The sequence below is a fragment of the Pseudoalteromonas haloplanktis ATCC 14393 genome (genome assembly GCF_000238355.1).
GTDB classification, from domain to species: domain Bacteria; phylum Pseudomonadota; class Gammaproteobacteria; order Enterobacterales; family Alteromonadaceae; genus Pseudoalteromonas; species Pseudoalteromonas haloplanktis.
Genome location: NZ_AHCA01000012.1, coordinates 57,672 through 115,342, shown reverse-complemented (window position 1 = coordinate 115,342; position 57,671 = coordinate 57,672). Strand labels below are relative to the sequence as shown.

At 41.7% G+C, this 57,671-nt stretch carries 54 protein-coding genes (2 of these 54 cut by a window edge); 35 read left to right on the top strand and 19 right to left on the bottom strand.

Features of this window, described 5'->3' with window-relative positions; translation table 11 throughout:
* A protein-coding gene (locus tag PHAL_RS0118945; protein WP_016710011.1) for a methyl-accepting chemotaxis protein crosses the window boundary here: on the top strand, positions 1 to 160 show its 3' portion. The gene continues 1,862 nt to the left of window position 1, outside the view; the window shows 160 of its 2,022 coding nt (coding positions 1,863-2,022); the start codon falls outside the window, past its left edge; its stop codon occupies positions 158 to 160.
* Here PHAL_RS0118945 and PHAL_RS0118940 read toward each other — a convergent pair.
* Complete coding sequence (locus PHAL_RS0118940; protein ID WP_016710010.1) at positions 157 to 2,796, bottom strand: EAL domain-containing protein; 2,640 nt, start codon at positions 2,794 to 2,796, stop codon at positions 157 to 159. The two genes, PHAL_RS0118945 and PHAL_RS0118940, sit on opposite strands and share 4 nt — an antisense overlap.
* Positions 2,797 to 2,962: 166 nt before the next feature.
* On the opposite strand from PHAL_RS0118940, the gene ubiD reads away from it, so the two are divergent.
* From ubiD to PHAL_RS0118915, 5 genes are all read left to right on the top strand, one after another.
* The gene (gene ubiD, locus PHAL_RS0118935; RefSeq protein WP_016710009.1) at positions 2,963 to 4,429 is read left to right on the top strand and encodes a 4-hydroxy-3-polyprenylbenzoate decarboxylase; all 1,467 of its coding nucleotides are present in this window, start codon (positions 2,963 to 2,965) and stop codon (positions 4,427 to 4,429) included.
* A gap of 86 nt (positions 4,430 to 4,515) precedes the next feature.
* Positions 4,516 to 5,229 (top strand): NAD(P)H-flavin reductase, encoded by a 714-nt coding sequence (gene fre, locus PHAL_RS0118930; RefSeq protein WP_016710008.1) that lies wholly within the window; start codon positions 4,516 to 4,518, stop codon positions 5,227 to 5,229.
* A 442-nt stretch (positions 5,230 to 5,671) separates the two neighbouring features.
* The gene (locus PHAL_RS0118925; protein ID WP_016710007.1) at positions 5,672 to 5,992 is read left to right on the top strand and encodes a hypothetical protein; all 321 of its coding nucleotides are present in this window, start codon (positions 5,672 to 5,674) and stop codon (positions 5,990 to 5,992) included.
* Positions 5,993 to 6,012: 20 nt separating this feature from the next.
* Positions 6,013 to 6,705: a helix-turn-helix transcriptional regulator gene (locus tag PHAL_RS0118920; protein WP_016710006.1), complete on the top strand. Its 693-nt coding sequence runs from the start codon at positions 6,013 to 6,015 to the stop codon at positions 6,703 to 6,705.
* A 128-nt stretch (positions 6,706 to 6,833) separates the two neighbouring features.
* The gene (locus PHAL_RS0118915; RefSeq protein WP_016710005.1) at positions 6,834 to 7,238 is read left to right on the top strand and encodes a CBS domain-containing protein; all 405 of its coding nucleotides are present in this window, start codon (positions 6,834 to 6,836) and stop codon (positions 7,236 to 7,238) included.
* A gap of 34 nt (positions 7,239 to 7,272) precedes the next feature.
* Here PHAL_RS0118915 and add read toward each other — a convergent pair whose 3' ends face one another.
* The 8 genes from add to cyaY all read right to left on the bottom strand — a co-directional run bounded on the left by add (position 7,273) and on the right by cyaY (position 16,978).
* Positions 7,273 to 8,274: an adenosine deaminase gene (gene add, locus PHAL_RS0118910; RefSeq protein ID WP_029216243.1), complete on the bottom strand. Its 1,002-nt coding sequence runs from the start codon at positions 8,272 to 8,274 to the stop codon at positions 7,273 to 7,275.
* 133 nt (positions 8,275 to 8,407) lie between these two features.
* Positions 8,408 to 11,104, bottom strand: coding sequence for a CHASE domain-containing protein (locus tag PHAL_RS0118905; protein ID WP_016710003.1), 2,697 nt, complete (start codon positions 11,102 to 11,104; stop codon positions 8,408 to 8,410).
* Between the two features lie 38 nt (positions 11,105 to 11,142).
* Complete coding sequence (locus PHAL_RS0118900) at positions 11,143 to 12,252, bottom strand: heme biosynthesis HemY N-terminal domain-containing protein (protein WP_016710002.1); 1,110 nt, start codon at positions 12,250 to 12,252, stop codon at positions 11,143 to 11,145.
* The gene (locus PHAL_RS0118895; protein WP_016710001.1) at positions 12,249 to 14,105 is read right to left on the bottom strand and encodes a uroporphyrinogen-III C-methyltransferase; all 1,857 of its coding nucleotides are present in this window, start codon (positions 14,103 to 14,105) and stop codon (positions 12,249 to 12,251) included. The genes PHAL_RS0118900 and PHAL_RS0118895 overlap by 4 nt, the downstream gene beginning before the upstream one ends.
* Positions 14,106 to 15,056 (bottom strand): hydroxymethylbilane synthase, encoded by a 951-nt coding sequence (gene hemC / locus PHAL_RS0118890; protein WP_016710000.1) that lies wholly within the window; start codon positions 15,054 to 15,056, stop codon positions 14,106 to 14,108.
* Positions 15,057 to 15,107: 51 nt separating this feature from the next.
* The gene (locus PHAL_RS0118885) at positions 15,108 to 15,977 is read right to left on the bottom strand and encodes a DUF2914 domain-containing protein (protein WP_016709999.1); all 870 of its coding nucleotides are present in this window, start codon (positions 15,975 to 15,977) and stop codon (positions 15,108 to 15,110) included.
* Between the two features lie 24 nt (positions 15,978 to 16,001).
* Positions 16,002 to 16,658, bottom strand: a complete 657-nt coding sequence (locus PHAL_RS0118880) for an alpha/beta hydrolase (RefSeq protein WP_029216242.1) — start codon at positions 16,656 to 16,658, stop codon at positions 16,002 to 16,004.
* Positions 16,655 to 16,978, bottom strand: a complete 324-nt coding sequence (cyaY, locus tag PHAL_RS0118875; RefSeq protein ID WP_016709997.1) for an iron donor protein CyaY — start codon at positions 16,976 to 16,978, stop codon at positions 16,655 to 16,657. The genes PHAL_RS0118880 and cyaY overlap by 4 nt, the downstream gene beginning before the upstream one ends.
* 148 nt (positions 16,979 to 17,126) lie before the next feature.
* On the opposite strand from cyaY, the gene lptM reads away from it, so the two are divergent.
* From lptM to PHAL_RS0118835, 8 genes are all read left to right on the top strand, one after another.
* Positions 17,127 to 17,321 (top strand): LPS translocon maturation chaperone LptM, encoded by a 195-nt coding sequence (lptM, locus tag PHAL_RS0118870; RefSeq protein ID WP_016709996.1) that lies wholly within the window; start codon positions 17,127 to 17,129, stop codon positions 17,319 to 17,321.
* Positions 17,321 to 18,574, top strand: coding sequence for a diaminopimelate decarboxylase (gene lysA, locus PHAL_RS0118865; RefSeq protein ID WP_016709995.1), 1,254 nt, complete (start codon positions 17,321 to 17,323; stop codon positions 18,572 to 18,574). Before lptM ends, lysA begins: the two co-directional genes overlap by 1 nt.
* A 62-nt stretch (positions 18,575 to 18,636) precedes the next feature.
* On the top strand, positions 18,637 to 19,467 hold the full coding sequence (dapF, locus tag PHAL_RS0118860; protein ID WP_016709994.1) for a diaminopimelate epimerase: 831 nt from the start codon (positions 18,637 to 18,639) through the stop codon (positions 19,465 to 19,467).
* Complete coding sequence (locus PHAL_RS0118855) at positions 19,464 to 20,087, top strand: DUF484 family protein (protein WP_016709993.1); 624 nt, start codon at positions 19,464 to 19,466, stop codon at positions 20,085 to 20,087. The genes dapF and PHAL_RS0118855 overlap by 4 nt, the downstream gene beginning before the upstream one ends.
* Entirely contained in the window at positions 20,084 to 21,049 is a 966-nt protein-coding gene (locus PHAL_RS0118850; protein WP_016709992.1) for a tyrosine recombinase XerC, read from the top strand. Before PHAL_RS0118855 ends, PHAL_RS0118850 begins: the two co-directional genes overlap by 4 nt.
* A gap of 12 nt (positions 21,050 to 21,061) precedes the next feature.
* Positions 21,062 to 21,769: an HAD-IA family hydrolase gene (locus tag PHAL_RS0118845; RefSeq protein ID WP_016709991.1), complete on the top strand. Its 708-nt coding sequence runs from the start codon at positions 21,062 to 21,064 to the stop codon at positions 21,767 to 21,769.
* A gap of 12 nt (positions 21,770 to 21,781) precedes the next feature.
* The gene (locus PHAL_RS0118840; protein WP_016709990.1) at positions 21,782 to 22,900 is read left to right on the top strand and encodes a TIGR02281 family clan AA aspartic protease; all 1,119 of its coding nucleotides are present in this window, start codon (positions 21,782 to 21,784) and stop codon (positions 22,898 to 22,900) included.
* Between the two features lie 18 nt (positions 22,901 to 22,918).
* Positions 22,919 to 23,278: a HopJ type III effector protein gene (locus PHAL_RS0118835; protein ID WP_016709989.1), complete on the top strand. Its 360-nt coding sequence runs from the start codon at positions 22,919 to 22,921 to the stop codon at positions 23,276 to 23,278.
* On the opposite strand, the gene PHAL_RS0118830 is transcribed toward PHAL_RS0118835, so the two are convergent.
* Positions 23,275 to 23,682 (bottom strand): GNAT family N-acetyltransferase, encoded by a 408-nt coding sequence (locus PHAL_RS0118830; protein ID WP_016709988.1) that lies wholly within the window; start codon positions 23,680 to 23,682, stop codon positions 23,275 to 23,277. The two genes, PHAL_RS0118835 and PHAL_RS0118830, sit on opposite strands and share 4 nt — an antisense overlap.
* Before the next feature lie 84 nt (positions 23,683 to 23,766).
* On the opposite strand from PHAL_RS0118830, the gene PHAL_RS0118825 reads away from it, so the two are divergent.
* The 4 genes from PHAL_RS0118825 (at position 23,767) to PHAL_RS0118805 (ending at position 27,376) form a co-directional block, all read left to right on the top strand.
* Entirely contained in the window at positions 23,767 to 24,459 is a 693-nt protein-coding gene (locus PHAL_RS0118825) for a pseudouridine synthase (protein WP_016709987.1), read from the top strand.
* A gap of 80 nt (positions 24,460 to 24,539) precedes the next feature.
* Positions 24,540 to 24,914, top strand: coding sequence for a BlaI/MecI/CopY family transcriptional regulator (locus PHAL_RS0118820; protein WP_016709986.1), 375 nt, complete (start codon positions 24,540 to 24,542; stop codon positions 24,912 to 24,914).
* Between the two features lie 9 nt (positions 24,915 to 24,923).
* On the top strand, positions 24,924 to 26,135 hold the full coding sequence (locus tag PHAL_RS0118815) for a M56 family metallopeptidase (protein ID WP_016709985.1): 1,212 nt from the start codon (positions 24,924 to 24,926) through the stop codon (positions 26,133 to 26,135).
* 359 nt (positions 26,136 to 26,494) lie between these two features.
* Positions 26,495 to 27,376 carry a DMT family transporter gene (locus PHAL_RS0118805; protein ID WP_029216241.1) on the top strand — a complete coding sequence of 294 codons (882 nt, stop codon included), beginning with the start codon at positions 26,495 to 26,497 and terminating at the stop codon, positions 27,374 to 27,376.
* A 44-nt stretch (positions 27,377 to 27,420) separates the two neighbouring features.
* Here PHAL_RS0118805 and PHAL_RS0118800 read toward each other — a convergent pair whose 3' ends face one another.
* Both PHAL_RS0118800 and PHAL_RS0118795 read right to left on the bottom strand, forming a co-directional pair.
* The gene (locus tag PHAL_RS0118800; RefSeq protein ID WP_016709982.1) at positions 27,421 to 27,738 is read right to left on the bottom strand and encodes a DMT family transporter; all 318 of its coding nucleotides are present in this window, start codon (positions 27,736 to 27,738) and stop codon (positions 27,421 to 27,423) included.
* The gene (locus PHAL_RS0118795; RefSeq protein ID WP_016709981.1) at positions 27,738 to 29,270 is read right to left on the bottom strand and encodes a bifunctional GNAT family N-acetyltransferase/carbon-nitrogen hydrolase family protein; all 1,533 of its coding nucleotides are present in this window, start codon (positions 29,268 to 29,270) and stop codon (positions 27,738 to 27,740) included. Before PHAL_RS0118795 ends, PHAL_RS0118800 begins: the two co-directional genes overlap by 1 nt.
* Before the next feature lie 294 nt (positions 29,271 to 29,564).
* Here PHAL_RS0118795 and PHAL_RS0118790 point away from each other — a divergent pair, with 294 nt between their 5' ends.
* A complete protein-coding gene (locus PHAL_RS0118790) occupies positions 29,565 to 30,656 on the top strand; it encodes a GGDEF domain-containing protein (protein WP_016709980.1) in 1,092 nt (363 codons plus the stop codon).
* On the opposite strand, the gene PHAL_RS0118785 is transcribed toward PHAL_RS0118790, so the two are convergent.
* Positions 30,642 to 32,936: a penicillin acylase family protein gene (locus tag PHAL_RS0118785; RefSeq protein WP_016709979.1), complete on the bottom strand. Its 2,295-nt coding sequence runs from the start codon at positions 32,934 to 32,936 to the stop codon at positions 30,642 to 30,644. The genes PHAL_RS0118790 and PHAL_RS0118785 overlap by 15 nt on opposite strands.
* A 259-nt stretch (positions 32,937 to 33,195) precedes the next feature.
* Between PHAL_RS0118785 and PHAL_RS0118780 the strand changes: the two genes are divergently transcribed.
* From PHAL_RS0118780 to folX, 6 genes are all read left to right on the top strand, one after another.
* On the top strand, positions 33,196 to 36,558 hold the full coding sequence (locus PHAL_RS0118780; protein WP_016709978.1) for an ATP-binding protein: 3,363 nt from the start codon (positions 33,196 to 33,198) through the stop codon (positions 36,556 to 36,558).
* Between the two features lie 37 nt (positions 36,559 to 36,595).
* The gene (locus tag PHAL_RS0118775; protein WP_016709977.1) at positions 36,596 to 37,219 is read left to right on the top strand and encodes a YceH family protein; all 624 of its coding nucleotides are present in this window, start codon (positions 36,596 to 36,598) and stop codon (positions 37,217 to 37,219) included.
* 55 nt (positions 37,220 to 37,274) lie between these two features.
* The gene (gene nadE / locus PHAL_RS0118770; RefSeq protein WP_016709976.1) at positions 37,275 to 38,105 is read left to right on the top strand and encodes an ammonia-dependent NAD(+) synthetase; all 831 of its coding nucleotides are present in this window, start codon (positions 37,275 to 37,277) and stop codon (positions 38,103 to 38,105) included.
* Positions 38,106 to 38,312: 207 nt separating this feature from the next.
* Entirely contained in the window at positions 38,313 to 39,032 is a 720-nt protein-coding gene (folM, locus tag PHAL_RS0118765) for a dihydromonapterin reductase (protein WP_016709975.1), read from the top strand.
* A gap of 22 nt (positions 39,033 to 39,054) precedes the next feature.
* On the top strand, positions 39,055 to 39,609 hold the full coding sequence (gene folE / locus PHAL_RS0118760) for a GTP cyclohydrolase I FolE (protein WP_016709974.1): 555 nt from the start codon (positions 39,055 to 39,057) through the stop codon (positions 39,607 to 39,609).
* A gap of 4 nt (positions 39,610 to 39,613) precedes the next feature.
* A complete protein-coding gene (folX, locus tag PHAL_RS0118755; RefSeq protein WP_016709973.1) occupies positions 39,614 to 39,973 on the top strand; it encodes a dihydroneopterin triphosphate 2'-epimerase in 360 nt (119 codons plus the stop codon).
* Here folX and PHAL_RS0118750 read toward each other — a convergent pair.
* Together PHAL_RS0118750 and PHAL_RS0118745 are read right to left on the bottom strand one after the other, a co-directional pair.
* Complete coding sequence (locus PHAL_RS0118750; RefSeq protein WP_016709972.1) at positions 39,970 to 40,404, bottom strand: YqaA family protein; 435 nt, start codon at positions 40,402 to 40,404, stop codon at positions 39,970 to 39,972. The two genes, folX and PHAL_RS0118750, sit on opposite strands and share 4 nt — an antisense overlap.
* Positions 40,405 to 40,469: 65 nt before the next feature.
* Positions 40,470 to 40,841 (bottom strand): DUF4870 domain-containing protein, encoded by a 372-nt coding sequence (locus PHAL_RS0118745; RefSeq protein ID WP_016709971.1) that lies wholly within the window; start codon positions 40,839 to 40,841, stop codon positions 40,470 to 40,472.
* A gap of 218 nt (positions 40,842 to 41,059) precedes the next feature.
* Here PHAL_RS0118745 and PHAL_RS0118740 point away from each other — a divergent pair, with 218 nt between their 5' ends.
* The 4 genes from PHAL_RS0118740 to PHAL_RS0118725 are packed head-to-tail and all read left to right on the top strand — an operon-like array spanning position 41,060 to position 44,752.
* A complete protein-coding gene (locus tag PHAL_RS0118740; RefSeq protein ID WP_016709970.1) occupies positions 41,060 to 41,761 on the top strand; it encodes a spondin domain-containing protein in 702 nt (233 codons plus the stop codon).
* 10 nt (positions 41,762 to 41,771) lie between these two features.
* Complete coding sequence (locus PHAL_RS0118735; protein WP_016709969.1) at positions 41,772 to 42,482, top strand: spondin domain-containing protein; 711 nt, start codon at positions 41,772 to 41,774, stop codon at positions 42,480 to 42,482.
* Between the two features lie 50 nt (positions 42,483 to 42,532).
* Positions 42,533 to 43,261, top strand: a complete 729-nt coding sequence (locus tag PHAL_RS0118730) for a response regulator transcription factor (protein WP_016709968.1) — start codon at positions 42,533 to 42,535, stop codon at positions 43,259 to 43,261.
* A 9-nt stretch (positions 43,262 to 43,270) separates the two neighbouring features.
* Positions 43,271 to 44,752: a sensor histidine kinase gene (locus PHAL_RS0118725; protein ID WP_016709967.1), complete on the top strand. Its 1,482-nt coding sequence runs from the start codon at positions 43,271 to 43,273 to the stop codon at positions 44,750 to 44,752.
* Between the two features lie 39 nt (positions 44,753 to 44,791).
* On the opposite strand, the gene PHAL_RS0118720 is transcribed toward PHAL_RS0118725, so the two are convergent.
* Together PHAL_RS0118720 and PHAL_RS23200 are read right to left on the bottom strand one after the other, a co-directional pair.
* A complete protein-coding gene (locus PHAL_RS0118720; RefSeq protein ID WP_016709966.1) occupies positions 44,792 to 46,975 on the bottom strand; it encodes a S9 family peptidase in 2,184 nt (727 codons plus the stop codon).
* Positions 46,976 to 47,118: 143 nt separating this feature from the next.
* On the bottom strand, positions 47,119 to 51,513 hold the full coding sequence (locus PHAL_RS23200) for a S8 family serine peptidase (protein WP_016709965.1): 4,395 nt from the start codon (positions 51,511 to 51,513) through the stop codon (positions 47,119 to 47,121).
* A gap of 247 nt (positions 51,514 to 51,760) precedes the next feature.
* Between PHAL_RS23200 and PHAL_RS0118710 the strand changes: the two genes are divergently transcribed.
* Both PHAL_RS0118710 and PHAL_RS0118705 read left to right on the top strand, forming a co-directional pair.
* The gene (locus PHAL_RS0118710) at positions 51,761 to 52,231 is read left to right on the top strand and encodes a DUF2721 domain-containing protein (RefSeq protein ID WP_016709964.1); all 471 of its coding nucleotides are present in this window, start codon (positions 51,761 to 51,763) and stop codon (positions 52,229 to 52,231) included.
* A gap of 121 nt (positions 52,232 to 52,352) precedes the next feature.
* Positions 52,353 to 52,805: a c-type cytochrome gene (locus tag PHAL_RS0118705; RefSeq protein ID WP_016709963.1), complete on the top strand. Its 453-nt coding sequence runs from the start codon at positions 52,353 to 52,355 to the stop codon at positions 52,803 to 52,805.
* A gap of 69 nt (positions 52,806 to 52,874) precedes the next feature.
* On the opposite strand, the gene PHAL_RS0118700 is transcribed toward PHAL_RS0118705, so the two are convergent.
* Positions 52,875 to 53,531 (bottom strand): cytochrome b/b6 domain-containing protein, encoded by a 657-nt coding sequence (locus tag PHAL_RS0118700; RefSeq protein ID WP_029216239.1) that lies wholly within the window; start codon positions 53,529 to 53,531, stop codon positions 52,875 to 52,877.
* 197 nt (positions 53,532 to 53,728) lie between these two features.
* On the opposite strand from PHAL_RS0118700, the gene PHAL_RS0118695 reads away from it, so the two are divergent.
* The 3 genes from PHAL_RS0118695 to PHAL_RS0118685 all read left to right on the top strand — a co-directional run bounded on the left by PHAL_RS0118695 (position 53,729) and on the right by PHAL_RS0118685 (position 55,653).
* Positions 53,729 to 54,580, top strand: a complete 852-nt coding sequence (locus PHAL_RS0118695) for an AraC family transcriptional regulator (protein ID WP_016709961.1) — start codon at positions 53,729 to 53,731, stop codon at positions 54,578 to 54,580.
* Between the two features lie 114 nt (positions 54,581 to 54,694).
* Positions 54,695 to 55,357: an AzlC family ABC transporter permease gene (locus tag PHAL_RS0118690; protein WP_050901604.1), complete on the top strand. Its 663-nt coding sequence runs from the start codon at positions 54,695 to 54,697 to the stop codon at positions 55,355 to 55,357.
* A complete protein-coding gene (locus PHAL_RS0118685) occupies positions 55,354 to 55,653 on the top strand; it encodes an AzlD domain-containing protein (RefSeq protein WP_016709959.1) in 300 nt (99 codons plus the stop codon). The genes PHAL_RS0118690 and PHAL_RS0118685 overlap by 4 nt, the downstream gene beginning before the upstream one ends.
* Before the next feature lie 35 nt (positions 55,654 to 55,688).
* On the opposite strand, the gene PHAL_RS0118680 is transcribed toward PHAL_RS0118685, so the two are convergent.
* Positions 55,689 to 56,843 (bottom strand): iron-containing alcohol dehydrogenase, encoded by a 1,155-nt coding sequence (locus PHAL_RS0118680; protein WP_016709958.1) that lies wholly within the window; start codon positions 56,841 to 56,843, stop codon positions 55,689 to 55,691.
* 167 nt (positions 56,844 to 57,010) lie between these two features.
* Here PHAL_RS0118680 and PHAL_RS0118675 point away from each other — a divergent pair, with 167 nt between their 5' ends.
* Positions 57,011 to 57,671: the 5' portion of a LysR family transcriptional regulator gene (locus PHAL_RS0118675; RefSeq protein WP_016709957.1), read on the top strand. 209 nt of this gene lie beyond the right edge of the window; 661 of the gene's 870 nt are visible here — the first part of the coding sequence; it begins with the start codon at positions 57,011 to 57,013; the stop codon falls past the right edge of the window.

The window sequence follows — 57,671 nt, the reverse complement described above, 5'->3', positions numbered from 1 at the left end:
TCAACTAGATAACAGCAATGATATAAAACAGCTCATGACTCAAGTAACCTTGCAGGCACAAAGCAATGCTGAACATGCAAGTACATTAGCAACTCAAAGTGAAGATGTGAAACAGCTCGCTCATTCTCTTACCAGCGCAGTAGAAAGGTTTAAATTCTAATGCTGGTTAAGATGTTGACCATCTATAAACTCTCTAATGTACTTGTCAAATGATGCCGCGGGTAATGGTTTACTGTATAAGAAACCTTGAATGTAATCACAATTCAAAGCTGTAAGAAAAGACCGTTGCGCGGCGGTTTCAACGCCCTCAGCAACCACTTCTAAATGTAAATTACTTGCCATTGAAATTATTGCGCTCACCATTGCGCAGTCTTCAAGATCATCAGGTAAATCTTTAATAAATTCCCGATCTATTTTTAATTTACTCAGTGGAAAGCGTTTTAAATAACTCAACGACGAGTAACCAGTGCCAAAGTCATCAATTGCTAATCCAACACCTATCGCTCGTAAGGCTTGCAACTGCTGTAACGTGTTCACACTGTTGTCAGCGAGTAACGTTTCGGTAATTTCAAGCGTTAAGCACTTAGGTGATAACTGTGTTTCTCGCAGTACAGTTTTGACTAGCGCTTCAATATCCTGGCGTATGAACTGAACACTCGACATATTGACAGTGACAAAAAATTGCTCACCAAAACAATTACACCATGTAGACGCTTCCCGACACGCTTCTCTTAACACCCACTCGCCAATGGGAATTATTAGCCCCAGTTCTTCACACACAGGAATAAATTGCGCAGGAGACACAGCACCTAATTCTGCACTATGCCAACGTAATAACGCTTCACACCCAACCGTTTTTTTATCATGGCTAACAATTGGCTGAAAATAAACTGTAAATTCATTATTACTCAGCGCTTTATGCAGAGCATTCTCAAGTTTGCTGCGGGCTGTTGCTTGTTCATGCAAACCACTGGTAAAGAATTCAAAACAATTACGCCCTTGCTCCTTAGCTTTGTACATAGCACTGTCAGCATTACGCAGTAATATTTTACGTTCAACAGCATCATCAGGGAAAATAGTGATCCCCATACTACCCGACAAAAACACATCTTGCTCACCAATTTTAAATGAGGAATTGAGTGCCTGCAGTGCCTTTTGGGCTAATCGTTCAATATCAGCTAAGGTGTTGATCCCTGGAAGCAGTAACGCAAACTCATCACCGCCTAAACGCGCAACAACATCAGAGCTGCGCATACATGCTTTTAGCCTTTTAGCGGCCTCAAGTAATAATAAATCACCGCTATTATGCCCTAGCGTATCATTCACGCTTTTAAATCGATCTAAATCTATAAAACAAATAGCCAAGCGTTTATTGTCAGCACTGGCACGGATCATTTCTTGATCAAGCTTATTGTTGTAATGGTATCTATTCGCTAACCCTGTCAGGTTATCAAAATTAGTTTGCAACCACATCTCTTGCTCATTTTCTTTACGTAAAGAAATATCGTTGAATAAAGCAACATACTGCTCAATCTCTTTATCATCATCAAAAACCACCGAAATATTGAGCCAACTAGGATAAATACTGCCATCTTTACGACGATTCCAAACTTCACCTTCCCAATGTCCTTCTTCATTCAAACGTTGATATAGCGCTTGGAAAAACGCAGGTTTATGGCGCCCAGAATTTAATATTGCCGGTGTTTTACCTATCACATCCTGTTCTTGATAACCTGTAATATGCGTAAAGGCTTGATTAACTGCTTGAATTTCATTGTTACGATTAGATACCAAAATACCCTCATTGGTTGCTGAGAATACGGTACTTGCTAAGCGCTGTTGTTGTCGGGTTTGCAGCTTTTGGCTGATATCGCGAATTAAATGTATTTCACCTATCTTAATGTTAGCTTTATCATTTACAGCTGTTACTCGTGCCTCTCCCCAAAAATCCTCTTCTAAACCATGAAACTGGCATTCGTTATCAACACCAATTATACCTTTTGGGCACTGTGTAAATGAGTAAATATTTTTCCCTTGCAGTGACTCTCCTGCTGCTAACTTTTGTATAGCCATCGTATTAGCGGTAATCACAACATGCTCGGTATCGGTGAAAACCACTAGATCATCAATACTGTTAAAAATAGCTTTTAGCATTGCGCTGTCTTTTTGTGCCGACTTTTTAGCACGGCGTAACCTAGCAGCTAATAAAGTTAAAATAGCTAACAAGATCATCAATAAAGAAATTGAAATGAGCGCTAATATTAATTGGTCCGCGCTTTTTTCTTCGATTTCTTTAGTTTGGCTCGCAACCAATTCCTCAAGGTTTTCTTGGTAATGCCAAAGCGCAGCTTCGAGGCTACGCTGCGAAGAAATATCATGCACAACTGAAAATAAGAAATCTTTATTTTCAACTCTAAATGGGGCTGAATAAACACTTACAGTACGTGTTTCACCATTAGCTAAACGGTGTTGAAAGACAAAATAATTCTGCCCTTTATTGAGCGCGGCTTGACGCTCTTGCGCAACTTGTTGTTCAGTAAATATATTAATTTGCTGAATCCGCATTGTTTGCAATTGTGCAACACTGTAACCATAAAATAATGCCGCAGCCTGATTGGCATATTTAATCTCACCTGTTTGCGGCTCAACCACGAGCATGACTGCACTGTGCTCATTTAAAAGCGACACATTGATCACAGAATCAAAAGACGACTTTGCAATTGCATGTCCCGCACCAGTAATTACAAAATAAGCAACTATGACCTTGATAAATAACTTTATGATAAGCCCGCCCATTTATTGAAAACTCATTTCATACATCTGCTCTACACTATAGCTTACTCCACTAATAATGTAATGAAAATGCTCATTAAACACTCACTTAATAAGCCGCTTTAATTCGCTTAACGTATTAATTTAAGTATAATACCAGCAGTCTTTTTCAGCTTTAAAGCGGCCCATAATGAAATACAAAGATCTGCGCGATTTTATCGAGTTACTCGAAAAAAAAGGTGAGTTAAAACGTATTCAACAAGAAGTTGATCCTTATTTAGAAATGACAGAAATTGCCGATCGTACCTTACGTGCTAAAGGCCCTGCTTTATTGTTTGAAAACCCTAAAGGCTATGACATCCCAGTATTAGCTAACTTATTTGGTACGCCAGAGCGCGTCGCTATGGGGATGGGTAAAGAAGATGTCAGTGAATTACGAGAAGTGGGTAAACTACTGGCATTTTTAAAAGAGCCTGAGCCACCAAAGGGCTTAAAAGAAGCATTCGGGCAAATACCTGTGTTTAAGCAAGTATTAAACATGCCAGCTAAAGAAGTAAAAAAAGCGCCGTGCCAACAAGTCATTATTGAAGGTGATGATGTTGATTTAACTAAACTTCCTATTCAGCATTGCTGGCCAGGCGATGTAGCCCCGTTGATTACATGGGGTTTAACCGTCACCAAAGGCCCCTATAAAAAGCGCCAAAATCTTGGGATTTATCGCCAACAATTACTTGGTAAAAATAAAATCATTATGCGCTGGTTATCCCATCGCGGCGGCGCACTTGATTTTCAAGAATGGTGCAAAGAAAACCCAGGCCAGCCTTATCCGGTATCGGTGGCACTAGGCGCAGATCCGGCGACTATTTTAGGCGCCGTCACCCCTGTACCTGATACCTTAAGCGAATATGCCTTTGCGGGCTTACTACGCGGTAGCAAAACTGAAGTAGTAAAATCCATATCCAATGATTTACAAGTGCCTGCTAGCGCTGAAATTGTCCTTGAAGGCTATATTATGCCGGGCGAAATGGCTCCTGAAGGCCCTTATGGTGATCACACCGGATACTATAACGAAGTCGATGACTTTCCAGTGATGACAGTTACACACATGACACATCGCAAAGATCCTATTTATCACAGTACCTTTACTGGCCGCCCGCCAGATGAACCCGCGATTTTAGGTGTTGCGTTAAACGAAGTCTTTGTACCTGTACTACAAAAGCAATACCCTGAAATTGTCGATTTTTACTTACCCCCTGAAGGCTGCTCTTACCGTATGGCCGTTGTGACAATGAAAAAGCAATACCCAGGCCATGCAAAGCGGGTAATGATGGGGGTATGGTCGTTCTTACGCCAGTTTATGTACACTAAATTTGTGATTGTTTGCGATGATGACGTCAACGCGCGAGACTGGAATGATGTCATTTGGGCAATCACCACGCGTATGGACCCTGCTCGTGATACCACGTTAATTGAAAACACGCCAATTGATTACCTTGATTTTGCCTCACCCGTATCAGGTTTAGGTTCTAAAATGGGGATGGATGCCACCAATAAATGGCCTGGTGAAACAACTCGAGAATGGGGCGAGCCTATCGTGATGGATCAAGCGACTAAAGATCGTGTAGATGAAATTTGGCAAAGCCTAGATATTCTCTAACAGCGCTGGAAGAGGCTATAAACTCACCCTGCGGATATGCTAGTATTGCTCAAATAAAGTGCGTATCCGCTAATTTAAGGTAAAACATGCAAACATTACACGCTGAAGTTGTAGCTATCAGCCCATTAACAGAATTTGTTCACAAGGTCATTTTAAAACCTGCACAAAGCGTTACTTTTGAAGCAGGCCAATATTTACAAGTTGTACTCGGTGAAAAAGACAAACGTGCCTTTTCAATTGCGAGCCGCCCTTCACAATGTGATCAGCTAGAGCTGCACATTGGTGCATCTGCGGCTGATTCATACGCAATGCAAACCCTTGAACACCTTCGTGCGGCACATGCTGATAAAAGCTTAGTGACCATCGAAGCTGGCCTTGGTATTTCACAATTACGTATACAATGCGAACGCCCAATTATTTTACTTGCTGGCGGCACAGGGTTCTCATACGTGAAATCGATGGCCGACCATTTAAGTGAAATTGGCTGTGACCGCCCAGTGTTATTTTATTGGGGCGTCCGTGAAGAGTCAGCTCTTTATGCACATAGCGAAATGCAAGCATGGGCTGATAGCCGTGAAAACTTTACTTTTATTCCAGTGGTTGAAAATCCCACGGACAGTTGGACAGGGCACACCGGTTATGTACATAAGGCCGTAATGCAAGATATCGTTTCACTTGCACCATACGATATCTACATGGCCGGTCGTTTTGATATGATTGGCATTGTTCGTGATGACTTTTTGGCGCATGGCGCAATCCGCGAAAACATGTATGCCGATGCTTTTGCATTTATAAAGTAGCGTATTAAAGCGCCGGTGGCGCTTTTTTTATATGGGCTAATCCTCACTAAATATACAAATCCCATCCATTAAAGTTATACTGAGTTCACTTAATAAATAGAATCAGTGCCGTTTTATGGCTTCGGCAATCGAACAGCGTATCGTAACTTTTTTACTTAAACATATTAAAGGCATAAAACTGATCTATTTATTTGGCTCTCATAATTAGGGGACTGCCAACAAAAATAGCGATATTGACCTCGTTGACTTAAACTCGGCATCAACCGTATTGCAAATGCAAGTGATATCATCATTGCGGTGATTAATAACCATCTTTCGGACTTTGAGACATACAGCAAAGAAATTGCGCAAAAAACATTAATGTAGAACAACGATTACATTACTGACACTCTCTGACAAAACCTTATGATTTACTGAACGCTCTTAAACAAGGAGCATAATTATGACCACTAACGTAATCGAAGTTGTTAATTTCACACTCAACACTGACGCCGATTTAGCACAATTTCATATTGCTAATAACGCATTTCAAAATTTCATTGACCAACAACCGGGCGTATTTTATCGCTCTCTTGCTAAGCAACCTGATACCCCGCTTTACATCGATGTCATATACTTTGCTACACCAACAGATGCAAAGCGTATAAGTGATGCGTTTTCTGAAAATGCCATTTGCCAACAATTTGCTGCGCTAATAGCAAAACAAAGTGTACAGTTAACTCATTATGAAGTACTGAGCCAAACAGCTTGCCAGCAAAGTTAAACTAAATAAAGGATCCATTCGTGCACAAATCAGAGCGGCTATTTCAACTAGTAAATATACTAAAAAGTCGCCGCTTTGCGATCACTGCAAGTGATCTCGCCGCTAGGTTAGATGTGTCTGAGCGCACTATTTACCGTGATATTCAACACCTCCAAAGCTCAGGAGTTCCTGTTGCAGGTGAGGCGGGTGTTGGCTATCTAATTACTGAATACGACCTTCCTCCCATGATGTTTACGCTAGAGGAGTTACAAGCACTACTGCTGGGTAGTAACATGGTGAGTGCATGGACCGACCCACAATTAGCTGCAAATGCCCAAGCTGCAATAACTAAAATAAATGCCGTATTACCTGAAAAACTAAAACAACAAGTCGACGAGTTGCCTTATATCGTCCCCTCTTTTAGCCATGATAAAAGCCAGCAACAAACCACCTTGCTACTCCGCCAAGCGATTGCTAATAAAACCTGTATAGAATTTCACTATATTGATGTTAACCAGCAGTCCACTCACCGTATTGCAGAGCCTTTAGGGCTTGTGTACTGGGGAGCAAAATGGACGCTGATTGCTTATTGCCAATTACGTACTGACTATCGTGAATTTCGTTTAGATCGTATCCAAGCTATAACGCCTGTTTGCAAAGTATTTGTTACCCACCCACAAAAAAATTTAGCTCATTACATTGAGTTAGTAAAAGCTAAATATCAAACAAGTTAGTATGAGTAGAATGCAATTAAATTGAGTAATGATTGTTTCTACCTATCAATATAATCAACATAAACAATTTCCCAAAAAGCGGATCCTTAACCATACTTTGTACAAGTCATTAATTGGGAGAGACCCAAATGTTAAATACAAAAGTAAAAGATTTCATGCAACGTAAGTTGCCACACATCACACCAGAGACTGAAATGACCACCGCCATTGCGGAACTGCAAAAATTTAAATTACTCGGTGCACCGGTGTTTGATGACAATAAATGTTTAGTAGGATTTATCTCTGAGCAAGAACTACTTAGGCCATTAATGCAAAGTAGTTATTTTTGTGACGGCGTGGTTAAGGTTGCGCAACTAATGCAGACAGAGGTTGTCACCGTCAACGCCGACACCAACATCATAGAGCTTGCGGAGCAAATGAAAACAGGGAAGCCAAAAAACTACCCTGTTGTTGAAGGCACTAAAGTAATTGGGATGATTGGTCGTAGTGATATTCTCAAAGCAATGTTTGATAACTATCTGAGCTGCCAATAAAAATATTAGGCGTATAAAAAACGCCTACCCCTTATTAGCGTGCGGCAGCAGCGTGTATTAGTTGCTGTTTTTCTGTATCACTTAAATAAGCTATTGCCAGCGCATTTGCTTGAGCTTTTTCTATATCGGCTTGAGTTAACCCCGCAGCGGGTGCTGCAATCGCGTATTCATGCTCAATTTCGATGCCTTCAACTGCGGGATCATCGGTATTAATACAAGCCAAAATACCATGATCTAAAAAGCGCTTCAGAGGATGTACGTCTAAGCTTGCTACCGTGCTCGTTTGTACATTACTGGTTAAGCACGACTCAATACCGATACGCTGATCTCGCAGGTAATCCATCAACTTGGCATCTTCAATCGCTTTTACACCATGACCAATACGCTCAGCACCAAGCTGATTAATCGCTTGCCAAATACTGGCAGCGCCTAATGCTTCTCCAGCATGAATTGTTGCAGCCAAGTAGGCATCGCGTACCTGTTTAAAATGATCAACAAACAGCTCGCCCGGAAAACCAATTTCATCACCCGCTAAATCAACCGCGACTAAGTCATTTTTAAACGCTAGCAAGGCATCAAGCTCTTGTTGGCAAATTTTAGTTCCGTAAGTGCGCGACATAATACCAATTAAATTCGCTTTCACGCTGTTGTTTTGAGTGGCACTTTTAATACCATCAACAACGGCTTCAACCACACCTTGTGGATGCAAACCACAGCTCTGCGCCATGTAATACGGGCTAAAACGTAGCTCAACATAATCTAAGCCTTGCGCTTGAGCATCTTCGATATTTTCTATGGCGATACGCCGACATGCATCATAGTCACCAAGTACTGCAACACCCCAATCAAGCTTTTGTAAGAAAGCCATTAGGTTCGGTTCAGGATCAATAACTTGTACATGTGGAATAAGTGCTTCAACATTGTCAGCTGGCAGTTTGATATTGAACTGGCGACCTAAATCAAGAATTGTTTGTGCACGGACATTACCATCTAAATGGCGATGTATATCTAGCAAGGGGAGTTTTTTATTGATCATAATGAGCACTCAGTTCAGTTAATTTGCGCGAATGATACGCACTTAAATCGGTAATTCAAGTTTAGATGATTTTATTCATATTATTGAGGTCATTTGTCAGCCCATTACAATAAAAGGTTAAATCACAGTGACTTTATTGCTGTGAAACATCTTTATGCAAATAGTGCCACACTGTTTTAAAGAGTTTCTCAGCATCGATTGGTTTTGTTAAGTAGCCATCCATACCGACCGCGAGTGCTTTTTTAACATCGTCGTCATGAGCATTGGCAGACAAAGCAATAATCGGCAGCTCATGCATAAATAACTCATAGCGGATCACTTTAGTGGCTTGCAAACCATCCATATTCGGCATTTGAATATCCATCAGTACTAAATCATAACGTGCTGCAGACACTTTTTCGATGGCTTCAAATCCATCATTGGCAACATCTGCAACACAGCCTTTGGTTTTTAAAATAGCGGTAGCAACATGTTGATTCAGCGGGTTATCTTCAACTAATAAAATTTTAAAATTAGCAAGCGATAAAGTGCTGGTATCAATATCATTAAACTGCGGCTCTAATTGCTCTGCCCTAGCCAGCGGTGAGATGCGTGGCAGGGTGAAGGTAAACGTTGAACCCACTCCTTCCTTACTGACGAGGCTAATTGCTCCCCCCATTAACTCAACTAACTTTTTACAAATGCTTAATCCTAATCCAGTACCACCAAACTGCCGAGAGGTAGAACTATCCGCTTGGGCAAAAGGTTGGAATAGTTGTTGTTGAGCTGTTTCGTTAATACCAATACCCGTGTCACTGACGCTAAAGTATACGCTGTCTTGCTGTTGCCACACCTTTAACGTGATAGCGCCAGTAGCAGTAAATTTAATCGCATTATTTAATAAGTTAAGCAACACTTGTTTTAAGCGAATTGGGTCACTATCAAGCTGAAAATCTAAATTATTTTCTAAATCGACAATAAGTTGCAGTGACTTCATATCAACTTCAAACTGCACTAAGTTAACGAGCTCATCAATCAGCTTATTCAGCGCAATGGGCTCTTGCATTAAGTCGAGTTTACCTGCTTCCATTTTAGAAAAATCGAGTACGTCATTTAATACTCGCAACAAGACGCTAAGCGCACCATCTGCTTGCTCAATATAACCTCGTGCTTGCTGCCAATCTTGCTGCTGTAATGCCAGATAGTGCAGCCCCTTAATACCATTTATTGGGGTGCGGACTTCGTGACTCATATTAGCCAAAAACTGACTTTTGGTCTGACTTGCTTTATCGGCTTTTTGTTTTTCTTGACGCAAAATTCGTGTTTGTTGAGCAACCTGCTCACGGATCTGAATATTAGTCCCCGTTACCGAGATCAAAAATGTAATCAACAACCACACAAATAACATCCCTAATATTTGCGCAAGCCAATACAATAACCACGACATTTGTGCCTTTGGCTCAAAGAGCTGTACTTGCCAAACTCGCTTGCCTATCGTTAGTTGGTATTCACTCAACAGCTCTATATCAGTGCGCGAAGTGCGATAAATTAATTGTCGTGCATCAGCCTCAGTTACATCATAGAAATGACTGCTAATTTGACTATGATGGTTAAATTGTAATGCCTCAGCCAAACGTGCCAAGCTAACAACAGCTACCACAAATCCCCTAAAATCACCTTGGGTTTGTAAATCGCCAAACACCGGAAAGAAAAACAACACTCCACTATCATCGTTCTTTGTTTGTATTAGCTTAACGGGTTCACTAATGACTAATTCATTCAATTCCTTGGACATCATTAATGCGCTACGGCGCTGACTATTTGACGCTAAATCAAAACCTATCACCTCTTCATTCCCCGCTATAGGGTTTACGTACAGTATAGGGTAATAGCCTTCACGTTTGGTAACACCCTGCCAATACTGCTGTGGCTTTTCTTTTATATAATAGTTATGCATGCCTTGCTGGCGCACTTTGTCTTGATGGTGCTCAACATCCGCTAACAAGATATTTGGCACCCAATCAAACGCGAGTACTTCAGGGCTATAATTCAGTTGTTTTGAAGTAAAACGCTCAAACTCACCGTAACTAACCTCATCACTACTGGCAAAAAAGGTCGACAGTAGTGTTAAATGGCTGGTTATTTCATCTAATTTATGGCTTATCTCCAATTTTATTTCGGCAATTTTCGCTTCTTGCTTTTGAATCTCTTTATCTCTTTTCACACTTGCCGCGGCATAAAAACTGATACTGATCACAATATAGATCAATAACGAAGGCAAAATGACTTGTAAACGGTGACGCATTTGCGCGTAATTGAAAGCAGCTAATATAAGTGGCGTAAAAATCAAGACACCAATACTGTCGCCGATCCACCATGCTATAAAATTATCAAATGCATCATGCATGGGAATAACATGATTAAAGACTAATAAGCTTGTGCCGATCGATGCTGAAATTACACAGCAAATAGGTCCTGCAACGATCAAACTTTGTATACTGTGCTTTAAAGAGGAGAGATCAAGGGGGGCTTTTATGATTTTGACTATCAGATAACAACCAACCCAAGCCTGCAACACCGCCCCTAACGAGACAATTAAAGCTTGTAGAAAAACCTGCCAATGGAGAATATCAACAACTTGATCAAGATGGAGCAAGTTAGTCAATAAAGCGCCGAGTAAAATGCCGAAGGTGGCGCGTTTTCCACACAATAAAAAACTAGCAAGCGCGATCCCTGATGGTGGCCACGAGGCCACTGCATAGCCATCTATTGCCAGCAGTGAATTGCTAAAGAAGCCAGTTAAAAAATAAGCAAAAGCAATGCTAAACGTCAGAGTAAATATATTTTTCAATGCTCTGGCGCTCCTATGCCGGTATGGATCCGCGGTCTCTACGAATAAAGATCGAGTGCTTTTTGTGGCTGCGCACTTTTACTATAACTAAGCTGTGCTTGAGCGAAATATGCCTTGCTATTCTCTCGGGTTAAGGCCTTATCAAATACCCGCGCGGCGAGGTCATACTCCCCATGCGCATTCGCAAGACAAGCAAGCGCAAGTAGCAAGTCTTGATTATCAGGGTCTTTCTTTAACGTATCTTGCAAACTTGCTTGTAATTTTAGCGCGTCTCCCGGTGCGGAGACTTTCAAAACCTGTGCAAGCTCGGCATGTTGCTCTGGTTTTTTCAGCATTTTTATCAGGCTTAACTCTATTTCATTTAAGCATCCGGCACTGGCCATTGCCGCTAAATAACAGTTCTGCGCTTTTGCTTTTACCGGCTTGGGTAACTGCTGGTATTTATCGGTTAATTGCGACTGTGGCTGCGCCATAAAATAGCTGGTTAATAACACTGTCCATTGGCTCTGTGTTAATGCTTTTTTAGCTAATAAACGCGGCATAAATTGCTCAAGTGCCGTCCATTTTTGCTGCTGCACAAGTACCTCTGCATAGAGTTTCAGTTCCAAGGCAGTGGCTTTCTTAGCCTCAGCCAACACCTTTAGCTCTCCCGCTACGGTGCTGCAATCACCACTGGCAAGCCAAAGTTTCGCGGCCTTCAATTGATTTGCTGGTGATATTTGATCAAGTAAACCAATTGCTTTACTCGGGTCATTATGCTGTAAAGCCGCTTTGGCTAGTAACGCATAACGCACATCTTGCCAATTATCAGCCACGCTGTTGTTAGCCAGTGCAAGTTCAAGCTGCTCGCTATCGCCATTAATTAAGCTCCATACACCTTGCTCAATCGCAGCTTGCTTACGCTCTTCACTACGGGCAAAAAAACGATGACGAGTGTTGCTATACATAGACCAAATATAACGGATCAACTTATAAGTTAAATACAGCCCGAGCGCGATAACCAAAATGGTCGCACAAAAAGCGACAATAGACCCTTCAATAGTTGTTTGATTAAACGAAATTAATACATAACCCACTTCACCTATTAGCATCGGCGATAAAGCAAGCAGTAGCGCAACGGCTAAAATAACCAATATTAAGCGGATCATTGTGCCCACTCCTTGACCTGCTCAGTACTTTTCAAAGTGATAGCTGGACTAAAGTTTAACTGCTCTTTGCTCAACTCCTGCAACGTTTTAAGCGTACTTTTAGTGAGAGCGTCATCATGTTTAAAGTAATCTTTTACTAATACTTCGGCTTGACTCAACGCGGTAAAATAAACACTGGCTTGTTTAGTCAACAGTGCATCTTGCGCTTGCGATAAATATAAGCTTAAGCGCTGTTGGATAAGATGGCGCTCTTGCTCGGTTAATAAAGGTTCAATAGCAATATCTTCACGTTGGCGAATTTTAATAAAGTTATCTTTAAATTGCTGCCATGAATTCGCTAAGTTTTGCTGCCAATCACTGATATTCTCACTTAACGCATGTTGATCTTCTTGTTCCACTTCTTGTGGTAATGCCACCGCGTTAAAAACAAGCTTATCAACTTGCCCAAGCACGCCGTGCAGCGTTAAATAAATGGCTTCTACTGCCACCGGTTCAACAGTACTTAGCGCTTGCAAGTCTTGATGTATTGCCTGGCGAATAGCGCCTGTGCCGGGGTGTTCAGCAAGTAGCGCATCTAAGCGAGATAATACAGCCGTTGCACCTTGATAATCTTTTTCAGCCCACAATTTAAACTCAGCCATACGTTGCAAGCTGGTAACTTCTTGGGGGTTGAGGCTATAAGCTTGTTGCTCTGCACGCTGTAACGCACTTTCTAGTTGCTGCTGTGTTTGTGTTTTGCTTGCAGCTAAAGCTGCCGTCACTTTTTGCTCACTGTTAAACAAGGCTTGCTGCAAGGTTTGCTGGGCGACTTTTACGGCTTGTAGCTCTTTACCAAGCAGTTGGTTGTCAGCAGATAGTTGATTGATCACTTGATTAGCTTGCTGCTGCGTATTTAATTTTTGATAAAACTGATACCCCACCCCAGCAGCCACTATTAACGAGATCAGCAGTGCTAAGCTGCCAGTTTTACTTACTTTTTGTTTGTTAGTTGGGGGCGTTTCTTGTTTCATAGCAAAGTCTTTTTTTGTTGCCGAAGGAGAGTCTGTAACCTTAGTATTCACTTTGGTTGTACTGCTTTGTGCTGCTTTAGTGTCAGCTATTGGCTTTGTATCTTCACTCATAAGGGTACCTTCGCTGATACAAGTAAACATAGCGCTATCACTTGCACCTGCGGCAATGTGTATATTTGCCGAGTCAATTTGCTGCGCCGCAAGGTGTTCGCTAATGCGAGCACTGGCAACATAAAACTGACAGTGTCTTAACCATTCTAGTTGTTGCACGCTCAGCTGGCGAAAAATCGCGTCAACGGCCGCATTACTTGTAATGACTATACCTTTAACATCAATGCTTTGCCAGTGGTCTAGCCAGTCAGCTGAATTTCCCTCAGTAGGGCTACGTTGATAAACAACTAAATTATTTAAAAATGCTCCACGCTGTTTGAGCGTTTTTGCAATAGTAGGTCGGCCATCTTTGCCTTTCACTAAAACAATATTTTGCCCATCAATCTGCTGTAATGACTTCAGCGCTAATAATCCTTCAGAATCATGCTGCTTAGGCACCGCGGCGCGCACGCCAAATGCCTGCCAAATGGCTTCAGCAGTTTGTTCGCCTACAGCATAAAACTGTGCTTTGGTATTAATATCGGGTTTTAGAGCCAGCAGTGCATTGACGGCATCTTGAGAGATAAAAATAACTTTATCTGCATTCAGTAGAGGCGTTAGCTGGGTGTTGTTTGGTGTGAAATAATCGATCTTCAAAACTGGAAACAAGGTCGCCTGATAACCCTTCTGCGACAGTTGCTGCGCAAGGTCGGCGCCTTTTCCATGTGGGCGAGTTATCAGGATCTGTGCCATTTATGCGTCTCTATATACGTCTGCTAAAATTTTATCTGCACCTAATGCAAGTAATTGCTCGGCCAGTTGTATACCTAGTTGTTCTGCATCGCTGGCATTACCACTGATCTCAGCACGCAAAATTTCGCTGCCATCAATCGCGCCCACTAAGCCACGTAAATGCACTTGCTCGCCATCAACTAATGCATACGCACCAATTGGCACTTGGCAACCGCCTTCTAAACGGCGATTCATGGCACGCTCTGCATTTACACGAATACGCGTTTCATTGTGCTCTAGCGGTGCAAGTAATGCTTTAGTTACTTCATCATCAATACGACACTCAATACCTACCGCACCTTGACCATTAGCTGGTAGCGATTGCTCCGGCTCAATAAAGGCTTTAATGCGATCATGCATTTCTAAGCGAATTAAACCTGCAGCCGCTAAAATAATCGCATCATATTGGCCATCATCAAGCTTGGCTAAACGCGTGTTCACGTTACCACGTAAATCACGAATTTCTAAATCAGGGCGCAATGCACGTATTTGGCACTGACGACGTAGACTGGATGTACCAACAATAGCACCTTGCGGTAACTGTGCAATATTATCAAAGCTATTCGATACAAACGCATCCCGCGGATCTTCGCGCTCACAAATAGTATGCAGCGCTAACCCTTGTGGAAAATCCACCGGTACATCTTTCATTGAATGCACAGCGATATCAGCACGGCCATCTAACATAGCTTGCTCAAGCTCTTTAACAAATAAGCCTTTACCGCCAATTTTTGCAAGCGGAGTATCGAGAATGATATCCCCTTGGGTCGACATAGGCACTAACTCAACCGTAAGATCAGCATGAAAATGCTCAAGTTGTGCTTTTACAAATTCCGCCTGCCACAGTGCTAAGGCACTTTTACGAGTCGCAATACGGATTAGTTGAGATTTTTTTGTCGCTTTTCCAATCATAAATAGAGTCCAATTAATTTTCTTTGCTGAGTCTCAAAGTACGCTAAACGCTTACTCAGCCAAAATGCGAAATTCTTTTTGTGCCAACAAATGGCCATGTTCATCAACAACATCAACGCGCCAATTACCAACTTGTTCAGGTAAAATCGTTTTGTTAGAGAAAGTACGATAACGAGGCGAAGTAACATCGAGCTCAATGCTGGCTAGCACTTCATCTTCGTAGCGCCAAACATGCTTAACTTTTTGCCCTTGCAGGTTTTTGAGTTCACTAAAAAATGCCATCGTCTCTGTAAATTCATTAAAACGCACATCTGCTTTAAATACGTTAACCGGCTCACGGTCTACGACTTCACGCGTCAATACAGCTCGACTTACTTTGTCGGTATCAATTCGCGCACCAAGCGCAACGCTGGCCACATGTGCCGAAGGTGCAAAGCTATCAGTTTGTTGAACGGTTACCTCTTGTCCAACCAATTCCTCATTCGTATCAGGAATAACAGTGGTGCTAGCAGGTAACTCCTCGCGGACTTCTTGTTCCTGAACAGTAATTTGCGCTTCAGGCTCACTGGCTGATGCTTCAAGGTCATCAATATCGGAGTTTTCAATAACGGCTGCAATAACTGGTATTGCTGAGGCTGAATCAAGTTCAGTATCACTTTCCTCAATACGTGGGTCAACTAGCTGCGGGTCATCAGTTACACTGTCAGTTACCACCTCCGCCACTGAGCTATCAATAGGCTGTTGATCATTTTGCTCGGCGTTTACCGAGCCCAATAGGCTATATGCAACAATAACTAACGCAAATACCACCAATAACATAACAGCCACAATGCGCTGCCAATGCCATTGATAGGTGACTTCTGGGGCAGTAGGTGCTGCTGCACGACTCATATTTGCGGTGATCACTATTTTTTGTTTCATTTTAGCCTCGGCTACTCAACACTATTAACTTAAGCGGGCAATTAACCAGTGGCGGATAGCCAATAGCTCTTCCCCACAGACCTGATGGCCCATAGGATAGTCTTGCCAACTTACCTCCATGTTATGCGCTACCAGTACATCAAACGCATGACGGCCAGCCTCATAAGGTACGACTGGATCTTGGCTACCATGAGCCATAAATACATTTAAACCTGTTTGTTTTGCTTCAGCTGTTAATTTCTCAGGCACGCACATGTATGTCGACAACGCCATCACACCAGCCAGCTTTTGCTTTAAGCGCGGTGCTAAATGTAATGAAATAACGCCACCTTGAGAAAAACCAGCTAATATTATTTTATTTGCTGGAATGCCTTTCTCGAGTTCTTGATTGATCAATAACTCAACTTTAGCCGCTGATTCACACACCCCAGCTTCATCCGCACGCTTATCTAAATCCATTGATTTAATATCATACCAAGATCGCATAGCCATACCACCATTTATGGTGACCGGCTGTACTGGTGCATGGGGAAATACAAACCGCAAACCAAGCTCATCAGGTAACGCAAGTTGTGATGCAACAGGCAAAAAACCATCGCCTGAGTCGCCCAAGCCATGCAACCAAATAATCGTTGCTTTATGCTCGCCCTTTGCCGGGTACTCTACAAACGCTAAACTCATAAGGCTGGTTGCCACTCAACTGTTTGACCGGCCTGACGCGTGGTCGCCTCATTCATAAACTGCCAAAACTCAGCGCCCGAACGGTTATCAATCCACTGATCACCACGTAATTCAAAGTGATGACCATTAAACTTAGTTGCAACCCACACTTGATGTAAAGGTGCTTGCTTATTAATGACAATTTTACTGCGATCGGCAAAAATAATTTCCAAAATACCTTCGCCAGATTCATAGTCTAAGTCGGCTTCACAGTCATCCACTTGCTCTTCAATGGTAAACATAAGTGCTTCGGCTAATTGATGGTATTCATGATCAGTCATAATTGTTTCCTTTTACGGGCATTTAGCCAGGTATTCGGTACGAATTGCGTGCAACTAGTGTAACAGGAATAAATTCATCCGCGAATAGCTGCATTTTTTAGATATTCTGTTAATCTGCGATTATAAAGCCAGCAACACGATTAATCTAATGAAAGAGATGCATCTTAAACAATTAACACGACTTTCCTCACTCAGTGTACTTCTTATCGCTTTAGCTGGTTGCGGACAAAGTGGTCCACTGTATTTACCTGAAGAAAATGCAGAGCCGAATCAACCAGAACAAGTAGCGCCTGCCGCTACTAAAACACCGTCATCAACTACTGAATCGAAACAGGACCAATAATGGACTTTTTTGACTATAAAAATAATCAGCTACATGCTGAAGACATCGCTGTCAATGAGCTTGCAGCGCAATACGGCACACCTTGCTATATCTATTCACGCAAAACATTTGAACGTCATTATCTTGCCTTTGCTGAAGCGGCTACCAATCATAAAAACTTAGTGTGCTATGCTGTAAAAGCGAATTCAAACATTGCCGTGTTAAACGTGCTTGCGCGTTTAGGTTCAGGGTTTGATATTGTTTCTAAAGGTGAACTTGCGCGTGTTATTGAAGCAGGTGGTGATCCCAGTAAAGTAGTTTTTTCAGGGGTCGCAAAAACAGCTGACGAAATTGCCTATGCGCTAAAACTAGGCATTAAATGCTTCAATGTAGAGTCAGTGTCTGAATTAGATCGCATATCACACGTTGCTAGCGAGCTTAATTTAGTCGCGCCGATTTCGATTCGTGTAAACCCTGATATTGACGCTAAAACCCACCCTTACATTTCAACAGGCTTAAAAGAAAATAAATTCGGTATAGATATTCTAACGGCTGTAAGCGTTTATCAATATGCAGCATCATTACCTGGTTTAAAAATTACCGGCGTTGACTGCCATATAGGCTCTCAACTTACTGAAATAAAACCATTCCTAGAAGCCCTCGATAAAGTGCTGGCACTGATTGATGAGTTAAAAGCAAATGGCATTGAACTGAGCCACTTAGATATTGGCGGTGGCTTAGGCGTACCTTATAACGGTGAAACCCCGCCACACCCCAGCGAATACGTGGCACATATCACCGAGCGTTTAAGTGACTACCAACACCTAGAGCTTATTTTTGAGCCTGGCCGTGCAATTGCTGCTAATGCCGGTATTTTAGTTACTAAAGTTGAGTTTATTAAACAAAACCAAGATAAGTTTTTTGCGATCGTTGATGCCGGTATGAACGATATGCTGCGCCCTGCATTATATCAAGCATGGCAAAACATTGTGCCAGTAACCCCACGCAATGACGACACCCCCACCCACAATTTTGATATTGTTGGCCCTGTGTGTGAAACCGGTGACTTTTTAGGTAAAGATCGCATGTTGGCATTGCAACAAGGTGATTTACTAGCACAGCGCAGTGCGGGTGCATACGGCTTTACTATGAGTTCAAATTATAATTCTCGCCCTCGTGTGGCAGAGATTATGGTTGATGGTGAGCAGAGTCATTTGATCCGCGCACGTGAAACAATTGAAAGCTTATGGCAAGGTGAGAAAATTTTACCATAAACTTTTTGTAACACGGCTGCTCTGTGGCATGATTAGCGCAGAGCAACCCGAATTAGAGCGCTATGTTAGTTAATTTTTCCAAAATGCACGGCCTAGGCAACGATTTTGTTGTAATTGATAACATTACACAAAACGTTTTCCTGTCACGAGATCAAATAAGAAAACTGGCAGATCGCCATTTCGGCATCGGCTTTGACCAATTACTTATGGTAGAAGCGCCTTATTCTCCTGATCTTGATTTCCATTATCGTATTTTCAATGCCGATGGTAACGAAGTCGAACAATGTGGCAATGGCGCTCGCTGCTTTGCTCGTTTTGTACGAATGAAAGGCCTTACCAACAAGCATAAGGTTACCGTATCGACCAAATCAGGTAACTTGACTTTATATATTGAAAAAGATGGTCAAGTAACAGTCAATATGGGTCATCCTAATTTCGAGCCAAGTAAAATACCGCTCAAAGCGACTAAGCGTGAACTCACTTATATTATCCGCGCTGAAGAACACACCGTATTTAGCGGTGCTGTATCAATGGGTAACCCACATTGCGTACTGGAGGTGGATGACATAGATACCGCCGACGTAAACACCCTAGGGCCATTACTTGAAAATCACGAACGTTTTCCGCAGCGAGTTAACGTTGGCTTTATGCAGGTGATCAACCCAGAGCACATTAAACTGCGAGTTTGGGAGCGCGGCGTTAACGAAACTCTGGCTTGCGGTACCGGTGCTTGTGCCGCTATGGTGATTGGCCAAATTCAAAGTAAACTCTCTACCACAGTGCAGGTCGATTTACCTGGCGGTAGTTTGCAAATTCGCTGGCAAGGTGAAGGTCACCCGGTAAGAATGACAGGCCCTGCTGAACATGTATTTGATGGACAAGTTGCTTTATGAGTCAAATAACACCTGAACAAGTTGCTGATTTTTTACGTGAAAACCCATGCTTTTTACAGCAAAACAGTGACCTTTTAGCGCAATTAGAGCTTCAGCAACATGCGCAAGGTGCAACCTCATTGGTGCATATTCAACAACGCCAATTACGTGAGCATAATACGATGCTAAAAAGTAAAATAGCCTCCTTGATTGCGCATGCCAAAGAAAACGAGCTCATTTATAGCTTATTTAGTGAATGTCATCGTCAGCTTTGGACTAACTACGATTTTAAAACCTTAGCTATTAACTTACGTAATATTATTTGTACTAACCCTGCTATTAGTGAATGCCACTTACTAAAGTATGAAAGTAAGTTTGATGAGCTAATTGCCCATCGTTTACAACCAGACGGGATTTATCTAGGTCGCGTAAATCAGCAAGAGCGAGATTTACTGTTTAAAATTGATATCCAATCAAGTGCACTGTATTTAATTGGCAACAGTCAGCACCCTATCGCCATTTTGGCATTTGGTAGCGCAGATCCGAATCATTTCGAGCCAGCAAAAGACAGCTTATTTGTGCTTGAGTTTGTGCGCTCATTGCAACTCAGATTGCTGGAGTTAGAACAGGAACTTGCATGAGCGAGCAGCTCCCACCTGATATAGCAGAGCTTTGCGAGCAACTAAGCGATGCATGGCGCACACCTATTCAACAATTTAGCGACTACCTTAAGTTTGAAAAACAATACTCACCGCACACGATAACGCAATACACCAGCCAGCTTGGTTTTGCAGCCTTATACTTCAGTAAACTCTGCGATGATTGGTCAAATGTGCAAGGTGAACATATACGTCGTTACAGTATGCAGCTCAGAGGCAAACAATTAAGCGGACGCACAATTAGCTTAAAACTCAGCTGTATTCGCAGCTTATATAAGTTTTTAAAAACAAAGAATACCAATCAACAACACCATTACCATAATCCAGCACAGGCAATCAAAGGCCCTAAATTTGCCAAGCCACTGCCAAAAAATCTCGATGTTGATCAAATGACGCGGTTACTTGATATTCAAGACGATGACCCACTAGCAATACGTGACCAGGCGATGATGGAATTAATGTATTCTTCTGGCTTAAGGATAAGCGAGTTAGTCGGCGCCAACTTACAGGATATTAACCGCAGTTCAGCTGAAATTTTAGTCCGCGGTAAAGGCAATAAAGAACGCCTCTTACCGGTTGGTGGTAAGGCGTTAGAATCACTAAATAAGTGGTTAAAGCTTCGGCCGCAATTTGCTCACCCTGATGAAGTTGCGATATTTGTTAGTAGTAAAAAATGTCGTATATCCGCGCGTCACGTGCGGCTCAGAATGCAAGAGTGGGGTATAAAACAAGGCATTAGTAGCCAAGTACATCCGCATAAATTGCGCCATTCATTTGCATCACATATTTTAGAATCCTCAGGCGACTTACGAGCTGTACAAGAGTTATTAGGTCATAGCAGTTTATCAGCAACCCAAGTGTACACTCATTTAGACTTTCAGCATTTAGCCAAAGTGTACGACAACACTCACCCTCGCGCTAAAAAGCGCTCAAATACCGACTAGCCAGGAGCTGATATGATCCGCTTTAATCGTGCCATAAGCCATTTTTCTGTACTCAGTTTTGATTTAGATGACACACTATACAACAATCACCCCATCATCAAAGCGGCTGTGCAAGCACAAATAGATTACCTCAATGCGCTTCCCAACTGGCAAGCGCAAGGCAAAAACTACTGGCAACAATGCCGTGAACAAGCGGTAATTGACAACCCTGAACTCATCGACAACGTAACTCAATGGCGTAAAAGCACATTACGAGTGGCACTTGCCAAGCTCGGCTACCAAGGAGTAGAGCTGGAACAGCACGCTAATTACGCATACCAAGCATTTGCCGATGCACGCAGCCAAATTACGGTTAGTGATGAAGTGCTTGAGCTACTCGCTAAACTTACAAAGCACTATCGTTTAATTGCTATAACCAATGGTAATGTTGAAGTTGAGCGATTTAACTTAAACGGTGTATTTGAGCTGGTGCTGCAAGCGGGCATTCACGGTAAAGCAAAACCGCATGCCACTATGTTCGAACAAGCATGTAATCATTTAAACGTAGCACCACAACAAATTTTACATATCGGCGATAGTTTAGATACTGACGTACACGGCGCGCATAATGCAGGCTGCCAATCTATATGGCTCAATAACCAAGCCGCAAACTATGCATATAAAGGCTTAGCCGACATTGAAATTAAAGATATTCAAGCGCTAAAGTACTTTTTAAAGTAACGGGGGTTTAAAATGAAAAGGACGTTTTCCACATACTTACTCATCACGGCGTTAACCGCCTCCGTTGCGTTGAATGGCTATTTATTATGGCCAACAGAAGTCGTTAGGCCCAGTAAAGAGGCTGTTACACAATCTAAAACACAGCAACCGCCCTCAGAGTTATTTAGCCCTTATTACCAACAAGCTATACGGCAGTTTGACCAGCAACAGTTTAGCGCTGCCGTTGCCAGTTATCAGCAATTACACACAGCCCAACCATTACAAGCTGAGCAGCTATATTTTCAATGGCGTAATAGCGTAGAGGATTGGCTGAACGATGGGCAATTGACGACCGTTGAGCGTTTTTTACAGGCCTTTTTAACCAGCGAACCTTACAATGTCAGTATGTTACAACTTGATGCCGAGCGCTTAGTAAAAAGCCAACAACCCAATCAAGCCATTGTGGCATTGTTAGCTTTACAATCACTTGCCAATGAAAGTCAGTTAGCAGCCATAAATATGCGCTTAACCCAGCTTACTATTGCCCAACTACAGGCACTCAATGAACGTAGGGCATGGCAAACAATTACTGAACAAACACTGGCGTGGCTTGATTATGATAATGAAAACCCTCGTTATTTATTTGCCCTTGCGCATGCTTATTATCAGCTCAATGACTTACCCAGTGCACAGTCAAGTTTAGACCGCCTACCTCTGGAACACCCATTGCAAAGTCAAGCAGCTGCATTACAAGAGCAAATTAACCATGCCATTAACGGCCTAGATAAAGTCCCTTTAGAAAAACGAGGAGCGCATTACCTTATTGATATCATTATTAATAACGATGTAAATACGCAACTGATGATAGATACTGGAGCAAGCTTTACGGTACTACCAAAGCAACTGTTAGAGTCGCTCTACCCACAACCAAAATATATCAACGAGATGACCGTAAATACAGCTAATGGCCAAGTAAAGGCTGCTCACTATCAAGTTGAGTCGATTAAAATTGGCCAACAAATTTTACACAACTTTGACATTTTGGTGATCAACAATCATAGTGGCTATGGCCTATTAGGAATGAATTTTTTACAACATTTTAAATTTAATATTAATCAGCTAGATAATCAGCTTGAACTAGAAAAACAATAACTTAATTTAAGGATAAACATGACACTCAACGATTTTTTAAGCCGCTTAGCTGAACAACCGCAACAGCTTGAGTTTAGCGATTGCATGGCAGTGATTGATGCAAATTATCGCTTTACGCCAAGCGCATTTAATAACCACGGTTTAAAAAGTGCTGCTGGTGAAAACAACGGCTCGTGCAAAATTTTTGCTTTTGCTAAGCTCAACCAATTAAGCAAACAAAATACCTTAGATTGCTTTGGCGCATTTTACCGAGAGGATGTATTAGGAAATCCTGATGGTCACGATCATATGAACATTCGTACCTTTATGCTCGCACCCGAAGCCACGCCATTTTTAGGACTGACTTTTGAGCAACAACCGTTGTTAGAAATAGCCTAAAGCTCTTTTTCCATAAAGTATCGCGTGCCTGAAAGCGGATAATTATTTAATTGGTATTTCACCACATAGCCGTTTTTTTCATAAAACGGCTTAGCCTGAAAATCTAACGTATCTAACTGAGCCCATTTAGCGCCAAGTTGTTGCCCATGCTCCTCAATTGTATGTAATAGCTGAGTCGCCAAACCATGACCACGAGCAGTCTCAGCACACCACAACCAGCTTATCATTAACCAATTACCAAATACCTGAGCTGTGATCCCTGCCACTAGCTGCTGATTTTCATCGACAAACTTAAACCCTAAAGGAATTCTCTGCGTATCAAAGTGCGCTTGATTAAAAGCCTGCATGGCGGATCTTAATTCCTCTTGCAAACACTGTGAGTCATCTCGCTGTAGTGAGTACATTCATAACCCCTTCAAAAAATAATAACCCATCATTAGCTTGTGGCTTGTTATACTCGCAGCATTATTAACTGTCCAGCTTATGCTATGATTGAAAAAACTCGCCTTGCTAAATACCTTGCCCATGCGGGGATTTGCTCTCGTAAACAAGCATCTCGATTAATTGATCAAGGCATTGTAACTGTGAACGCCCACCCCGCGAATCATATTGATCATGTAGATGACAGCGACGATATACGTGTTAATGGTGAGCGCATACAAGGTGCGGCCCCACTGGTTTACTTTGCCTACCACAAACCCGTTGGTATTGACTGTAAACTTAATCAAACCGACTCCAGCAGCTTGATTCATCACCTGCCACAAACAACCCGAGTGTATCCAATTGGCAGGCTAGATAAAGACTCTCGAGGTTTACTAATACTGACCAATGATGGCGGATTTTGTAATCAGCTGATCCATCCTGATTTCCACCAGCCAAAGCGTTATTTAGTGACTGTAGATAAGCCACTTAATGATAATTTTTGCCAAACAATGGCAAACGGTGTGCCCGTAGACAAGCACATTACTTTACCTTGCACAGTTGAAAAAATAACAGAGTACCAGTTTAGTATTATTTTAAAGCAAGGCCTTAACCGCCAAATACGAAAAATGGCACACTACTGTGGCTATAAGGTTACCGACCTTTACCGTGAACAAATTGCCCATCTCGAATTAACGCCACTCAACCTTGCAGAAAATAGCTACCAGCAAATAAACAAGTCTGACATTCTAAAAAATTAATTAATTTTTACACAAACTAGTTGCAAAAAATGATTACAGGCGTAATCTTCACTTAAAGATTACACCTGTAGGCGACACTCATGATTGAATTATCGAAAGCAGAATTTGAAGTGCTCGATGCACTTTGGCTAAATTACCCAGCAACAGCAAGCCAGATCATCGACCGTTTAAGCGATGAAAAACAGTGGCACGAAAAAACCATTAAAACCTTACTTGGACGACTGGTAAAAAAAGGCGCTCTCAGCTTTGAAAAAGAGGGCCGCCAATATATTTATACGCCCTGTATGGAACGCGCTGAATACACACTCAAGGAAAGCCAAAACTTTATAGAGCGATTTTTTAGCGGCCGTATTGCACCTTTGGTAAGTGGTTTTGCTAAATCAGAACAACTTTCGCAACAAGACATCAATGAACTTAAAAAAGTCATTGATGAGTGGGAAAAGCAGCAAAAGTAAGGATTCAACATGCTAGAAATAACCTTTAATTGGCTTATTGAGCAACAACTCTTATTCAGCATACTGATAGTTAGTCTACTCGTGTTAGAGCGCTACGCATTAAAATGGCTCAATGCAAATTTTGTCTATAAATTGTGGCTATTAATCCCCATTGCACTACTGCTGGCAAATTTACCCGCACACTTAAAACCATTACAAAGTGCCGCTATTAGCACTATGTTGGTCACCCCACATAAAGCGTTGGTGCCTAATTTTAGTATAAGTTGGGCGCTACTCTATGGCGTGATATTCAGCCTATTAGCTGTGATTACCGCATTGACACATCAGCGTTTTATCAAACAGTTGCAATTAATGCCTCTAAACGATAAATCGTTTGCTAGGGATAACCCAACTATTCAGTTACTACAAAGTGATGCGGTCAGCACACCGATGGTGATTGGGTTATTACGTACACAATTAGTATTACCAACTGGCTATCTGCAAAAAACCGATAGTGCCTCATTAAAGCTCATCATTGAGCATGAAAAAGTACATATAAAACGTGCCGATAACTTATTAAATATGTTGTTACTAATAACAACATTGGTGTTTTGGTTTAACCCACTTGCTTGGCTTGGTTACCTGAGTTTCAGGCGCCTACAAGAGCTTTCATGTGACGAAACAGTACTCGCTAATAAAAACACCCAACAACGGATTTTATACAGCAAGGCCCTCATTAATTGTGCAGCAAGTAGTCGCGCAGGCTTGATGGCTTATTCACACTATGGAGATAAAAACACTATGTTACAACGACTCAATCAAATCAAAAATAACGGCAACAGCTCACTGGTTGCCAAGGCTGCTCTGCTCATTTTTGCTGCGGGAATGTTAAGCAGCTTTGCAATTGCTAAACAACCAGAGGCAAAAGCCCAGAAGCAGTCAATTTCACCGATCATGCGCATTGAACCTCTTTATCCCAAGCAAGCAGCTGAGCAAGGGATCAGTGGTTCTGTGGTATTAAAGTACGACATTGACCCTGCTGGAAACACCGCAAATATCTCAGTGGTAAACGCAAAACCAGAGGGCGTATTTAATAGGGAAGCAAAAAGAGCATTAAAGCAGTGGCAATATAAGCCTTCGAACTTTGGCTTTAAAGATGTACTGGTACAACTGGATTTTGCCATAGATAAGCATTACAAATCAGATGATCTCATCGAAAAGGTAACAGTTGCGGCTAAATAAGTCACAAACCGCAAAGACCCTAAAGCAAGCGCCTTGTTTAAGCCGCTTGCTTTAGCGTTTTCAGAACTAATCTATAAACACACAGCAAGTAGCGCACAAATTAATAATAGTCATTATTACTCCTCACCAACTTAGCACAGCGAAGCGCGTAGTGTAAAAACGAGTAATAAAAAAGCCGCCGTTGCTTACTAAACAATGGCGGCTAACAATAACATCACCTTTACTATAGCTCAGTGCAAACATTATGAAACTGTGACATATTGTCGCAGCTGAGTTATTTTCATTTTAGCTATTTTTAGTTCGCTTTAGAGCCCTGGCACTGATAACGTATTGGTTCCTCTTACTTGCCATTTTTTATTATGATCTGGATATTCTTAACTATTTTAGCTGCTTTTATGCAGTCGTGGCGCAACGCTTTGCAAAGTCAGCTAAGTGCACATGTTAGTGTTGCGGGAGTCACTTTAGCGCGTTTTATACTAGCAAGCCCGCTAGCGTTGATTTACTTACTGGCATTATATAGCTACCGAGATGCTCCTTTACCCTCCTTTAACCTCCATTTTATTGGTTATATTATCGGCGCAAGTATTGTGCAAATTATTGCCACTGGGCTAATGGTGAAGTTATTTAAAATGAATAACTTTGCAGTGGGTGCAGGCCTTGCAAAAAGCGAAGCTCTGGTCGCAGCTATTTTAGGGGTACTGTTTTTTGGTGCGACCTTATCTTTACTTGGTTGGTTAGGCGTATTTCTTGGCTCCATTGCAGTATTACTATTGAGTGGCATTACTAATGTTAAGCACTTTAGCTTGAAAACAGCCTTGTTAGGTTTAGCCTGCGGCACTGCATTTGCTCTATCTTCATCGTGGATCAGAGAAGCAAGTTTGAGCTCTGGGCTTGCATTTCCTTATTCAGCAGCCTGGGTTTTACTGCTTATTATTAGCTTACAAACCATAATGCTGGGTGGTTACATTGCAGTGAAAGAACGTCCGACATTTCGCGCTATGTGGATACATAAAAAAACCACCAGTGCAGTTAGTTTTTTCAGTTGTATTGGTTCCATAGGCTGGTTTAGTGCGATGAGCTTACAACATGTCGCCTATGTTAAAACCTTAGGGCAAGTGGAAGTGTTTTTTACCATCTTGATTTCCGTATTATGGCTCAAACAGCCTTTAAAACGTCAAGACAGCGCAGGACTGCTATTAATTGCCATAGCTGCAGTTTTAGTGATGTTTCCCTCAGCATAAAAAGCGGCCCCCATAGGGCCGCACCGCAATTTTTAAATGTGCTGTTAATGACTAATTTTCAACGTGATCACGCCACTGATGATCATTAACACACCAGCAATACGGCCAAATGTGGCCGCGTCATTATAAAACAATATCCCTACTAAGAATGTCCCTGCGGCACCAATACCAGTCCAAACCGCATAGGAGGTCCCCATAGAGATATCCCGTTGAGCCAGCCATAACATAAAACCACTCGCGACCATAAATGCCACCGCAATAGCAATTCCTAGCCATCGGTTTTCTCCCTCTTGCGACATTTTTAATCCCACTGGCCAGCCGATTTCAAGCAAACCGGCGATAATTAAATAAATCCACGCCATTAATTAACACTCTTTTTCAATATTACGTCATATAAATCTTCGCGACGGTCTTTTAAGTTTCGTACAGTTCCTTCGCTATGTAGAATTTTTAATTTATCCATATCTAAATCACTAAATAACAACATTTCAGTATTCGGCGTTGCTTCGTTTAGTACGGCATCATGCGGGAACGAAAAATCTGATGGCGTTAGCACAGCTGATTGCGAATATTGCACATCCAGGCTTTCCACTTCAGGTAAGTTACCCACAGAACCGGCAATAACCACATAACACTCGTTTTCAATAGCACGTGCTTGTGCACAATGGCGTACGCGTAGGTAACTATTTTTAGTGTCAGTCCAAAATGGTACAAATAAAATATCGAGCCCTTGCTTGGCTAAAATTCGCGACAACTCAGGAAACTCAACGTCATAGCAAATTTGAATGCCGACTCGTCCTGCGTCAGTATCGAATACAGCGATTTTATCGCCGCCTTGAATCACCCAATCATTTTGTTCATGTGGCGTGATATGAATCTTGCGTTGTTCGTCAATTTTACCGCTGCGATGACATAAATAGCTGACATTATAAATTTTATCTTCTTCAGCCAATGGCATAGAGCCAGTAATAATATTGGCATTGTATTCAACCGCCATACGCGACATTGCATCACGAAAAGTTTCTGTGTATTCCGCTAAATTGCGGATCGCTTCAGTCTGACTTTTCTGCTCTGTTAACCCCATTAAAGGCGCATTAAAGAACTCTGGAAATAAAATAAAGTCACTTTTATAGTCAGAAACAGTATCAACAAAATATTCCACTTGTTTTAGCAGCTCATCAACCGAATCTACGCAGCGCATTTGCCACTGCACAGCCCCGACCCGTACTATTGATTTAGTAGATTCAAGCACTGTATCCGTGGGTTCAAACATAATGTTATTCCACTCTAATAAAGTGGCATAACCTACCGACTCCTGATCTTCAGGCAAATATTTTTTTAGTAATCGCTTAACTTGGAAATCATTTGATAATTGAAAACTTAAAATCGGATCATATAACTCCTTATGATCAACTTTCTCAATATATTGTGTCGGTGTCACGTCATTGCTGTGATTGTAATAACGCGGGATCCGCCCACCAGCTAGAATAGCGCGTAAGTTGTATTGACGGCATAATTCTTTACGCGCATCGTACAGTCGTCGCCCTAAACGCATACCACGATGAGTTGGCGAAATAACCACATCTAAACCGTACAAAGCATCACCATCAGGATCGCTGAATACCCGATCATGGCCATCAACTATATCTTCATAAGTATGTGGATTTGAAAATCGTGCATAATCCACTTGGACGCTCAAAGCGATCCCCACTAATACACCATCATCCACCATGCCCAACTGGCCTTCTGGAAACTGGTCAATTAATCTAAAAATGGTATGGCTAGGCCATGCACCGCCTAAACCTGGGTAGGCTTGATCCATCAAGGTTTTTATTTGTGGGTACTGCTCTTTGGTTAAATTACAAATCTCAAGATGGGTTTTTTCTGCCGACATACACAACTCCTTTAGGCGTAGGACATTAAATTCGATAAACAAACCAACATATACGTTATTAGCTCTGAACACATGCTTAGCAAGCATATTCAGCACTGATTATTTATTTTAAGATAGCACCAACAGCAGTGTTGAAGTAAGTAAAGTAAGCATTTATTTTTGTTTTAATTTAAGTTGTGCGTACGGCATTATTATTTCAGCCGCACAAACCTCAAAAGGAGCCGCACAGAAATTTTTTACTCTAAGTAAACTCACCTATACTCTGTATTTACGCATCTAAGATCAGGAGTTGTTTTGCCAGCACTAATGCAAATTAAACATCAAAATCTCGACGATGTTGAAACCATTAAATTTCAAATAATCCAAAGGGTGGCCTATTTTGCTCTTGCTATCCACGTGGCATTGATCTTTATTTTTTATCATCTCGGCGCATCTATGCTAGCACTGGCAAATATTTTTAGTGTTTTTGCTTGGGCAAGTGGTATCAACTTAATCAATAAAGGCCGACACTCCCTCGCATTGAAGGTTTTTTCAATAGAAGTGCTATTACACTCTATATTAGTCTGCGCAACGTTAGGATTAGAATTGGGCTTCCAATTCTACTTATGGACGATTTCATGCTTACTACTTGTCGACTATCAGCTCAAACTCAAACATGCTTTTATCTACAGCCTGATGCTTATATTCACTTTTGCAGCGCTATATTTGTTTTTCAGTGATGTCGTTTATAGCTATGCATACAAGGATTTTTTACTCTACATCAATATGCTCAATATAGTCATTGCTGGCCTACCAATGGTTTATGCTATTGGCTTGATCCGAGAGATCAGCATTTCACAACGCATCGCACTAACGGATATGGCCGCTAAAGACCACTTAACTAAACTATATAACCGCCGTTTTGCAAAAAAACTTATTTTAGCCGCGCAGCAAAAAAGTGTGTTTACTAACACTAACCTTTGTTTAGTTATGGCTGACATTGATTTTTTTAAACACTTTAACGATACCTATGGCCATGACAAAGGCGACGCGATCTTAGTCAGAGTTGCGAATGTAATAAACCAACATATCGCTGAACAAGACATTGCTGTTCGTTGGGGTGGAGAAGAGTTTTTAATCGTACTTACTAATACCAATGAGCAAAATGCTTTTACTCGAATAGAAAGAATGCGAGACAACATTGCAGCCCTTAACTGTGCCGAACAAGGGGGGAACTTGAATATAACGATGAGCTTTGGTTTGATCCAGTGGCAGTCTAACGCAAGTCTTGAGGAAATGCTGCAACAAGCCGATGCAGCACTTTATAAGAGTAAAGAAAATGGCCGAAATCAAACAACCATTGCCACTACTGAAACAGACTACACCGCTGAATTAAAAAGTATTTAAAGGCGCTATAATAATTTCATGTGTTAATGCCTGTGGTAATAACGGCGTTGCTTTGGCGGCGATATAGTCATCAAACCCGGTGCGATAAAACGGCGATAATGGATGCCCTGATTGGCCCCCGGGAATAGCCATTATGGCGTTTTCTAGATGCCCAGGCTGGGCAATAAACCGCTGTGATGCGCCAAAGCTACGTCCTTGTACTGCAGGCATATAACTATCACCAAACCCTGGCGCTGTTGGCATATTGAGTAATTTGCTCAATTGCGGTATTTGCTGTGCAAATGGATGCTCAATCACAAGTTCATTTACTTTACCCCACTGCCAACTTTGCATGTTCGCACCAAACTCTGTTGTTAATTTACTTACAACTTGGCTAAATGCCCCCCTTAATTGCGCATCCCAGTCAGCAAACTGTGGATTTAACCAACTGTCAGGTTGTTGTTCGATTAGTTGCCAGATTGCAGGTTCTAGATCCCGCTTCACATACTTTAATGACCCGCCTTGTGTTTGCAAGGTTGCTTGCATCGCGGAAAATACACTATTAATAATCTCATCACGGTAGCGTCTTACCAAGGTATAACCTATTGAAGTCGCACACGCGCACCCTTGCCAATTTTCGAGTTCTTTGATGTATTGCTGATTAACCACACTATTTTTATTAAGCTGTTTGAGTAGTAAGCTATGCCACGGCTGTAAAAAGCGCGCCTGATTATCATGCTGTAACTGGTTAAAGTCAGCTTCATTAAACTGCTGTTTTTCATATAATCGGTCACGAATTTGCGTAGCGCGTGCACCTAATGCATAACCCCCATTGCCAAAACGTAAATCATCCTGAGCCGACACAACCCGTGAATTACCCGTCCACAAACGGCCATCAGGCGGGTTTTTTAGCGCCGGCCTTTGTTGTTCATTATGTTGCCAGCGCGCTGAATAGTCGCTAGCAGAGACCGCCAGCGCAGTTGGATTAGTACGCCCAGGGAGTGCCCCCATATTTTTCCATGCTGCATTACCTTGACTATCTACTACCATTAAATTTTGTACTGGGATCCCCACGTCACTGGCAATAAGTAGCGCATCATCGACTGTCGTCGCGTGTTCTAACTGCAATAAATCCATATCCACAGCGTATGGCTGATGACCCACCCAACTCAATGCGTAAGAGTTACCATTGATTTCTCGTACCGGACCAAATTCACTGAGGGTAAGTGAGTATTGTTCACTCGTGCCATCCGGTAGAGCTATTTGCTCAACTTCTTGCCACGTTTTAGTGCTATCTGTTAAGGCTACCCAATCGGCAGTATCGAGATAGCCATTGGTAAATCCCCAAGCAATGTCATTATTGGTACCTACCACAATTGCTGGTGCTCCCGGTAAAGATACCCCTGTAACTTGGCGCTGTTTACCTTGCTTAGTTGTAAAATTAAGTTGCGCGCGATACCAAATAACAGGCACCGCCATAGATAAATGCATATCATCCGACAACATCCCCGCTCCAGTACTTGTTAACTGCCCTGTAACTGCCCAGTTATTACTGCCACGTTCTTGGTTTGCATCTATATTTAATACTGCCTGTAAGGCTTGTTTAGGTAACTCAGGGATCCCTAATGTGTAAGGGGGGAGCTTACTGCCATCTAATGCTGCTTGATATTGACTCGGTTGAGTTAAAAAGCTGACCATGTCAGAGCCATAAATATCGGCAATTTGGATCAACGCTTGGTCACGCTCAAAAGTTGCGGTTTGTAAATCTAGATACATGCTGTAAATCACTAACAAACTATCTTCACTGCGCCAAGGCTGTTGCTCTGCACCTGTTAGTAAATATTCAAAGCTAGTAAAACCGATCTGCGCTAAGCCCTCATTAACACCTGCAGCGTAGCTTGTTAATAGTGCCTGATCAGCCTCTGGTAATTGCTTAACAATTGCTGCACTGCGCTTTCGTAATTGATGAAAACGCATTTTTTTATCTAAATCTAATGCCGCTTTACCAAATAACTCACTCAATTCACCCGCAGCATTACGACGCAATAAATCCATTTGAAAGAATCGATCTTGGCCATGCGCAAAACCTAAGCCATAAGCAGCATCATTTCGGCTTTCAGCAAAAATAACAGCTTGTCCAAGTTGGTCTCGCGAAATTTTCACCTCATGATTAACATTATGGCTGCGGCCCTTGCCATCCAAGGCGGGTAAACTGATTGCCAACACCCCGTAAACAACAGCCGTTACTGCTAACCCTAGAATAACCACTGCCAACACCAACCATTTGACTACTTTAAACATGGACTAATCCTTTTCACTTTGAATTCTGTCTATCATAAACATAGTTTTATGAAAAATAATGTTCTTCATTGGTTTCTCAGCAAATTAATTACTGCAAACCGCAAAACCAGCCCAGTGATAATTGAATTAACAGTTAATCTGCCAGCTAACATATCGTAATTTAAATAAAAAATATGTCCCCCTATTTATCAGAAGCATTTCTATTTCTACGATAAATTGACTATAGTTGAACTGCCAATTCTTAAATGCATAAAGCGTAATGTCATTGCCAAAAACACAAGATGATAAAAAGGTATACAAATTCAAACTGACATTTTGGTGTTCGCTCGCGTTTATTTTCTTGATTAGCCTAGTGCTGGATCAAGTCAGCTATGAGCGCGCCAAACAATCTCACCGGCTGTTGATTCTATCTGAAGTCAGTAGCTATCGTACGCAACTTGAATCTACTTTAGTGTCAAATATTCAATTAGTACGAGGTTTAGCGGTCGCTGTTGCCGCAGAACCTAATTTAGAACAACAGCGTTTTGCACAAATCGCTGCACCATTATTCGACACTTCATCTGAATTACGTAATATCGGCGGTGCACCTGATATGGTGATCCGCATGACCTACCCGCTTGCGGGCAATGAAAAGGCAATTGGCCTAAACTTTTTAGAAAACCAAGAGCAACGTGCCGATGCTATTCGCGCACGTGATAATAATGAAATAGTGATGGCGGGTCCTCTCACATTGGTCCAAGGTGGCGAGGCCTTAATTGCTAGAGTTCCTGTTTACCTACCCCCAGATAAACACTTTTGGGGATTACTCTCTGTAGTACTCGATATTGAGAAAATGTACACCAAAGCAGGTATCTATGAATTAGAAGAACACTACGATGTGGCTATCCAAGGGCGCAATGGCTTAGGTAGCAAAGGAGAGTTTTTTCATGGCGACTCTGAAATTTTAACACACAACCCGCTTGCGTTTACGCTCACTTTCCAAGGTGGGGAATGGCTGTTATTTGTTTCTCCAAAAGCTGGCTGGGCACCTCCAGGCTCATCTGTCTGGCCGCTAAGGTTAGCAATTTTTACAATTTGCGGGTTGCTTTGCTTAGCGTTTTTAGTGTTCTTAAAAATGCTCAACCGGCAATTACAAAATGAAAAAATGTTAGTCACTATGAGTAGCCTTGCCAAAATTGGCGCATGGTCATTCAATCTCGAAACCCAACAAGTGTATTGGTCTGATATGACCAAAGAAATTTTCAAATACCCGCTAGACGAACAACCTGATTGGCCAACCAACCTTAATTACTTTAAAGCTGGTGAAAGCCGCGATACCGTGCAAAGACTTATTGAGCGTGCTATAAAATACGGTGAAAGCTACGAAGTCGAACTCGAAGTCATAAATTCTCTTAATCAATCTGTGTGGGTATTAGTTCATGGTGAAGCTGAAATTCGTAACGGCCGCTGCGTCAGAATTTTTGGTTCGCTGCAAGATATACATACCCGTAAATGTATTGAACTAGAAAGCAATAAAACAGCGCTGCACAATGAAGCTCTTGCCTCTCTTACCGTTAACAGCGCAGTGTTGACAGGGAATTTAAAGCAATCTAAAGATATCATCACACGATCAGTATGCGATGCCCTCAATGTTGAACGAGCCAGTATTTGGCTATTCAATGAAAGTAAAGATCAGTTACTCTTATTTGCCTATCACGGCAAGCACGCGTCTGAACACACAATACTGCAAACATGGCAACAAAGTGAGCTACCAAGTTTTTTTGCCGCCATAAATAATCAAGCAGTACTCAGCGCCGCCAATGCACTTAGCAACGAACTTACCACGCCACTAACTGAGCATTATTTAGCACCTTTAAATATCCAATCTATGCTAAGTGCTTCGATTCCAGCAGGAAGCGGGGCCATTGGTATTGTATGTGCAGAGCAATGCCAACTCCCACGTGCATGGTCCCGTAACGAAGAAAGTTTTCTAATCGCTGTGGCTGCCTTAATTGGCAGCTTATACTCAAGCGAACAACGTATAGAAACAGAGCAACAATTAGTAACAGCGAAAGAAGCAGCTGAACAAGCAGTGACCGCTAAAGGGGAGTTTTTAGCGAGCATGAGTCATGAAATTCGCACACCCATGAACGGGGTACTCGGGATGCTGAATATTGTGCAGCAGACCCAGTTAGACGCACAACAAGCTCACCATATCGAGTTAGCACAATCATCAGCACAGTCTCTGCTTAACATTATTAACGATATTTTGGACTTTTCTAAAATTGAAGCTGGTAAATTAGATATTGAAGAAATTGCCTTTAACTTACCTAAATTACTAGGTGAAATCGTCGAATCCTTTGCTCTGAAAGTAGAGCAGCATAATACCAAACTGATTCTAGACGCCACTAAAATTGATGTAAATGAAGTTATTAGCGATCCAAATAGGCTACGACAAATTCTTAATAACTTGCTCGGCAACGCTGTTAAATTTACTCACGATGGAGAAATCATCGTTATTGCAGATTTAAATAACACCACAGATGGGACTTTCTTAAATTGTTCAATAATTGATACTGGTATTGGTATAAAAGCCGACAAGCAAGCTGCTTTGTTTGACTCATTTACCCAAGCAGACACCTCAACGACTCGCCAATATGGCGGCACAGGTTTGGGACTGGCGATAGTAAAGCAACTTTGTAATTTAATGAATGGTGAAGTGAACGTTACCAGTGTATACGGTGAAGGGAGCACTTTTACTTTCTCCATAAAAGTACAACCATTGCTCAGTAGAGAACAAGACTTACCAAGCCATTTAATCAAAAATAAGCGGATTTTAATTGTAGATAGCTGCCCTTTAAATGGCGCAATAGCTCATAAACAATTGCAAGTATGGGGTGCGTATGCAGATATCGTTAGCCACTACCCAAGCATTACAAAGCACCTAACATCAAGCGAAGTAACGATTGATGCTGTATTACTTGATTATAGCTTTATTAGACAAGCCGATGCTGAAGTAATAAAGCTGCTCCAAGGCTACCTAGACCAGCACCAAGTAAAACTAATACTCATGGCTCCAATGAGTTTCTCAAAAGAACATACCAACTTACCTGTTAATGTTAATTGCATGATATTTAAGCCACTAACTCCTTCTGACTTATTTGACTCACTGGCTAATGACAAGTTTATTGAGCAGCAGCAAAATAACCCCCTACCACATACCAACATTGCAGTTAACAGCGTAGACTCTGCAAATCAAGAGAAAATTCTGCTCGTCGAAGACAACAAGGTCAATCAGGTTGTTGCCAGTGCCTTGCTTAAACAGGCTGGCGTTAATTTCGATATCGCCGAAAATGGTTTAGAAGCGATAGAAAAGCTAAAAAATAATATGGCACAGCCTTACAAGTTATTGTTAATGGATTGCCAAATGCCTGAAATGGACGGTTACCAAGCAACTCGTGCGATCCGTAATGGCGATGCCGGAGAACATTATAAAAACGTAACTATCATTGCCTTAACTGCAAATGCAATGCAAGGCGATAGAGACAAATGCTTGAATGCTGGGATGAGTGATTATTTAACCAAACCGCTCGATTTTGAAGCGCTTCAGCCAAAGTTACAACAATGGCTTGATACACAATAAAAGTGTAAGCTTAGGCATAACAAAAGAAGGATTTATTATGCAACTCACAGCTATTGAACAACGTGTGATCGGCTGTTTACTTGAAAAACAAAGCACGACCCCTGAACATTACCCGTTGTCACTCAACGCACTAACGAATGCCTGTAATCAAAAGTCAAACCGTGAGCCAGTATTAACTCTCAGTGAAACACAAGTTCAACAAGCATTAGACACCTTGCTTGCTCAACGCTTAGTGACACAGGATGAAGGGTTTTCTGGCCGTGTAACCAAGTTTGCACATCGTTTTTGCAACACCGAGTTTGGTAATTTACAATTGACTGAGCAACAACGCGCGATTATTTGTTTGCTCCTCCTACGCGGGCCACAAACTCCAGGTGAGTTAAGAACCCGTAGTAATCGTCTTGCTGAGTTTAACAACGTCGCAGAGGTAGAAACTGCACTGAACGAGCTAATCAACGCAGAACATGTCGTTAAACATCCGCGAGAGCCCGGCAAACGTGAAAGTCGTTACAGTCATTTATTTGCAGATCCTGAAAGTACTACCGTTGCGCAAGCAGTGGAGTTACCCGACATCAAAGCTGATGAGCTGAATGAATTACTTGCTGAAATTGATGACCTCAAAGCCGAGTTACAAAAAATAAAACAGCATTTAGGGCTTTAAATTAAACCCTTTGAATTAGACTATAACCACAATAATGAACTGTTAGGAGCCCAGCATGCGCGCTGAGATAATGGCTGAAATGAAAGTCCAGCCAACTATAGACGTTGACCAAGAAATTACACGCCGTGTTAACTTTATAAAAAACCGCCTTGTGGCAGCATATTCACGCTCTTTAGTGCTGGGGATCAGTGGTGGCGTGGATTCATCTACCTGCGGGCGTTTATGCCAACTTGCCGTGAACGAATTAAATACTGAACAACAAACTGAAAAATATCAATTTATAGCCGTTCGCTTACCTTACGGTATTCAAGCTGATGAAGCCGAAGCGCAATTAGCCGTTGATTTTATTCAACCAAGTAAACGGATGACGGTAAACATCAAGCCTGCAGCTGATGGCATGCATGAACAAGCTTTAGCAGCTGTCGTAGGTAGCGGTGAAAGCCTACCTGAGCAAGCGCAAATTGATTTTATTAAAGGTAATGTAAAAGCTCGCCAACGTATGGTGGCACAATATGAAATTGCTGGCTTATGCCAAGGACTTGTCGTTGGTACTGATCACAGTGCCGAAAACATTACTGGTTTTTACACTAAATTTGGTGACGGAGCCTGTGACTTAGCCCCTTTATTTGGTTTGTCAAAACGCCAAGTACGCGCATTAGCAAAACAACTTGGTGCACCAGACTTATTAGTGAATAAGGCACCAACTGCCGATTTAGAATGCGACCGCCCAGGCCTTACTGACGAAGAAGCCCTAGGTTTAAGCTATGAACAAATTGATGACTTTTTAGAAGGTAAATCGGTGAGTGATGAAGTCAGCGAAAAACTAATTGCTATATATCTGCGCACTCAACATAAACGTCAAGCCATCCCAACAATTTACGATTAATTGCCTACTAACTAAACTGAGCGTGTGCCTGCAAATATAAAAAGCTGCGCTCGGTTTATTTGTATGATCGATCTCTTATCGTCAACCGTAATGTACAACTTAATAATGCAGTAATGAGTTTGCTACGCTAATGGGTGAAACATTACTGTAATTTAGTTTATAGTTAGCTTATTAATACTTAGCGTTAAATAGAGAACATCGCATTATATGACATCGCCCATTTTAATCACTGGCGCAGGCCAGCGTATTGGTCTAGCACTTGCTAAGCATTTTATTGCCGCTGGGCAAACGATCATAGTGACCTACCGCACTCGTCATAAAGCCATTGACGAATTAGCGCAACAAGGCGCTATTTGTATCGCTGCAGACTTTAGTGACGATAATGCTATTGTAGAGTTTATTGCGATATTAAAAAGCCATACTAGCAGTCTTAAAGCGATTATTCACAACGCCTCTAGCTGGGATTGTGAAGCGAATAATCCTGATAGCGCGGCGCTTTTTGATAATATGATGCGCATCCATGCCAAAACCCCTTACTTGATCAACCTTGCTAGCAGTGAGTTATTACAACGTTATTACGAACAACATGCTGCGCCAGCCGACATTATTCATTTAACCGATTATGTGGTCGATACTGGTAGCCCTAAACACTTAGCATACGCTGCAAGTAAAGCTGCTCTTGATAACTTAACCAAGTCGTTTGCAGCTAAGTATGCACCACAAATCAAAGTTAATGCAATTGCACCATCACTCATTATTTTTAATGAAGATGACGATGACGCATACCGTGCTAAAACGTTAAAAAAATCTTTAATGGGCATCGAACCCGGTTGCCGTGAAATCATTAATAGTGTCGATTTATTACTAAATAGCCATTACATAACGGGGCGTTCATTGCCCGTAGATGGCGGCAGACACTTAAAATAACGAATTTAAAATTGAGAAATTTATGCATAACGAATTAAAAAATAGTTACCAAGAGATCATCGCTGCCGTAGGTGAAGACCCTCAGCGCGAAGGTCTTCTAGACACGCCAAAGCGTGCCGCCAAAGCCATGGAGTATTTAACCAAAGGCTATCGTCAAACACTTGACGAAATTACCAACAACGCAGTATTTACTTCTGATGCAGACGACATGGTATTGGTGCAAGATATTGAGCTTTACTCGATGTGCGAACACCATTTACTGCCATTTGTTGGTCGTTGTCATATTGCTTATATCCCTAACGGCAAGGTACTTGGTTTATCTAAATTTGCTCGTATTGTTGATATGTACGCGCGCCGCTTTCAAATTCAAGAACAACTCACTCACCAAATAGCTAAAGCGGTAGAAGAAGTAACCGGTGCTAAAGGCGTGGGCGTTATTATTGAAGCAAAACATATGTGTATGATGATGCGTGGTGTTGAAAAGCAAAATTCCAGTATGCGTACATCCGTCATGTTAGGTAACTTTAGAGCAGACCCAAAAACCCGTAATGAATTTTTGCAGCTTGTAAAAGGTTAACCTTATGGGTAATGCAATTATAAATGTCACCAATTTACGGCTGCGTACTTTTATCGGTTTTAATCCAGAAGAGCGTGAGAAAAAACAGGATGTAGTGATTAATTTAGAAATTCACTACCCTGCAGATCAAGCCTGCGAGACTGATCAAGTAGAGCAAGCATTAAATTATAAAGTGATCACTAAAGAAGTTATTGCGCTGGTAGAACAAGGGCACTTTTTACTGCTTGAAAAGCTCGTCGCCGAAATACTCGAAGTGTGTCATCGTCATTCTAGCGTCAACTACGCTAAAGTACGAGTTGATAAGCCTCATGCCTTACGTTTTGCCGACTCAGTATCACTGACACTTGATTGGGCGAAAAGTTAAATCAGTTTATCCACACCTAAGGCAAAGGCGAGCACCACTAAATATCGTGCCCCTTTGCCAAGGGTAACAATCCATAAAAAAGTCCACCAGCGAACCTTAAAAATTCCACCAACGACGGTCAGCGGATCACCAATGATCGGCACCCATGCCAAAAATAAGCTATACACCCCATATTTTTCAAAACGTTGCTGAGCTTTATCAATATTCTGTTGCGAAACAGGAAACCATTTGCGATCTTTAAACCGTAGCACTTGAGTACCGAGCCAATAATTAACACAGCTCCCCAGCACATTGCCTACTGTAGCACTAAGCCACAACAGCCAAATTGTGTACTCACCTTTTGTAACCATCGCTGTCAGTACAATTTCAGATGAGCTAGGCAGCAAAGTAGCGGCAACAAACGCAGTAAGAAATAATGTTAAATAAGCCATTTAAGCCTTTTCAAGCATATAAAAAACCCAGCAAAAGCTGGGTTTTTGTTAAAATCTAGTATGGCTTATTTTATCAAATTTAAACTAAATGGGTAGCTAAACGGTTTGCCATCATTGGTTTTAATGGCACCGATAACCACCATAATAAACGAGAAAATAGCCACTATGGGTAATAAAATGACGCCAATAACTGCAAACATCAGAATAAAACACAGTATATAAGCAATTAACATCGTGATTTGAAAATTAAGCGACTTACGCCCATGCTCTGCCACTAGTGGCATTTCTTCTTTTTTAATTAACCACACGACCAGCGGACCGAGTATAGCGCCTAACGGGACAACAAACCCGGCTAACGCACTTAAATGACAAAGCATTGCCCACATACGTTCATCTTTACTCGCTACAACTGGTTCAACCTGTTGATTTTCTTCCATTATCATCTCCTTGTTTTTTGTTAATAGTGACTGCTTTAAGGCATAATGTCTAGGCTGATTTATGATCAATATGCTAAAAAATGCCCTCCTTAATTTTGCTTGATAAACATCAAGTAAGTTGATTGGTACTGTTGTGATAAAAAAGTGATAAGTTCGTGAGGTTTTCTTGATGTCGCTCTTTGATACTCATTGTGAATCATCAATAATAGGAACGAATCATGAAAATCTCTACTCTCACTATTGCTACTCTAACTGCGTTTGCAAGTTACGCAACGTCAGCCGCTGAACTAGAAATACAACTGACCAACCTCACCCAAGGAATTCACTTCACCCCCATTTTAGTAACGGCCCATAATGGTGAAGAGCATTTGTTTGAACTTGCAATGCCTGCCTCCACAGCGCTGCAAACAATGGCTGAAGGTGGCAATCTGGAGCCATTAATAGCACAAGCTACCGCGTCTAGTAGTGATATAGCAGCAAACCCAGCTAATGGTCTATTACTACCTACAGCATCAACCATGACCACACTGATGACCAGTGAAGGCAATGAATATCTCTCATTAACCGCCATGCTACTGCCAACGAATGATGGCTTTGTTGGCCTAGATAGCTGGAAAATCCCTACAGAGGCAGGTACTTACACTATCTACTTAAATGGTTATGATGCGGGCACAGAAGCAAATGACGAGCTTATTGTTACCGATTCTGGCGCACCAGGTACACCAGGGATCCCTGCGGCGCCGGGTGGCGATGCAGGAACTGGTGGTGCCGGTGTAAGCAGCACTCAAACAAATACCAATGTGCATATTCACCCTGGAAATTTAGGCGACGATGACTTAACAGCAGGCACAAGTGATTTAAGCAATACAGTGCATAGATGGTTAAACCCTGTTGCGAAACTCACCGTCACGGTAAAATAGGAGCGTAGTTATGTCACGTTTTAGTAAAAGCCTTATCATTCTCGCGCTAGGTGCCAGCTTGGCTGCATGTAGCGATTCAGATGACAATACCCCCACAGTGGTAACTCCCCCTGCTCCTGAACCAATCAGTTTTCAGTTTACCGTGCAGGTTAGCAACTTAACGGCCGGACAACCTTTATCGCCTATCGCATTGATTGCACATCATGAGGGTAACTTATGGCAAATAGGTCAAAGCGCCTCTTTAGCCTTGGAGCTGATGGCCGAAGGCGGTGATAACTCTGAGTTACTCACTTTTACATCGGCGATTGCCAGCAGCTCCGGGGAGGCACCACTGGGGCCGGGTGCACAAACGACCCTAACTATCACCACCGATGCCATTGAAGTATTAAAATTATCGTTAGCAACTATGATGGTGAATACAAATGATGGTTTTACCGGTCTTAACTCTATTGATGTGTCCTCACTGGCTGTTGATGAAACATTAACACACTTTACTTTCGCGTATGACGCAGGCACTGAAGCTAATACTGAAGCTGCAGGCTCAATACCTGGTCCTGCTGATGGCGGTGAAGGGTTTAATGAAACGCGTGATGATATCAACTATGTTGCTATGCACCCAGGTGTTGTAAGCCAACAAGACGGGCTGTCTGGCTCCATCTTATATAGTGAACATAAGTTTGATAACCCACTCGCTAAAGTTGTTATCACACGGACACAGTAAATTTTATTGGCTTTAGGGCACATGGATGCGCCCTCCCATAAGGTGACCGTATGCAACACGAAAAAGTACTAATCGTCGAAGACGATAAAGCAATTGGGCAACTCATAATAACGCAACTTGAACCGCTAAATTTACATATAGATCATGTTGAAAGTGCAGAACTCGCGCTGAAAAAAATAACAAAACACAGTTATGGTTTGATTTTACTCGATATTAATTTGCCACACATGGATGGCTTGAGTTTGTGCCGAAAAATAAAAGAGCATTACCCAACAATTGCCGTAATTTTAGTTACTTCATTAAACTCTGACATGGATAAAGTGATAGGCCTAGAAATGGGCGCTGATGACTACATTTGCAAACCTTTTTTTTCTCGTGAATTACAGGCGCGAATAAAGACTCAGCTACGTCATCGCGCACAGCTATTAGCAGCAAACTTCAAAGAAACCGAAACACCAACAACAGAGCACGCTATTCAACTGGGCTCGTTACAGATCGAATTTACTAGCCATCAAGTTTATTTAGCAAATAAGGCACTTAATTTAACCGCTACCGAATTTGATTTATTAGCCTATTTTGCCCGCCATCCAAATCATGTCTTTAGCCGTCAACAGTTGTTAGATAGAGTCTGGGGTTATCAGCATAGTGGTTACGAGCATACCGTAAACTCACATATTAACCGGCTCCGTGCAAAACTTGAACTAGATCACCAAGCGCCGTTTATCGAAACCGTGTGGGGCGTAGGCTATAAACTAAACCCCTCCCAACTAAACAATTGACGGCCAATTATGAATTTATCTTTATATCAAAAATTAGCATCATCGTTAGTCATTATCTTTTGCTTTATTTGTGCCTTAGTATATGGCTGGAGCAAACAGCTTGAGCGTACCTCTAAGCATCATGGCGAACAAAATTTACACCTACAGCTTGCTGAACATCTAGTCCAAGATAACCCACTCCTTCAGCTAGGCATTTACGACTATCAAGCTCTAGAAAATTTATTCCATACGTTGATGTTGTTAGGTCCTGCATTTGAATTTTATTTTGTGGATCCGCAAGGTGCGATCCTCACCTATTCAGCCGAACCAGGTAAAGTAAAGCGTGACCACATTAACCTCACTCCACTAAAGCGCTTAATTCTAGATAGAACATTAACCCCTTTATACGGTGATGATCCACGCGATCCTAGTAGGCAAAAAATCTTTTCAGTTGCACCCGTTTACAACCAAGACGTACTACAAGGTTACTTATATGTGATCATCGGTGGGGAAGCTTACGACACTACACTTAACACTATTAAAGCCAATGATAACGTGTGGATTGCCGGACTGTGGCTTGCTGGCGCTTTGTTATTCTTACTCATCGCACTTTTAATTCTATTCCGCTTTTTTACTGCACCAATAAAAAAGCTCGCGACTGAGGTAAGCATGATAGAAGCAGCTAATTACAGCTTAGTCGATAATCAATTATCAAGTTACTCAAATAAAAATAATGAAGTGGATAGCCTTGGTAGAAGCATTCAAGCCATGCTTACTCGCATTGATGAGCAATTTAAAGCATTAGCACAAAGTGATAAACAACGCCGAGAGTTGCTCACTCACCTATCACATGATTTACGAACACCATTAGCATCTGTGCAAGGTTTTTTAGAAGTTTTAAGCCAGCCTCACCGTCAATTAAGTGAGCAAGAACGTCAGCATTACCTTAGTGTTTCAAGCGATAATTGTCAGCAACTAAAGCTATTGATAGAGCAAATATTTGAGCTGGCAAACTTAGAAAATGGCCAAATGAGAGTGCATACCGAAACCTTCAATTTAGGTGAGCTTATTTATGATTGTGTTGCTAAGTTTTGTGTCGCAGCCGATAACAAAGGAGTGACGTTACGTGTTGAACCCGTGATCTGTGACTTTACTGTGGTTGCCGATATCGCCAAACTGGAGCGAGTAATAAGCAACTTAATTGATAATGCGATTCGACATACGCCCAAAGGTGGTAAAATTATTGTTCAAGTACAACAGGCCGACGCAGAGCAACTCTATGTAGATATTAGTGATACTGGGGTGGGCATCCAACAAGATGAATTAATCGCGATATTTGAACCCCACTATCAAGCAAGTAACTCCAACACTGTAGGTCATCAGCAAGGCGGACTCGGTTTGGCTATTTGCAAAGGTTTACTGCAACTGATGAACAGCGAAATTAAGGTGCGTAGTGAGCTCGGTAAAGGCAGCCAATTTAGCTTTAACTTACCACAGAAAACGAAGGCGTGAACTAGTCACGCCTTCGCTGTAATGTACTCACATCTAGCGCTATTTTTTAATTCCCGCTAAATCTAAAATGAAGGCATAGTTAAGTGCGGTATCTTCAAGGCTTTTAAAACGCCCTGATGCACCGCCGTGACCTGCTTCCATGTCAATTTTAAACACTAACTTATTATCATCTGTTTTAAATTCGCGTAGTTTCGCAACCCACTTGGCCGGTTCAAAGTACTGCACTTGCGAGTCATGCAAACCCGTAGTCACTAACATATTTGGGTACGCTTGTTTGCTCACTTGATCATACGGTGAGTACGATAACATATAGTCATAATATACTTTGTCATTTGGGTTACCCCACTCGCCATATTCATTGGTCGTCAGCGGTAAACTAGCATCTAACATAGTGGTTACTACATCCACAAAAGGTACTGCCGCAACCATCCCTTTATAAAGCTCTGGAGCTTGATTTGCCACCGCGCCCATTAATAAGCCACCGGCACTGCCACCCATAGCAAATATGTTATCGGATGCACCATACTGCTGGGCAACTAAGGCCTTGGTCACATCAACAAAATCATTAAAAGTATTCTTCTTATGAAGTAATTTACCATCTTCATACCAAGGACGACCCAGCATTTGCGAGCCACGAATATGGGCAATTGCAAATACAAAGCCGCGATCAAGCAAGCTTAAACGGCCACTTGAAAAACTCGGATCCATCGTTGCACCGTATGAGCCATACGCATATTGTAATAATGGGTTACTGCCATCTTGTTTAAATTTGTCTTTACGGTAAACCAGACTCACTGGCACTTTTACACCATCTCGGGCCGTTATAAATAAGCGCTCCGATGCATAGTTTTCAGCATTAAAATCACCAACAACTTTTTGCTGTTTGAGTAAGGTTTTTTCAGCGCTATCTAAATCAATGTCGTATGAGGTACCTGGGGTAGTCATACTGGTGTAGTACACACGTAAGCTGTCGCTATCTAACTCGTTATTACCATAAGCGTGGATCATATAACTGCTGTCGTTAAAGCTCAGTTGCTGCTCATCACCTGACGTTAGGTTACGGATAGTGACACGAGATTGCCCCATTTCACGCTCTTTATACACTAAGTGATTAGCGAATAAATCAATGCCTTCCAGTTTAATATCATCACGAGCGGGGATCAGCGTTTGCCAATTCGCTTTATCATGTGCTTTATCTTTATGCACTGTCATTAACTGAAAGTTCACTGCATTTAGGTTCGTCACGATATAATAAATATCACCAAGCTTGGCAATGTCATATTCCAGGTTTTCTTCACGCTCAATTAAACGTTTTGGCAGTGCCTTGGTATCGTTCGCATCAATAACAGATACGCCTGACGCATTGGTGCTAGCATGCCAAACATAAATTTCTTGCTTGTCTTTACTCTTACCAAGACCGGTGTAATAACTCGTGTTCGTCTCTTCGTAGACGAGCTCATCTTGCGCTTGTGGCGTGCCTAATGTATGGCGATATACCTGATAACCTAACAGCGTTTGTAAGTCTTTTTTAATGTAATAAAAGGTTTTATTATCATTAGCCCAAACGATATCACCATCAGTGCCCTCAAGCTTATCTGTTAGTAATTTACCAGTACTGAGATCTTTAACCCAAATGGTGTAAATGCGACGACTAACAGTATCCTCTCCATAGGCAAGTAAATTACCATTTGGACTGACAGATAAACCTGTCACTGCATAATAATCATGCTCTTTAGCCAACTCATTTACATCTAATATAATCCGCTGCTCAGTGCCTTTAGCATCAAGGCTGCGCACATACGTTGGGTATTCATTGTCCCCACGAGTTTGTGATGAATAGTAATAATCACCACTTTTGGTTGGTACTGAATCATCATCTTTTTGAATACGCCCTTTTAGCTCTTCAAACAAGGTCGCTTGTAGCGTTTCAGTGTGCTTTAACATCGCATCAGTGTAGGTATTTTCTGCATTAAGGTGCGCTATTACCGCAGGATCTTTGCGTTCATCATCACGCATCCAGTAGTAGTTATCGATCCGCGTATCTTCATGTATGGTCATTTCATGGGGCACTTTTTTTGCAACAGGAGCAGTCACTTGAGTTTGCTCGGTTACACTTTGAGTTTCACTCATTGTTGATTGTATTTTTTGCTCTGGCGCTTTATCGCATGCCGATAAAATAGCGACAGATAGCGCTGCAAGTGCAAAAGAATGGAGAGTTTTCATAGTATTCCCTAAATAAAGTTATTATTTTTCCATAGTTATAATATATCTAGTTTCTTAGCCGTTACCTATAGGCGTTTGTAAAGGGATGTAAAAAGGGAGCCGAAGCTCCCTTTACTAACTATCACTATTTTCTAGTTATACTATTATTTTTGTTTACGACGACGCATAAACGCAAATGGCGCAACTAGTAATGATAACCAAGCTAGTGAACCACTATCACCATCATTGTCATCATCATCATTGCTCACAATGTTTTTCACACGGATTTCAACAGCGACAGCTTTCGAGCTATTTCCTGCTGTATCTACTGCAATAACACTGAAAGTAAAGTTACGCTCATATTCATAATCAATACTACCTGCAACAACTATTTCACCTGCAGCATTGACTGTTACCAAGTCTGTACCAGATACTAAAAACTTAGTAACTGGGCTAACATCGGCATCTGGATCACTGAAGTTAAGCGTACCAATCACTGTACCAAGCGCGGCATTTTCATCAACACTAAAACGCTGATTTTCAGCAATCACTGGCGTGTTTTCCAAGGCATCTTCAGTTACTGTAATAATCACTTCAACAGCTGTAGATTGATTACCAGCACTATCTGTTGCGCTAACCATTAATTTGATTTCTGGTGTTGCATCAAAATCAATTTCACCAGTAACCGTGATTTGACCAAGCTCATCAATGGTAATACCGTCATGACCTTCCACAGTGTAACTTTCAATTGGCGTTACTTCTGTATCAGGGTCAATAGCGCGCAATTGACCAATGACAGTGCCTGCTTCTGCATTCTCTTGCACTTTGAAGGTTTGGCCAGCTTCAATCACTGGTGTCACTTCGGCGCCTTCATCGGCAACATTCAGCACGTTAATTGTCACAGATTCAGATGCTGACTGATTACCGTCTTCATCAATCGCTACAACCATTAATACCACTGTACTTTGCTCTTCAAAATTAAGTGGTTGTGCAACGGTTAGCATACCAGTGTTATCAATAGTGATTGCATCACTGCCCGTTACAGTAAACATAGTGATTGAACTGTTATCTGGATCGCTGAATGCCAGTTGCGCAAATGCAGTCGCAACAGGCGTATTTTCTGCTACAGAAAATACTTGCCCAGGATTAACAATTGGAGTGACCTCACTCGCTTCATCTGCAACATTAGTGATGTTGATAGTGACTAAAGCAGGCTCTGAAGTATTACCTAAAGTATCAATTGCTACGATAACCAACTCTGCCGTTTGTTGACCTGATTCAAAATCAAGAAGTGAGCTGTTCGATACAAGAATTTGCCCTGTCTTATCAACACTAAAACCTTGATGAGTTTGAGACTGTACGTAAAACTCAGAAATCTCTAAATCTCTATCTGATTCAACAACCTGTAAAGTGCCTACTCGATGACCATTTTCAGCATCTTCAGCGACATCAAATGATGCATTTGCAAGCTTAGGCGCTTGTGTCTCTGGTAGTGCTAAATCTTCAGCTGTCACAAGCTTCACTACATCTTGTAAAGATACAGATGTAAAAGCGAAAGGTGTTGTCGCATTAACGATTGCTTTTTCACCTGGAGCGAGTTGATACACTTCAGTATCGCTGCCATCCAGCGAAGTGAGGCTCACTGGTGCTGAAGTACTAAAAGTAGTCGCACCAACTAGGCTATCTGTTTCAAAATACACACCGCTGGAGTAAGACGCATAACCTACAGAGGCTTTAATATTTAACGGATCACCTAAATTGTCTTGAGTTAGCCCTAGTCTCTCACTACATGCAGAGAAGGTAATGGTATCTTCGCCAGCTGATTGATATAACGGCATTAAATAGCGAAGCGTTTCAACACCAGCTTCATCAATAGTGCCAATAACAGTGCGTGAGCGTCCTGGAGTAGGCGTCGTACGACCGCGATCATTATAATTTTGTAATAAGTAATCGTAAGCACCATCATTATTGATGTCGATATCCAAACGATAACCCGCTTGGAATACATGCGTGATTTCATCACGTAATTGAATCGATGCTGTGACCAATACGCCTGATTCACACCCTTCTAATGCAATGGCATTAAATGTTGTAGCTAGAATATTAAATGGCGCTTCTGGTGCTGATTTTTCAGTGCCAATGGCCACAATGTTTTCTGTCATTGTTGAAACGGTGGTAGCACCAGTATTTTCAACAACAAGCTGCATTTCATTACCCACAACCTCTGGAGCAAGACTTAATTCAGATGCAGCTTTTGGTAATGCATGATAAACAACATGCAGCGCGTAGTCTGATTCACTGTCATCCACATCATCAAACACCAAGGCACCGTCAAATTCAACCAATGTCAAAGCTGCACTACGTGCTGCAACGGCTTCACCATCAATTGGGTTCTCAAGTTTCCACGCAGGTAATTTACTAGGATCAACACTTAGCGTTACATCAAACTCTGTCGTCTGACCTGCAGGTATTGTCACACTAGCTGGAATATCCCAGCTAATTGCACCTGTCTCTTCATCATTTTGATAGCGTGCTTCAGTACGGAGCTTATAAGTTTTTGCTGCTGTCGAGAAGTTTTTCACTGTCACTGTTTTAGTGAAATCCGTAACCTCTTTCAAGTTCTCTAAGCCAAACGATAATGCTGCTTGCTTAGTATTAAACTCAGTATTATCCACCCATGCCGCTACCGGTAAGTTAACCGCTTTTTCAACATTAACTAAACCCGCACCAATCATACTAATCGGTGCAAGTTCAGAATCTGGATTGGTGCTTAGTGGCTTATTAGTCACATTGAGATCTGCGGTATTCATTAGCGTCGCTTTAATTTCAAAAGCATTGCGATCTGGATGCGCTTCGCGTACTAAGGCTACAGCGCCCGCAGTAATAGGACCAGAGAAAGACGTTCCTGATGCCGGAGCTAATTGATCTTGCGTGCCCGTTGCAGCCACCATAATACTCGTACCTGGAGCGGTAATTTCCGGCTTTAACAAACCGTCCATTGATGGTCCACGTGAAGAGAACGTTGCCACTGCACCTGATGTCACTTTGCGTTCAACTACAACGTTATAAGCCACCTTATTTGCAGCTTCAAGTTCAGCTTTCATCGCTGTACCGGTCGCAAAAGTGATCCCAATATTTGGGATGGTAACCGCTGCGTCAAATCCGCCCATTGATGCAGGCGTGCCATCATCGACATTATTTGCAATAAATACAAACGACGCACCGCGCTGCTGCGCATGCAACACTTTTGCAGTGAAGTTACACGCGCCACGATCTATAAGCACGGCTTTACCGGAAAAGTCAGTCTCTGGTGAGAATTCGACACAGCCATTTTGATTTTCTGCAGGATAGACAAGTTCAGCATCTGTATCTGTCATTGCAAACGCAGTTTGTGGACCAAAACCAGAAGGCTGAAAAACAACTTCTTCACCTAGTACTGTACCTGATGCAACACCTACATCTAACGTTGGATGTGTCATCGCCCCCACTGATAATGCGTTTGGTGTCGTACTTGGGCCACCCACTCGAAAAGGATTATCACCGTCATTACCTGCTGAGATAACAACATTAACTCCTAAATCAACGGCTTTTTGAATTAAGTATTGAGCACCACCATCTATGTAAGTCCCCCCAAATTCACCGCCTAAAGACATGTTAATAACATCAACACGATCAGAGATATCACCATCACCATTAGGATCCATTGCCGCTTCTAATGCAGATGCTTGTGCCGCACTTGGACAACCACCACCACACACTGAATACACATATAATTCAACCTCAGGAGCAATACCGGTAACAGAGTGGGAAACTGACGTACCGTGACTTGTTGGCTCATCAACATCAGGTATTACAACTTCAGGATCGTGTTCAATAGGATCTGCGTCATCACGGATATAATCATAACCCCCGTGTACGATGCCTTGTGGCCAAGCCACGGATGTTGGATCTGCTTGCGCTGCGTCATACGCTTCAACAGTACCTGCACCACCAAAAATTTTGTGCGTATAGTCAATACCAGTATCAAGTACAGCCACTGTTTGACCTTTACCGGTGACAGTGCCATTAGCAACCAGCGGTGAGGCTTTTAAATAGTCGGCCGATGCAGCTACATGTAACTCATAATCATACATAGGTAGAACTTTGGCAACGCGATGGTCATTAGCAATTTTTTCTAATGCAGCTGGACTTGCTTGCACAATCAATGTTGGCGCAAGTACTTTAGTTTGACCAATAATTTTTGTAGCAAAATCTAAGCTACTTAATTCAAGAGTCACTTCACTTTGCACTTGTTCAATTTGTGCAATTGTTGCGCGACTATCACCAGCCTGATAAGTGCCTTGCGCCATAAGATCTGCTGCTGTTGTCGCCCGTAATACAATCATATGAGCAGAAGGTTGTTGTTCTTTTACATCTGCCTGCTCGATTTTAGTAATCTCTGAGCTATAATTTTTTAAGTTTACAGAAGTTGCTAATGAGCTTGCACTCGCAAATGAAGTAATTAAAACACTGGTGACAGCAGTTGCAACTGCTGTTCTTTTTATTAAATTATTAGACATAGTTTCCCCTGGGATATGTTATATATTATTGTACTTACTTAGTGATCCTAAAATAGTGCCGAACTAATATAGGGCTTCACAACCAAAAATAACAACAACTCGATTACATATTAATTACAAAGTCGAGCGGAAACTCTAAAAAAAAGCTATAAACCATTGTAAACAAACATTAAATTTAAAATCCATAAAATGTAAACCATTGTAAATAAACGTAACCAATACGCACCTTTAACCTAAAAGAGAAACAATGAACTCTGATGTAATAAATATATTAACAATGGCAAAAGTGATCCAAACTGCCGTTGCGCCGGTTTTTTTAATCACTGGTATTGCTGCTACGCTTGGGGTCTTATCCAATCGTTTAGCGCGCATCACTGATCGAGCCAGACAGCTTGAGCGAAAATTAAAAGTCAGCACCGATGAAGAATTTAATTCGTCCCTGACCACTGAACTTCGAGCATTGTTAAAACGCTCTCGCTGTATTCATATTGCTTTTAGTTTAAGTGTATTAAGTGCAGTGCTTGTGTGTGCTGTGGTTATGCTGCTGTTTTTATCGCATATTCAATCTGTGAATTTAGGGGTTACTATTGGCATTTGCTTCGTAGGCGCGATGGCATTGCTTATTTGTGCCTTTATGTCGCTACTTGGAGAAGTATTCTTAGCAACTCGCAGTATGCGCCGCGGGATGATCTTTGCCGATATTGATATCAATGACTAAAGATTTGAGTGATTAAATTCAATAGCAGTTCAGTTTAACCGCAATAAACTTGAATAATCGACCCTGCTGAGATACAACAGCAGCTATTCAAGCAATGAATTACTAACAAGGGGCAAAAGGAATGAAGTTAAAGCAAATATTTTTAGGTGCGGCACTTTCTACACTCGCGCTAAGCGCGACAGCAAACTCAGCATTTGAAAAACCATCGGATGCAATTGAATATCGCCAAGCTGCGTTTTCAATGATCCGTGTACAAATTGGTGATATGGGCGACATGTTAAAAGGCAAAGTGCCTTTTGATGCAGAGCGCTTTAAACACCGTGCAAATAACGCTGCCGCATTATCAAAAATGCCATGGGAAGCATTTGTAGCAGATTCAGATAAAGGTGAAACATCAGCGCTCCCTGCTATTTGGAGTGATAACGAAACCTTTATGAAAAAAGCAACTGCTTTCCAGCAATACGCTGATGAGCTTGCTGTTGCAGCACAAACGGGCGATAAAAAAATAATCGCCAAAGCATTTGGCCCATGGGCTAAAGGCTGTAAAGACTGCCACTCTTCATTTAAAGATTAATCTCTAGCAGATTTTTACACTAAAACGGCGCTTAACTAGCGCCGTTTTTGATATGCTTTTACTTTTACTTTAACTAAACAAGTAACTGAGAGGCTCTGCGCCCCACGTCATCATTAAACCTGCCAATAACAGCACAAAAATAACAACCGCCAGCCATGGCGACTTAGTTAACTTTGCATCGCTATTAGTAACACTTTGCTCTGCATATCCCGTAACCATCGCTTTTACTAACTTTTTACCTTTGATACGGTAAATAATAATCGCGGCTACGTGCAAAATAATCGCGTAGAATAATAGATCAAAGTTTTTATGATGCACCCAGCCTGCCCACTCAACCACTTGGCTTGAAACATATTGGACCAACGGGCCATCAGTTAAAATATCGTCAGTGGTCATCAAACCACTAACCAGTTGCGTTAGCAATAAAGCAAAAAATGCTAACACCATATAACTGCCCGCAGCACCGTGCCCAGGTTTATTATCTGTTTGCTTAAATGATTTTAGTGCAGCAATAGGTGAATGAAGTAGAGCGCTCAATTTAGCCGTTTGGCTACCAACTACTCCCCAAATAAGCCGAGTTAACAGCAAGGCTAAAGTGAAATACCCAGCGACAAAGTGCAACTCCATCATGCCTTCTTCAGCACTAAAATAGAGTGTTGCGATAGCAATCACTAATAACCAATGAAAACTGCGGATAAACCCGTCCCATACTTTAATTTTCTGCAAAACTTGCTGATCCATCGAAATTATTCCCCTTAAATGCGTCTCTTACGTAATAATGCCACAGACAACTTTATACGCCTATTGAACTCGTCGAACCGCGGTTTATTATGCGGCCAACAACGAGCAATTTTTTACAAGCTTTGTATATCAGTTTAGATATACTCAATCTTAATTAATGTAAAATAACAAAAGTGGTGCGAATGAAAGATGAACAATCAACTTTTTTTTACCATGAAAAATTAGGAGGGTTAGAGGCTTTACAGGCAAGCTTTACGCGTCAAAATTTTTCTCGTCATAGTCATGAAGGCTATACCATTGGCTTGATTGATTGTGGGGCGCAAAAATTTTATCGTAGCGGCAGTAACCATATAGCACCGAAAAATAGCATTATTTTAGTCAATGCAGATCAAATTCATAACGGCCAAACAGCCACTGAATCGGGTTGGGCGTATCGTGCCATGTACCCTCGCCCAGAGCAATTTTCTGCACTCTCTCAAGAGCTAAACGGTATTCGCTGTGGCGCGCCGTATTTTGATAGCGCAGTTTATAACAATCAAGCTTTAACCCGTCAGTTAAACCAATTATTAAACGGCTTAACCAGCAATGGTAATAACCAACTGCACACAGAAAGCTTATTTTATAGTGTGATGACTCAGTTAATGCTGTCGTTTAAACAAGACTGTCGACAATTAAAACAACTAAAAGCCAAAGCAAATCTTGCACATGCGCAACAATACCTTGATGCTTTTTGTTGTGAAGAAATTAGCCTAGAGCGACTAGCTGCACTTAGCCATATGAGTCCATTTCATTTTATTCGCCAATATAAAAAACAATATGGTTTAACCCCTCACGCGTATCAAATACAACGCCGTATTCTGCAGGCAAAAACATTATTAAAACATGGTTTAAACGTTAGCCAAACGGCAAGCGAATGTGGCTTTCATGATCAAAGCCACTTACATCATCACTTTAAATCTCGGCTTGGCGTAACACCGGGTCAGTATCGTAATCTCTTTAGTTCTAACAAAAGTGCACCTGCAAACATCAACTAACGTTATTATTACAATCTAAAACCAGTTCAACATTAACAAGCAGCAAGACTAAATCAGCTTAAAGTAATAAAGGGGAAAACAGTGAGAAAGGCGTTATTAAAAGGGTTCTTAGATATGCTACCGCTGTGTTTAGCGGTGATCCCGTGGGGGATATTATGTGGCTCTTTGGCAATCCAGAATGGCTTTACTGCTGTTGAAACCCAAGCGATGTCATTACTGGTATTCGCAGGCTCGGCGCAGCTCGTTGCCATTGAACTAATAGCAGGCAACACACCATTACTGACCATTTTATTTACCACTTTAATTATTAGCTCACGGCATTTCTTATATGGCTTAGCCGTGCGCCATAAAGTAATCGATCAACCCATGCGCTGGCGCCTACCTGTAAGCTTTGTACTGACCGACGAGTTATTTGCATTTTCACATCATCGTAAAGCGTACCGCACAAAAACACGGTTAGTGTATGCATTAAGTGCTGGATTTAGCTTTTACATTGCATGGAACCTATGGACCTTTATAGGCATTATTGCTGGTAGCTTACTACCTGATCTAACTAATTTAGGGTTAGACTTTGCTATAGCGGCAACCTTTATCGCACTAGTGATCCCAGGGATTAAAAACCTTGCCACATTAGCAACAGTGATCACCGCAGGCGTGGTGGCAACACTACTTAAAAGCCACGGATTCGAATTATGGTTGGTAGTCGCAGCATTAACAGCAATGACTGTAGGCTATGCTATCAGCCGTGTGAATACTCAAGCGGAGCATAACCTATGATGACCACTATTTTACTCATGGCCTGCATTACCTTTTTTACTCGCTACTTATTTTTGCACCGCGCTTTGCCTTTTAAAGTCGGCCCGAAAATGCAGCAGTTTTTAAGTTTTAGCGCCCCAGCTGTGTTAACCGCTATTTGGGTGCCAATTGTATTTGTAACAGATGATGGGATAAATTTAGATTGGCAAAACCCTTATCTTAGCGCAGCAATCGCAGCCATTATTGTCGCATATAAAACACACAATATTTATTACACGACCTTGGTTGGTATGGGTTTGTTTTTAATATTAAATTAGCGCATTAGTAGCGTGCTAATGCGCTATTAGCAGTATTAAACGCTAGCGAGTAAAATAGCGCGACTTTTATCTAAAGTGACTTGCTCGCGCTCACCCAATGCCGTCATCCCGTGGCGCTCAAGTTGCTCAATAATTTTGTCAGCCACTTCTTCACCCAATTCATAATCACTTAAACGTGTTGGCATATTAACACTGTGGAAAAACGCTTCAGTAGCAGCAATTGCTTGCTCAATAGCTGCATCTTCATCAGTGATATCCAACCCTAAAACACGCTCTGCATATTGCAAAATTTTACCGCGCTTAGTCTCTTTTTGCTCAGCCATCATGCGTGGTAAAACAATGGCTAATGTTTGAGCATGATCAAGGCCGTAAACCGCCGTCATTTCATGTCCTAACATATGTGTAGACCAATCTTGCGGTACACCCGCACCAATTAAGCCATTTAACGCCATAGTGGCTGACCACATAATATTTGCACGTACTTGGTAATTATCTGGCTCACTGAATGCTTTAGGACCTTCTTCTATTAAGGTCATTAAAATGCCTTCGGCGAAACGATCTTGTAGTTTAGCGCCTACGTCATAAGTTAAGTACTGCTCCATAGTATGTACAAACGCATCTACAATACCATTAGCAACTTGGCGCTTTGGTAATGAGTAGGTCACTGCAGGGTCAAGCACAGCAAATTTCGGTTGCACTGAAGGGCTTGAAAATGGCAGTTTATCGTGGCTATCAAGATTAGAAACCACACTGAAAGAGTTTGATTCAGACCCCGTGGCAGGTAAGGTTAATACCACACCCAATGCAATGGCTGATTTAACTTCACCACCTTTGGCTAAAATATCCCACGGCTCACCATCGTAGTTTGCCGCAGCGGCAATAAACTTACTACCATCAATAACCGACCCGCCACCCACGGCAAGAATAAAATCTACGTGCTTTTCTTTTACCAAAGCCACAGCCTTCATACATGTTTGATAGCTTGGATTTGGTTCAATACCCGAAAATTCAAACCAAGTATGTTCACTCAAGGCATCTGCGACTTGATCATAAATACCATTACTTTTAATACTGCCGCCGCCATACGTAACCAATACTGTCGCGTTGGCAGGGATCTCACTTTTAATTGCTGCGATTTGCTGTTCACCAAAATGAATTTTGGTGGGGTTTGCAAAACTAAAATTTAACATGCTTGCTCCATTGCTTAGAGTGCTCATTCGTATGAGCTAAAATTTGCTGACCATGTAATTGTAGGGGTTAAATCATTTATTAAAAGACTAAGATCAGAGAATCACTTTTGCACAGCTGCAACAATAGATGCTATAAACTACTATTACTTAAATTTTGAGAACTAAAAATGTGGCAAGGCCTTGATGAATTTTTACATGTAGTTGAACATGGCAGCTTTACTCAAGCGGCAAAAGCTATGGAAGTATCTACATCCCATATTAGCCGCCAAGTACAGCAGCTTGAAAACCGCCTAGGTTCACTACTGTTTCAACGCACTACGCGAAAAATAAGCCTCACGGATGCTGGCCGTGAATATGCCGTTAAACTCAAAGCCATTAAACAAGAATTAATTGACGCTAATAATCAATTACAAGGTGAGCAACGCAAACCTAAAGGGCTAATTCGAATTTCTGGTGCGGGTGAATTCGTTGCCTGCCATGTTGCACCGAAAATAGTTGAGTTTGTAAAACGCTACCCTGAGGTGGAAGTGGATATGGACTTTAACAATCGCAATGTCGATTTAGTTGAAGAAGGCTTTGATCTCGCTATTCGCTTTGGTCGTATGCAAGACTCAAACTTAATAGCACGACCACTTAGCCCACGCATAATGACTTTGGTTGCCAGCCCTGAATACTTAGCACACTACACATCACCCACCACACCATTACAACTAATAGATCATAATTGCTTAGTTGCTATGGGTAAGCGTTGGCGATTTAGTTTTGCTGGTGAAATAAAAGAAGTAAAAATAAATGGTAATTGGCGTAGTAATCACCCAAGAGCATTAC

Excerpts from the sequence above, each read along its gene's own strand:
- PHAL_RS0118940 (WP_016710010.1), bottom strand. The coding sequence starts at position 2,796 with ATGGGCGGGCTTATCATAAAGTTATTTATCAAGGTCATAGTTGCTTAT.
- ubiD (WP_016710009.1), top strand. The coding sequence starts at position 2,963 with ATGAAATACAAAGATCTGCGCGATTTTATCGAGTTACTCGAAAAAAAA.
- fre (WP_016710008.1), top strand. The coding sequence starts at position 4,516 with ATGCAAACATTACACGCTGAAGTTGTAGCTATCAGCCCATTAACAGAA.
- PHAL_RS0118925 (WP_016710007.1), top strand. The coding sequence starts at position 5,672 with ATGACCACTAACGTAATCGAAGTTGTTAATTTCACACTCAACACTGAC.
- PHAL_RS0118915 (WP_016710005.1), top strand. The coding sequence starts at position 6,834 with ATGTTAAATACAAAAGTAAAAGATTTCATGCAACGTAAGTTGCCACAC.
- add (WP_029216243.1), bottom strand. The coding sequence starts at position 8,274 with ATGATCAATAAAAAACTCCCCTTGCTAGATATACATCGCCATTTAGAT.
- PHAL_RS0118900 (WP_016710002.1), bottom strand. The coding sequence starts at position 12,252 with ATGATCCGCTTAATATTGGTTATTTTAGCCGTTGCGCTACTGCTTGCT.
- PHAL_RS0118895 (WP_016710001.1), bottom strand. The coding sequence starts at position 14,105 with ATGGCACAGATCCTGATAACTCGCCCACATGGAAAAGGCGCCGACCTT.
- hemC (WP_016710000.1), bottom strand. The coding sequence starts at position 15,056 with ATGATTGGAAAAGCGACAAAAAAATCTCAACTAATCCGTATTGCGACT.
- PHAL_RS0118885 (WP_016709999.1), bottom strand. The coding sequence starts at position 15,977 with ATGAAACAAAAAATAGTGATCACCGCAAATATGAGTCGTGCAGCAGCA.
- PHAL_RS0118880 (WP_029216242.1), bottom strand. The coding sequence starts at position 16,658 with ATGAGTTTAGCGTTTGTAGAGTACCCGGCAAAGGGCGAGCATAAAGCA.
- cyaY (WP_016709997.1), bottom strand. The coding sequence starts at position 16,978 with ATGACTGATCATGAATACCATCAATTAGCCGAAGCACTTATGTTTACC.
- lptM (WP_016709996.1), top strand. The coding sequence starts at position 17,127 with ATGAAAGAGATGCATCTTAAACAATTAACACGACTTTCCTCACTCAGT.
- lysA (WP_016709995.1), top strand. The coding sequence starts at position 17,321 with ATGGACTTTTTTGACTATAAAAATAATCAGCTACATGCTGAAGACATC.
- dapF (WP_016709994.1), top strand. The coding sequence starts at position 18,637 with ATGTTAGTTAATTTTTCCAAAATGCACGGCCTAGGCAACGATTTTGTT.
- PHAL_RS0118855 (WP_016709993.1), top strand. The coding sequence starts at position 19,464 with ATGAGTCAAATAACACCTGAACAAGTTGCTGATTTTTTACGTGAAAAC.
- PHAL_RS0118850 (WP_016709992.1), top strand. The coding sequence starts at position 20,084 with ATGAGCGAGCAGCTCCCACCTGATATAGCAGAGCTTTGCGAGCAACTA.
- PHAL_RS0118845 (WP_016709991.1), top strand. The coding sequence starts at position 21,062 with ATGATCCGCTTTAATCGTGCCATAAGCCATTTTTCTGTACTCAGTTTT.
- PHAL_RS0118840 (WP_016709990.1), top strand. The coding sequence starts at position 21,782 with ATGAAAAGGACGTTTTCCACATACTTACTCATCACGGCGTTAACCGCC.
- PHAL_RS0118835 (WP_016709989.1), top strand. The coding sequence starts at position 22,919 with ATGACACTCAACGATTTTTTAAGCCGCTTAGCTGAACAACCGCAACAG.
- PHAL_RS0118830 (WP_016709988.1), bottom strand. The coding sequence starts at position 23,682 with ATGTACTCACTACAGCGAGATGACTCACAGTGTTTGCAAGAGGAATTA.
- PHAL_RS0118825 (WP_016709987.1), top strand. The coding sequence starts at position 23,767 with ATGATTGAAAAAACTCGCCTTGCTAAATACCTTGCCCATGCGGGGATT.
- PHAL_RS0118820 (WP_016709986.1), top strand. The coding sequence starts at position 24,540 with ATGATTGAATTATCGAAAGCAGAATTTGAAGTGCTCGATGCACTTTGG.
- PHAL_RS0118815 (WP_016709985.1), top strand. The coding sequence starts at position 24,924 with ATGCTAGAAATAACCTTTAATTGGCTTATTGAGCAACAACTCTTATTC.
- PHAL_RS0118805 (WP_029216241.1), top strand. The coding sequence starts at position 26,495 with ATGATCTGGATATTCTTAACTATTTTAGCTGCTTTTATGCAGTCGTGG.
- PHAL_RS0118800 (WP_016709982.1), bottom strand. The coding sequence starts at position 27,738 with ATGGCGTGGATTTATTTAATTATCGCCGGTTTGCTTGAAATCGGCTGG.
- PHAL_RS0118795 (WP_016709981.1), bottom strand. The coding sequence starts at position 29,270 with ATGTCGGCAGAAAAAACCCATCTTGAGATTTGTAATTTAACCAAAGAG.
- PHAL_RS0118785 (WP_016709979.1), bottom strand. The coding sequence starts at position 32,936 with ATGTTTAAAGTAGTCAAATGGTTGGTGTTGGCAGTGGTTATTCTAGGG.
- PHAL_RS0118780 (WP_016709978.1), top strand. The coding sequence starts at position 33,196 with ATGTCATTGCCAAAAACACAAGATGATAAAAAGGTATACAAATTCAAA.
- PHAL_RS0118775 (WP_016709977.1), top strand. The coding sequence starts at position 36,596 with ATGCAACTCACAGCTATTGAACAACGTGTGATCGGCTGTTTACTTGAA.
- nadE (WP_016709976.1), top strand. The coding sequence starts at position 37,275 with ATGCGCGCTGAGATAATGGCTGAAATGAAAGTCCAGCCAACTATAGAC.
- folM (WP_016709975.1), top strand. The coding sequence starts at position 38,313 with ATGACATCGCCCATTTTAATCACTGGCGCAGGCCAGCGTATTGGTCTA.
- folE (WP_016709974.1), top strand. The coding sequence starts at position 39,055 with ATGCATAACGAATTAAAAAATAGTTACCAAGAGATCATCGCTGCCGTA.
- folX (WP_016709973.1), top strand. The coding sequence starts at position 39,614 with ATGGGTAATGCAATTATAAATGTCACCAATTTACGGCTGCGTACTTTT.
- PHAL_RS0118750 (WP_016709972.1), bottom strand. The coding sequence starts at position 40,404 with ATGGCTTATTTAACATTATTTCTTACTGCGTTTGTTGCCGCTACTTTG.
- PHAL_RS0118745 (WP_016709971.1), bottom strand. The coding sequence starts at position 40,841 with ATGGAAGAAAATCAACAGGTTGAACCAGTTGTAGCGAGTAAAGATGAA.
- PHAL_RS0118740 (WP_016709970.1), top strand. The coding sequence starts at position 41,060 with ATGAAAATCTCTACTCTCACTATTGCTACTCTAACTGCGTTTGCAAGT.
- PHAL_RS0118735 (WP_016709969.1), top strand. The coding sequence starts at position 41,772 with ATGTCACGTTTTAGTAAAAGCCTTATCATTCTCGCGCTAGGTGCCAGC.
- PHAL_RS0118730 (WP_016709968.1), top strand. The coding sequence starts at position 42,533 with ATGCAACACGAAAAAGTACTAATCGTCGAAGACGATAAAGCAATTGGG.
- PHAL_RS0118725 (WP_016709967.1), top strand. The coding sequence starts at position 43,271 with ATGAATTTATCTTTATATCAAAAATTAGCATCATCGTTAGTCATTATC.
- PHAL_RS0118720 (WP_016709966.1), bottom strand. The coding sequence starts at position 46,975 with ATGAAAACTCTCCATTCTTTTGCACTTGCAGCGCTATCTGTCGCTATT.
- PHAL_RS23200 (WP_016709965.1), bottom strand. The coding sequence starts at position 51,513 with ATGTCTAATAATTTAATAAAAAGAACAGCAGTTGCAACTGCTGTCACC.
- PHAL_RS0118710 (WP_016709964.1), top strand. The coding sequence starts at position 51,761 with ATGAACTCTGATGTAATAAATATATTAACAATGGCAAAAGTGATCCAA.
- PHAL_RS0118705 (WP_016709963.1), top strand. The coding sequence starts at position 52,353 with ATGAAGTTAAAGCAAATATTTTTAGGTGCGGCACTTTCTACACTCGCG.
- PHAL_RS0118695 (WP_016709961.1), top strand. The coding sequence starts at position 53,729 with ATGAAAGATGAACAATCAACTTTTTTTTACCATGAAAAATTAGGAGGG.
- PHAL_RS0118690 (WP_050901604.1), top strand. The coding sequence starts at position 54,695 with ATGCTACCGCTGTGTTTAGCGGTGATCCCGTGGGGGATATTATGTGGC.
- PHAL_RS0118685 (WP_016709959.1), top strand. The coding sequence starts at position 55,354 with ATGATGACCACTATTTTACTCATGGCCTGCATTACCTTTTTTACTCGC.
- PHAL_RS0118680 (WP_016709958.1), bottom strand. The coding sequence starts at position 56,843 with ATGTTAAATTTTAGTTTTGCAAACCCCACCAAAATTCATTTTGGTGAA.